Raw genomic sequence first — 57671 nt, 5'->3', positions numbered from 1 at the left:
CCACCGGACGTGCAATCTGGCACAGCGCATGAACATCATGTGCCCGTTGGGTAGGCATTAATAATACGGGATGAGCCCCTAACCTAAACAAGGCAAAACAGGTGATAACAAAGGAGATACGGTTAGGTAGTTGCACCATAACGTTATCACCACGGCGTATTCCACGATGATACAATCCGCTTGCTAACCTCTCCGCAGATTGATGGAGTTCATGGTAAGTTAGTCGCTGTTCTTGATAAATCAACGCGGTTTTATCTCCCCAAATACTGGACCATCCGGCAAGCTGCTGATCCAGCGTTTTGCCATTCCAAAGATAGTTTGGCGTCATAGTCAGTGTTTTCCCCGGGATAGAAAAAGGTGCCATTATGCGAACTCCTTTGAATAAACATATTGCATAAATTGGGTCATATGATGAATAAAACTCTGCGGTTTTTGCGTAATATAAAAATGATCGCCGGCAATCTCTTGGCAGCAATACGCAAGATTTTGCTTGTCACTTGCAAGCCAGTGATGCCACTGCTGAACTTCCAGAGCGGAAGCCTCTTTATCTTCGTTGCCATAAAGCAACAATGTGGGTGTTTGTAATTTTACTGAATCAGTCTGAATAGCGTGGTAATAGCGTTCTGTAGCAAAAAAATCAGCCCGTAACATGGGTAAAAACAGGGCAAGTAGTCCAGGATCTTCTCGTAAAATCGGGCTGCAACCGCCGATATCAATCAGTTGTTCAATGAATTCATGATCAGGCAATCCACTCAGTTGGCGGCGGGATTGAAGATGGGGGGCATGACATCCCGAAAGTACCAATGCTTTGGGGGCACAGTGATATTGTTCAAGGTATCGGCAGGTTTCAAAAGCGACCTGAGCGCCCATCCTGTGGCCGGCCAGTATCAGGTTCTCTCTTTGTGCGGGAGCCAATGATCTGATCACATCAGCAAGTGACTGAGCCAATGGCGTAATGCTGGTAACAGCATGTTCCTGCATACGGCTGTCACGCCCGGGGTAAATCACCAGCGAAACGGCAATATCTGGATTTTCCAGTGCAGACCATTGGCGGAATGCGCTACTGCTGCCTCCGGCAAAGGGGCAGATTAACAGAGTGTATTTGGGTTCGCCACGAGGTGTCAGACACGGGCGGATCATCGGATGTGCGGGGAGTGCCCAATTCATAGCAGCATTCTTCCTTAATGGTTATCAACAGGTAGCATCAATTGAACGGGATCAATCCAGACTGGGGGCTGTAAATCCTGATTAACTGGCTCTCCCATCATGCGTAATATTTGTTGCCACAAGCCTGCCAATCGCAATTGGTAGTCGTAGCTAAAAGCAGGGGGGCAGAGTGCGCCATTCAATACTGAACTCAAGGTATTTAGTAGCCATGCCACACCTTCGGCGCCATCACACTCAAATGCAGTCATCCAATTTGGCGTTGCCGGACAAAGAATATGGGATGTTGCCTGATGCAGATAAGCACCTTCCGGCTGACTGACATTCAGGTAAAGGCTTTGTTCATTATTCAGATGGTTCGGGGCATGAAGAACCGGTGTCCAGATCACGGGTCCATAGCTGGCTTCCTGCGTAAGATATCCCGCCGGCCAAATTAGCGTCATCTTATGCATAGCAAGATTGTGCATATCGGGATCTCTGGGATCCAGATAAGATTGAACGTCTAGCGCTATGGTTGTCCCTGCAAAGCGCAATTCAAAACCATGAAACACACTATTTCGTTGTCCCATATAGGCAACCTCAATCTGTTCCGGGCAATGACAAGCCTGTAACAACAGATCAAGTGCGGAAAACAGTAACTGGCGGCTGGTTGTCAGATAGCCACTTATCGGGTGTTGCTGTGATAACTGACTGATCTGGTGCGCCGCATGTAACCAGCTTCTGCCAGCATGGCATTGGCTGTAAAAACTGTTTACCCAAAACATAACGTTATATTTGTTAGCGGCTGACTGATGTCTTTTGATCGCTTCGGCATCAAGAGGGTGTTCCTGAATAACAGAAATACCACGTGCCAATAATGCTTGGGTTAATTGATCGCCTTTGCCGCCGAACACTTCTGCACGTATGACCACGCAGGCAATATCGATATCATCCGGTAATTCATCCGGTGAGCGGAATAGGGGCACATTGAAATCGCGGGCAAGTTGCTGCGAACGAGGGCTTCCTTGCGCTAAGATCCCGACCAGTTCCAGATCTGGTTGAGACTGTAGAAACGCATTAAGATACAGTTCACCAAATTTTGAACCGACAATCAGAACCCGCCGTGGCTTTATCATATGTTCTCCTTAACAGGCTTAACAGTTGGGGCTGAACTCAGGATGTTTTTCAGACACGCAACCAGAGAGCCGACATGTTTGTGTTGGAATAAGCTGTAATGATCACCATCAAGTTGTGTCACATTGACTGGCCCGAAAGCCTGCCAACCAAGATCAGTTGAGGTGATTGTGGTTGGATCGAGGTAATCCATAAAATCAGGCAATGCCTGTTTTGCCCGGATAAGGCAGAAAGGTTGTGAAGTCTGTGGTGGACAATAGTCAAGCAATGCCCGCAGATTATGCTGCCATACGGCATAAAGCTCAGTCAGTGAACCATCAATCTGCGCAGATTGCGGTAAGGCTTTGTGCAGGGCTTGCAGGAAGATTTCCGTGTTTGCTGCGATCACACTGTTATCCAGCTCCAGCCCAGGGAATTGCCCCTGTAAATCGAGCAGGAAATGACGATGGCAGAATGCATTATCCAGCGTCAGATCCGTGCGTACATTCGGAGCGAAACTATCAATCAGGATGCAATGGGAAACACTTTCACCGGCAGCGCGTAATTGATGGGCCATTTCATAGGCTACTAATCCACCAAAAGACCAGCCCGCCAGCGCGTAAGGCCCTTTAGGTTGGAATTTACGGATTTGACTGATGTAATCAGCAGCCAGCGCAACGACCGAAGGTTTGTCGGTCTTCATACTCTCTGGTGCAAATGCCAAACCGATCATACGTTGGACACCCAAATTGGCTGCTAAATGACGATATCCCAACAGATGCCCACCAATGGGATGGACGATAAACAAGGCTGGTTGCTCTAAGGGAGATCGTTCTAAGGTAGATCGTTCAATGTTTCCCTTGTTCAGTATCACGCCTTGGCAAACATTTTCTGGTTGATGCTCAATAAATTCTGCCAATGAATGTACAGTGTCGTAGGTTTGCAACAGGCTGAGGGGGTATTGGCGATTAAATGTCTGATTGATTTGCACCATTAATCGCACTGCTGCCAGAGAATCCCCACCAAGGGTAAAGAAACTCTCATATATGTTAATATTTTGTTGCTCTAGTACTGACTCCCAAAGGTTTAATACTGTCTGTCCGGTCGCGCTGAGAGTCACCGATGGTATTGAATCACCTTCTTGCGCTTTTTCAACCAGAGTAATCAATGTACTTCTGTCGATTTTACCGTTGTCAGATACGGGTATGGTATCGAGAATGATAAATCGCTGCGGGCACATCCAAACTGGCAAAGTTTGCTGTAACCAGTGAGGTAATATCGGTAACAGTTCAGTAGATACTGGTGCGTTGTCAATTAAACGTAAGACAGCCACAAGTTGTAATGTACCGTTTGACGTCGTATGTGCAAATACTATCGCTTGCTGTATATCAGGGTGTTCACATAAGCGGTGCTCGATTTCCCCCAGTTCAATCCGGTAGCCACGAATTTTAATCTGGTGATCATTGCGCCCCAAAAATTCGATATTGCCGTCTGGTCGCCAGCGACCTAAATCACCTGTGCGGTAAAGCCGTTCACCTGTCTGGGGATGAATGATAAATGCCTGCTGCGTTTTTTCTGCATCAGCCCAATAGCCTAATGCAAGTCCTTGTCCGCCAATATAAAGTTCGCCAGTTACCCAGACCGGACAAGGTGACAGGGCTGAATTAAGCACATAAAAAGTCTGATTAGCCAAAGGCTTGCCATAGGGAATGCTGCGCCAGTTTGGATCGACCTGCGCGATAGGGTAAGCAATGGACCATATTGAGGCTTCAGTTGCGCCACCCAAACTGAGCAGGCTAAGCGCAGGGTGAAGGGCAGACAATTTTGCGGGCAAATGGGTGGGTATCCAATCGCCGCTCATCAATATCCAGCGCAGGCTATTCAGGGAATGAGGATAACTGCGGACATACTCCTCAAGCAGTTGCACAAATGCTGGTACGGAGTTCCAGACAGTAACCGATTCTTGCTGTAACCAGGCCAGTAACTTATCGGGCTGCTTACTGTCATCAGGGGCAGGAATAACCAGTTTTGCTCCACAGCCCAACGTGCCGAACAGATCATAAACGGAAAGATCGAATGTTAACTCTGATATTGCCAGCACGCTATCGTGCTCATTGAGTGCAATGCGTTGGTTAATATCTAAAATAGTATTGACCGCGCCCTGATGGTCTATCATTACACCTTTTGGTTTTCCGGTAGAGCCGGAGGTGAAGATAACATAGGCTAAATCTTCCGGGCATACAGATAAATGTGGCTCTTCGGTTACGGGTAAGTTATTGAGCAATGTCTCATCCAGAGAGATGAGGTGTACATATTCAGGCCAGCTCATCTGTTGAGCAAACTTAGGTTGTGTCAGTACGGTATCAACTTCCCCTGATATCAATAGCTGATGGATCCGCGGTTGCGGATAACTGGCATCAATAGGCAGATAAGCCCGTCCTGCTAATAAAATCGCAATAACTGCGACAACCTGTTCCCAGCCTTTTTCCATTACCACACCAATCAGGGATGAAGCCTGATTTTCCTGTGCTTGCAGATGAGCCGCCAGCGTCAGGCTCTGTGACCACAAAGTGCGATAGTCGATCTGACGAGAGGGATCAACCACAGCGGTACGTTGTGGGTAACGATTTACCGCCTGTTCAATCAGCGAGCAAAGCGTGTGTGGAGGAAAAACATTTTTTGTCGCATTACTGTTCTGGCATAAAGCGCGATCATTTGTTGGCAGCCAGTCAGGAAGCGGCGTGCTCCATTGGTAATCTGGTTCAAGCAAGGCAATGATACAAGCCTGATAATGGGCAAACATGTTTTCTGCAACCTGGGGTTGGAACAGTTGTGGCAGGATAGCCCATTGTATGGTGACACCACCTTCTGCGCCGGAAATTAACATACAGTCGAGATAAACATGGGGAGTTTGCGCACCAAAGAGATTCAGTGTGCCTAACCCTGACGCTCCTTTGCCCGCTGTACCAGTTGTATCGTTGAATACAATCGGCATACCGGCGTTTAGGTTGTGGCGGTGTTGGTTCTTCTCCCTGAGTACTAATTGCCCGTCAAACAGCGCATGTTGAAGATCAGCCAGCCATTGCCGCTGTATTCGGCTGACAGCATCACTGAAACCGGTGATATTGCGTAGATCCACTTCCAGTAATGATGTGGTAGACAGATTGCCGACTAACATATCGCAATACTGTGGCATTAACAGGCGGTTACCATGCAGGACATTGATTGTGAAATGCTCGTTATTGCTCCACACTGACAAAACATGGGCGAATAGCGTTAGCATCACCTGTGAAGTCGATACCCGATATTCTGCGGCACGTTGTTGCAAGCGCTGCCATTGTGGTGGGCTGATATGTCCGGTCAGGCACTGTTGATCGAGTTGCTGTGACTGATGATCTTGCAATGGTAACACCGGAGCATCAGGCAACGAAGATAAGCGATCAAGCCAATATTGCCGGCTTTGTTGCCAGGCTTTCCCAGTTTTCTCATTCTCCAATGCCTGAATATAGTCGCCAATGGTTGCTGCCGGTGGCTCTGGCTGCCAGTCAGGTTCCTGATACCAATGGTGTAAATCGCGCAAGATTAACGTCAGGCTTTTACCATCTGCCACCAGCAAGTCGATGGTTAAATGCAATAAATGCACCCGATCATCGGTATGGTACAGGGTTAAATCAAACAGCGGCCAGTTATCGCTGGGAACGCCTTGAGTACGTAGCGTATCGCGGGCATGGTTCAGATGCGCCTCGCGTTCATTTGGCACCATGCTACGGCAATCAATGATTGTTGGTGTATAGCAGGGAACCTCCGGCAAAATACGATATTGCCCATCCTTCACATAACCGCGTAATTGCGCATAATGGTTTATTACACGGTTCCAGGCGGCGGTAAAACGAGGCAGATCAAGCCCGTTGATCGCCAGTTCAGCATAGAAATGAGCGATACCGTTACCAAATTGGAACAGTCGGCTTTCTCCCAACCAATAAGCGTATTGCAGTGCAGTCAGTGGCAAAATTTGCTCGGATACCGGTTCAGTTTGATGCGGTAGCGTAAGTGTCGTTGAACTGGTTTCAGCGACCCGCAGGGTACGGCAAAATTCACTCAATTTAGGGTGTTCGAAAAGCTGTTGCAGATTGGCGTGTTCGTAACCCTGGCGACGTAGTTGTACCACCATTCGGGTGGCAATCAGGCTGTCACCGCCACTTTGGAAAAAATCACTGTGACGCTGTATTGGCTGAGGCAGCAGTGAACGCCAGAGAGCAATGACTTGTTGTTCAATCTCATGAAGTTGGTTATCTTCTGTTTCCGATTGTCCGGTTTCTGTGGTTAACGCTTGTACCGTGCTCTCTTGCGCTGTCATTACCAGTGGCAACTGCTCTTGCTGTTGAATATGCAAGGGGTAAGGCAAGGCGGAAAATTGAGTGGCTATTTCACTGACATTAAGCCGCGCTTGCTGTTCAGCCCGTGCCAGGATCAATTGTTGATGCAGTTCGGGACCGTCTTGTCCCGGCCATTCCAATGAAACCTGATAACCGGACTTCTCCAAACATTTCCGCCAGTCCGCAAGTTCCATCAAAGCACTATTACTGTCACCGCGATCATCAACCCAGGCGTTAATACCTTCAATAAATCCGACGCTGGCGAGTTGCATGGCACTTTCGCGTTTGGTTGATTCAATCATCAGTAACCATCCACCGGTTTTCAGTAACCGAGACAGGCGTCGCAGGGTGTTTCTCAGATGGGTGGCATCATGTAATACGTTAACCGCCATAATCAGGTCATAACCGGATTCTGGGTGCTGGCTAAAATCAATACGCTGGTTAATATCGAACAGGGCAAATTTTACGGTTTCGCCGTGGTGATTGAGTAACTGGCGTGCATCATCCAAAAATAGCGGTGAAACATCAGTAAAGTGGTAGCTTTGAATGGCGTGTGCATTGTGTGCCAGTACCTTTTCTGAGGTTGCCCCAGTGCCTGCGCCGACTTCCAGTACAGTGAAATGTTCGGATGTCTGGCTCAGTTGTCGGACAATTTCAGCGGCAGCCAGATTCAGGCAACGCAATGCGGGGTTTTCACTGTAAAGGCTGGTGGTGACTTGTTTATCGGCAAACAGCAGTTCCAATGCATTGCCACGTCCGGCAAGCAGGGTGTCGTGTTGTTCGATACAGGTTGTGACATAACGACTGATGGTTTGACACCATACGGCATCATCCAGTTTTGCTGTAGGCACTGGAACATGACTAAGCGGTTGCAGACAGCGGTATCCGTCAGCGGTTTGTTCAATAAATCCCTGGTTATTGAACAAAGTCAGCCATTGGGTAAGCAGGCGTTGATACTGTGGTGCCAGTTGTAAGCGTTGTTCAATCTCTTCACGAGAGTGATATTGTTGTGCAGCAGTGAATAAGTTATGGCGCAGTAAAGTCTGGCTCAGACCAAATAATGCTTGTTGCTCAATATGTTGCCAGGAACGTTCAAACGCTTGTTGTTCAGCCAATATTGGTAGCGGTAAGGTATCCGTGTTGATAACCCGTGGTTCTGGCAGTGATAATGACAAATGATCTTCGGCAACCAACCATAGGTTGTAACCTTGAATATCGTCCTGATGTGGCTGAATTTCTGCCAGCCGTATTTCAGGTTTAGCACGCAGATATTGTTCGGCTTGACGCAATTCAGGGTGTTGCGGCCAGAAGTCATAACGCGTATGACCAGACGGTGGCGTATGAAGGTCATAATACTCCATGCGTTCAGGCTGGTGACAAATGTGTGCTAACAGCGCATTATAAGCGGCAAACAGTGACTCAATGACACCAGCCTCCAGCACATCATTCATGCAATACCAGTTGAACAGCAGATCACCATCGACTTCCATAACCTGATGATCTAACCAGACTTGCGGCGTCTGACTGAGAACAAAGACCGGATCGCCCAGTAATTGGGTGATGGATTGTTTGATAGCAATCCCTTCTTGTGCCATCCCTAACATGCTGGTGAAAACGACCGGTGTTAATGGCTGCCTGTTTTGGGCTTCGCCATTTTGCTGACGACCCAGTTCCCGCAATACCTCGACACCATTGACATGGCTATGGCTCAACCGTTGCCAGAGCAAAGCCTGCGTTTTTTCCATACTGGCACGCAGGGACGTTGTCTTGCGTAAATCAAAATCCATCAACATCACTGAGGTGAAATCACCAATCAGTTCTTGCACCTCTGGATGGAAAGGCTGCCGGTTGAAGAATGTCAGATTGAGAGTAAATAACGGATGACGGCTGTACCATTCAAGGGTGTGGGCAAACAGTGTCAACAGGCCAGCGGAAGGTGTTACTCCCCATTTTTTCCAGCCTTGTTTAAGACGTTGCCAGTCAGATTGTGCCAATCGACCTTCATAAGTCGTGAATTGTGGCTGGCTACGTTGAGACAATAGTGGAGCCAACGGTAATCTTGGTGCCGGAGGTAATGAAAGGAGTTGTTCCTGCCAGTATGCCCATGATGCCCGCCACGCTTTACTTTCACGTTGCGCTTGTTCTGCCATCACATAATCGCGGAAAGTAAATGTTTGTGGAACCAGAGATTGCTGATGATAAGCGAGTTGCAGATCGTCCATCATGATGCGGAAACTCTGCACATCAAATTGCAACAGATCCAGGTTCATATGTAAGCGGCAGCGTTCATTCGGTAGCAGTGATACAGAGACTTCAAACAACGGCCATTGTTCTGCTGGTGGTACCTGGTAGGAGAGGGTATGACGACGCTGAGCCAAAGCCTGTTCGCAGGCTGTATCATTCAGTGCCCGCAAATCATCCTGAGCCAGAACATACCACGGCGCTTCCGGCAAGATCCGTTGTTGCCCGTCTTCATCGACTATCATGCGCAGCATGCCATGACGTTGGATCAACGCATTCCATGCCTGCTCAAAACGCGGAATATCAAAGCTATCCAGAGCCAGATCCCATTCAAATAAGACGTGACAAGCGACACCACCAAAATCAATGGCCTGTGTACGACCAATCCAGTAAGCGTGCTGAATAGGGGTCAGAGGAAATGGTGCATGACGCTGGGCACTGTCAACAATCATCTCAGGTTGGGAAGAAGCAACCGGTTGTTCAGGTAAGGTATTTCCAATGAGCGCATTAAGCCCTTCTAGCGTCATATTCTGATAAGCCAGTTCAGCGGTTAATCTTAAGCCAAATTGCTGGTGGATCACCGCGTTCAGTTCCAGAAACAGCAGGGAATCCAAACCGAATTGCAATAAATCCTGTTGTGATGCTAAACGTTCAGGTTGTTCTAAGCGTAATAATGTTGCGACACGCTGACGCAACCAGTTAAGCCGTTGTTCACTGTCCTGAAACAGCGTGTTATCGGCAGGGGGTAAAGAGGTTGAAGTTGCAACTGGATGGATAACATCAGCCTGTAGGCGTCGCAAAATATCAGGGTGATGTTCATCTAACCGCATTGCCAGATGGCAAGGTGATGTGGTGTACAAGGATTGATTGAGATGCCAGATACCTTCATTTGTGCTGAAGGGTAACATGCCATCTTGAGCCAGTTTTTCCACTAATCGTCGGTCGCTGGCCATACCAATGCCACCCCAAACCCCCCAAACCAATGCCTTAACCATCAATTGATTTGGTGCTGTCAGCGCTAAAGATTCCAGACAAGCATTGGCGATTGCATAAGCACCTTGCCCCCGGGCACCTAACATGGATGCGCCAGAAGCGTGAAGCAGCAGATATTGTGCATGATGTTGTTGGAGCGCAGCTTGCAACGCCGATGCGCTGTGCGCTTTGACGGATAATACCGGTGACAGGTGTTGGCGCTCAAGTTTTGCCAGTGGGGTATGGTCAGCAATGCCTGCGGCGTGGATCGCGCCAGCGATACCATCCTCTTGTGCCAGAGCTTGTATGGCATTTAGCAAGGCTGGTGTATCAGTGACATCAAGGTTAATCCAACGTATTTCACATTCGCTATTCAGGGACAATGTTTGTACAAACGTATCCCAATCCGCCTTTTTGCGGCGGGCAAACACGGCGATTTTACGAGCGCCTTGGGCTAGCAACCAACGAATGGAGATCTGACCGATGCCGCCCATACCGCCGGTAACAATATGCCAACCCTGATGGGGAATGGATATTGCCTGCGGTGATAAGTGTTGTGGTGATAATAATTGACGTTCCAAAACAGGAACAGCGACCTGATTACCACGTACTCTCAGCCAGCGATGTTGTTCATTCAGATAACCAAGTGCTAATGACAAAGCATCTGCATCATTGATATCAGCGATATCAATCGCCTGGATGCGACGATGGGGATATTCTTCAACCGCGACACGCAGCAACGCCCAGATAGCGTATTGAGCAGGGTTGATATCCTCTTTTAATAAGGTGGATTCTGGTTGGGCGCAGCAGGTGACAACGGTTAAAGGTGCTGTTTCATCGCGTTTTAGCTCACTAATCACTTGATCACATAATTCAGTAATATCATTGCCTGCAAGCAGTAATAACGTATTCCCGCTTTCCGGCTGTAAATGAATGCCTGCCTGACGCCAATGATTAATCATCTCGCTATTTTTTATTGAAGTGCGAAGAGTATAGGTTGTTGAAGATTTCTGTATATTCGCGGTGTTTATTGTGCGCCAATGCAAGACATAATGAGTATCAGGGCATGGTTGTGGTGCAGGAAGCCATGTTGTTGTCGTAGAGCGAGGTGCCACCGATTGACGGGGCAGATCAGCACGATCACTCAACAGAGCGAATAAGCGCTCGCCAGCATAGATCAGCGCCGGAAAAGTCGCGAATAAACTCGCCTCCAATAACCGGCGCTTAGCGTAAGGCAAGACACGGTAAGGGCGATATATTTTACTTACCGTTGAACCGGAAACTTCCTGATAATAACCTTGCTGAGCACAGTGGGTTAATAATTGTTCCAGCAAAGGACGCCAGCAGGGTTGTAGCCGACCGGCTCGGATCGTGTCGATGGCACTGAAACCTTGTTCAGCCTCACGTCCATGACACTGATATACCAATGCGTCGGTATACAATGCCCGCAGTATTACCGCATCAGGGTTGTGTTCAATGGCAGGTTCTAGCAGGGCATTGACATCAAGCTCAGCATGGGTGTGGGCTAAGGATTGCTTGGTCTTATTAGGTAATCCGGTTGCAGAGAAGCCGTAATGCTGCTCATTAAATGGATAGAGTGGCGCATGGCATTTTGCTCCGGTAAACGGGAAAAGAGTCTGCCAATCAAGATGTGCGCCAGCACAGTAAAGTTGCATGAGAGCCGATTGCTGAGCTACTGGGGAGCTTTGACGACATGCACTCGCAACCCAGGTTTCCTGCGGCAGGCTGACACGTCGTCCGATCCCCGTTAGCTTGGCATCAGCACCAAATTCCATGAACAAGGTCACACCTTGTTGGCGGGCAAATTCAATGGCTTGATAATAACGAACAGTGTGGCGCATATGGTGACACCAGTAATCTGGTGAACCTAATTGTTCATAATCTGCAAGATTGGCTGTCAAGGTGGAAATTAGCGGAATTTCTCCTGATGCAGGTTGTAACCGGCTGCAATACAGGGAGAATGTTTCCAGAACAGGCTCAAGCATGGCTGAATGTGCTGCACAGGCAATATTAAGGCGTTGATAACGAATCTGCTGCTGTTCCAGACGTTGTGCCAGTGTATCAATTTCTGCTTCTGTACCGGCCCAAACCCAGTGTTGCGGGCCATTGCAAACCGCCAGATCCAATGCCAATGAATGGGTAAAAGGAAGAATATCGTCTTCGTTGGCAAAGACCGCCAGCATTGCTCCCCCTTGGGAACAGCGTTGCATGAGTTTGCCTCGTACCGCGACCAGTGGCATTACCTGTTCAGGTGTGAATATTCCGGCCACAACGGCAGCGGCGAATTCACCGACGGAATGTCCCAGTACATAATCGGGCTTTAGCCCAAGTGCACGCCAATGCGCTGCCAACGCAATTTGATGCGCCACAATCGCCGGTTGTGCATATTCGGTGGTCGCTAATGCAGAATCATGCTCGCCGAACATCACGGCTTTTAACGGCAATGCTAATTCGGAGGCACAGGCAGCAGCGCAACGATCTAGCATTGCGGAGAAAATCGGAGAGCTGGCATACAGGGTTTTTCCCATACCAGACCATTGGCAACCCTGACCACTGAATTGCCACAGTTGCTTGTTTTCGTTTCTGGCTTGTCCGCTAAAAATATTGGGTGTTGGCATATTGTTTGCGAAAGCGGATAGGCTGGCCGCATCTTTCTCAATATCTTGTGGTGAGATTGTCAGCGCTAAGCGCCAGGGCAGGGAAAGATCACGCCCTTGCAATGCAGTCCAGGCCAGATCGGCATAATGCTCTGGGGCATTATTGAGCGCAGTCGCGTAGCGTTGCGCCAATTGACGCAATGAGGATTCAGAAGCAGCAGAGAGCAGCAGCGGCACTGTTGGTGAATGATTAACATGGCGACGATGTAATTCTGTTGGCAATGATTGCACCACAATATGACAGTTGGTGCCGCCAATACCGAATGAAGAAACACCGGCGGTACGCAATTCTTGCGCCCAATGTTGTCCTTGTGTTGCCAGTTTGAATGGGCTTTCTTGCAGTCGTAGTGCCGGATTGGGTTGCTGTACATTGATCGTTGGAGGAATGTAACCATGCCAGACGGACAAAACCGTTTTGATCAAACTGGCAATGCCGGCGGCAGTATCGAGATGGCCGATGTTGCTTTTCACTGAGCCAAGGTAACAAGGCGCGGCTCCGGCATTGCGGTCGGAGAATATGCTGCGTAATGCGTCAACTTCTATCGGGTCGCCAAGTGGCGTCCCTGTGCCATGTGCTTCAATCATGCCGACATCATCAATGCTGACATCTGCCAGTTGTAATGCTTCGCTAATCACACGGCGTTGACCATTCACCGACGGTGCAGTAAAGCCCACTTTTTCGTTGCCATCGTTATTGATGGCACTACCACGTAACACGGCCATGATGGGATCGCCATCACGTAAGGCATCACTCAGACGTTTCAGTGCGACAACACCAACACCATTGCCGCCGTAGGTGCCATTTGCCTGACTATCAAAGGGACGGCAATGCCCATCAGGTGAAAAGATCATCCCAGGCTGATACAAATAACCGCTTTCTTGTGGGAAAGAAACCGCCACACCACCGGCTAAGGCCATGTCGCACTCACCGGAACGCAGGTTCTCGCAGGCCATATGTACGGCAACCAATGAGCTTGAACAGGCAGTTTGTACCGTTAGTGCAGGCCCTTTCAGGTTTAATTTATAGGCAGTACGGGTCGCAAGATAATCTTTATCGTTACTCATTAACGCCTGTAAACCTTTAACTTTGCCCACATCGGTCATCGCAAACTGTGACCATGAAGGCCAGGTGCTGATCCGGCTGCTACCGAAGACACCGGTTTTCAGGTGGACATTACGCGGTGCATAACCGGCGTGTTCAAGCGCATGCCATGCTGTTTGCAGGAATAGACGTTGCTGAGGATCGAGCATTTCTGCTTCCTGACGCGAATAGCCAAACAGTGTGGCGTCAAATTGCTCCGCGTTCTCCAGTATCGCTGCCTGATTAACAAAACTTTCACTATCAATGAGTTCAGGAGAAATTCCCGCATCCAATAATGTTTGACGGGAGAGTGTCGTTGTACACTCAACCCCATGTTGCAGGTTATGCCAAAAAGTATCGCTATCGGGTGCCTGCGGAAAACGGCAGGCAAGACCAATCACTGCGATGGGATCACAATTATCGTAGTGAGGCGTTAAATTAGTCATTGTGCAGCTCCTTTATGACGTTTTTCCCGTTGTTGCAGACGCTTTTGTTGTTGACGTTGGCGAAGGGTAATTGACTGACGATTGCCATGTTCAGTCTCTTTCCGGCAACGCAAACTGAGCGCCTCTGGTGTTGGATAAGCGAATAAATCAGTAACAGCAAGATGCTGGAAACCCGCCTGTTGTAATTTACTATGCAGTTGGATTAACTGTAGCGAGCTGGCTCCTGCCTCAAAAAAGTTTTGTTGTGCATGGATCGGATGATGGGTTACAGATAAAAACAGGCGTTGAATTTCACTGCATACTTGTGGTTCTGATCCTTCCAAGCGCGGTGATGATGCAATAGTCACAGCAGGATTATCTGCATCTCTCACGCTTTGCTGACGTGGCACTAGTTGCTCCAGAGCTGAATGCCAGCTTGCTGGTTGTGCAGCGAGGGTGCGTAGTAGCGCCATATAGTTGTTGAACATGTTCTGTAACTGGTGTGGCGCAAATAATTCTTCGACTGCATCCCAGTTCAGGCAAAGTTCTTCGTCAGATTCGTAAACCTGATGATCCAGCCAGATTTGTGGCGTTTGTGAGATACCCCAAACCGGTTTCATCCATGATGAACGTGACAAGAATTGTCCCTCATGGGTTCCCAACGCACTGGTGAAAACGACTGGCATAACGGCAGCATCGGAGCCACGGCGCTGCGCGAGTTCACGCATCACTCTGATCGCTGAAATATGGCGGTGATCCAAATCTTGCCATAACTGTTGTTGCAGCCGACGAGCGCTTGATAACCAGTTTTTCTCTGGATGCCAGGCCAGTAGTGACAATGAAGTGAAATCACCCAGAATATGTTTAATGTCCTCATGCCAGTGTGGGCGATCGAACAGGGTAAGATTAAGGGTTAATTCCGCTCTGGTACTGAATGCGGACAGAACGGCTGCATAAGCGGCAATCAAGAGCGCAGAAGGCGTTATTTGCTGGGAGGCTGCCTGTTGTTTTAACTGCGCCCATTCCTGTGCAGATAACCGATCGCTATAGCGCACAAAATGCGGGGATTGAACATTTTCTGGTGCAATACGCAGGGGTAATTGCGGAGCCAATGGCAATGTTTTCACTTGTTCTTGCCAGTATTGCAGTGAACTCTGGTTCACCGGCATTTGTTGCTGGTGTAACACACAATCCCTGAATGTCACGTTCAGTGGCGGTAATGTGTGCTGCTCGTTGAGATAGAGTTGTTCTAATTCAGCCAGCAATATCTGCATACTTAACCCGTCTAATAGCAGGTTATCCAGACTGACAAAGAGTCGGGAAACAAGGCTATTGTCTTGTGCAAGCTGGAAATCGAATAGCGGCCAGCAACTGACATCTAACACTTGATGTGACAGACGTTCGCGTAAGGTGTCTGCCTCAGTAAGATCAGCAAATCGGTGTTGTTTAACGGCGAAGACTGGAACATCTTGCAATATTTGTTGTTGCCCATTTATCACAACCGTCCTCAGCATAGGATGACGTTGGATCAGACGATTTAACACGCGATTCAGGCGCTGAACATCTAACTGTTCTATCCGGTATTCGATAAAGAAATGGGCACCAATGCCGCTCAGGGCAAAACCTGCATGGCGTCCGACCAGATAAGCTTGCTGCACTTCGGTTAACGGGAAAGGCTGATATTCATCTTGCTCTTCTGAAATTGCATAGGCTTTTGATGAAGTTGCAGACAAAGACATCAGTGTTGAAGCAAACGCAGCCAATTGCGGGTTACGGAAAAGATTACCAAGTTCACCTTTAAGGCCCTGTTGTGTTAGTTCACCAACTAAACGGGTAGCTAAAAGACTGTCACCGCCAAGTTGGAAAAAGTCGCTGTCACGGCTCAATTTTTCTGTATTGAGCAGGCGTTGCCAAATATCGGCAACGGTTTGCTCCACCGTATTTAACAAGGCCATTTCAGGCTGAGGTGTCGCTGTTTCTGTTTTTGTGGTGAGAAGAGATTGTGACAACACTTTACGATCAACTTTGCCGTTAGCTGTCAGGGGCAGGCACGGAATAACATATAAGCGCTGTGGGATCATATACCCTGGCAAATGTTGTGCCAGAGCAGATTTAATTTTTTCCCGATCAGGTATGGTGACGCTGTCACTTGCTCGCATCAGCAACACATTCAGATTGCCGATGTTAACCGGAGTTTCCGTTTGCAAGGGGAGGAGAGATAGCCACTCTGACGCTGAGCGTAGCTGAATACCGTGAGGTGAGAGCAACTCAGTCGTAATCAGGGAGAGAGGAGATGCTTGTTGCAACTCCATCGCCAATACCAACGCACTGGGTTGTGCCAGTGGAAGCAGTGCTCTAATGCAACTTGTTGGGTCTTCCTCGCGGTGTAATACATTGTTTAACAGGATGATATCGGCTTGATGCTGTAATGATTCAGGAATTTGCTCAGCCCAGCGTTTTACTGACGCATGAGTATAGCTACTTAACCTTGTTTGCATCTGATTAATCAGAGCCTGAGAACGTTCAAAGCCGATATAAGACAGATGTTGGTCAGTAATATGTTCTGCCAGCCATTGAGCACAGAGACCACTACGCGCATCGAACTCCATCAAAGTAACGGGACGTTGTAACCGTTGGGAAAGGGCAATAATGACCTGTTTCAATCCCGCCAGCCATTGTTGGGTTTCTGGCTGTACAAAGAGTTGTTGCTCCGGTGCGAATTGCGGATCATCAAGTAATGTGACGGCTGCCTGTTGTCCGGTAAGAATATTACGCAACGTAGAGTGCCAGCGTGCAGGAATACATTTTGCTTCGTTATTGTATGGGATGGATGGCAATACAGCCTGATAGACATGGTGTGCAGGCTCAGACAATAAATTGCATTGGCAAAGATACGCCAGCATACGGGCAAACCAGTCATGGTATTCCGGTTGGGGTTGATAGTGTTTCAGACACTCGGTGAGCGACTGAGATGAAGTAAACGTAATACCATGACGAGACAGATGTTCTAGCAGGAACAGCGCAACCTGAGGTTCATTACTATCATCAGTGATAGGCGGCATTACAGGGATCAGGTCACGATAGTGTGCGGGTAATTGCGGTGCGCGATTGATGCGTTGGCACAATGTATCGCCTTCCAACTCAAGGAATGCCACCAATGATTTCTCTTTTTTACCACAGGTTAAGGCAACGCCTTTACGGATACCGGTTACTTGATTGAGGGCAGCATCAATTTCCCCTAGTTCAATTCGGTAGCCCCCAATTTTTACCTGGCTATCACGGCGCCCCATAAATTCGAGCCAGCCTTCAGGGTGATAACAACCCAGATCACCGGTACGATACCAACGTTCCCCTTGATAGACGACAAATTGGGCTGCTGTGCGCTCTTCATCATTAAAATAGCCTAGTGCTACACCGGCTCCGCCAATCCAAAGTTCACCGACAACCCAGTCAGGGCAATCACGGCCATCTTCACCTACCACACGGTAACGCTGGTTCGCAAGGGGGTAACCGTAAGGGATAGAGCGCCACTGCTCGTCAACTTCCTTGACGATATATTCATTTGACCAGATAGCCGCTTCCGTAGCACCTCCCATTGCACTTAATACACCGTCAGGATTGAACGCACGGTAACGCTCAGGCAGTGACAAGCCGATCCAGTCTCCGGACAGCATCACGGTACGAAGCGTTTTCGGCGCATCAACTTCCATGCCTTCGCAATAGGTCAGTAACATATCGAACAGTGCCGGTACGCTGTTCCACACCGTAACATGGTGGCGTTCGATCAGCATTTCCCAGGTTGAAGGATCGCGGCGTTGTGTTTCGCCAACAAGTACCAGTGCCCCTCCTGTACTGAGGAGGCCAAAAATGTCATAAACGGAGAGGTCAAAATGCAGGGCAGAGAGCGCCAATAATCGGTCACTGCTTTGAACCTGATGACGGCGATTGATATCCAGACAGGTATTCAGTGCGCTCTGGTGGCTAATCACTACACCTTTTGGCATACCGGTTGAACCAGAGGTATAGATGATATAAGCCGGATCAGTCACCGCGCGCTTGGTCATGTGAGTTAAAGGCAGTAACTGCTCATTCTGATGCCAGGAAATGCAATGTATATCCTGTGACCAAGTATTCTGCTGCTTAGGGTCAATGATAACGATATTGATTCCGGCACTTTCACAGATAGCCCGACGTCGGTTTAATGGCTGATCCACAGGAACCGGAACATAAACACCGCCAGCATAAAGTACAGCGAGTACAGCGATAACCTGTCCGATGCCTTTTTCCATGCTGATGGCAACTCGGTCTCCCGATATAACCGACATTTTTTGCAGGACGGCGGCTAATCGACGGGCTGCCAGACTGAGATCGCCATAACTTATTTCTTCATGATGAGTGATTAAAGCGACGGCATTTGGGGTGCGTTCTGCTTGTGTAAACACTGCTTCATGTAACAAGGCATTAGGTAGTGGTTCAACTGTGTTATTAATTTGATGTCGCAGGTGGTATTGCGGCTCAGGCATCAGATCCGGTAACTTTTCTTGCCATTGTGTCGCGTTTTCCGTCAGGCTCTCAATCAGTTTCTGATAGGCAGTGAATAGAGTATCCATCAAACCGTCAGGGAAAAGTTTGTCGTTACTATCCCACTGAATATTTAGGGTATTTTCATGTTCAAAAGCAACGAAATCCAGCCATACCTGAGGTGTTTGTGATATGCCCCAGCTTGGTTTTCCCAGAACATCACGGGTATTCTCGCCATATAAAGGCTGGCCTAAATTGCTGGTAAACACAATTGGTGCGCCATACGGATGGTTACCTCGCTTCTTGAGTTCACGCAGAACTTCCACACCAGACCAATGACGATGTTCGTAAGCTTCGGTAAATGTTGCTTGTGCATTCTGAGCCAGTTGGCAGAACGGTAAATTATCGCCGAGGATGTCCAATAGCAGAATATTGGTAAAATCAGCCAGAATGTTGTCAACTGCATTGTGCAGCGGCGCTCGGTCAAATAGCGTCAGGTTGAATAGCAAGCGTGTTGAATTACTCCAGCGACACAATAAAGCGGCAAATGCTGTCGCCAGAGCCATCGTTGGCGTAACGCCATTTTGCCGCGCGAGTTGCTTAAAATGTTCCCAATGTTCAGGTGATAAGCGAAAACCCCTTCGCTCAACACGAACATTTTTTATCAGGGAAGGATCTCTGGCCAAAGGAAGTTGGGGAGCCGGTGGCAAAGTGTCTAAACGGTTACGCCAGAAGACTTCTGCGTTCTGTCGGGCTTGCTCAAACTGAGCCTGATATTGTGTCAGGTAACTGCAAAAATCATAGTCAGAAGAAATAACAGGCAGGCTGCGTTCGGCAATTAATGCCGCCAGTTCGGTAAAGAACAGGCTAAAACTGGCGGCATCCATGATCAGCAGATCAATATTGGCATGCAGCCGATGTTGATTATTGCCAAACAGGCTAAGTTGAATATCAAACGTTTCCCCTTCTTCAACTCGCAATACGCGATGGCTTAATTGTTCACGTATGTTGTTCAATGCTTGCTGCTGTTCACCGATTGTCTGATGACGCAGATCGTGAACTATTAATTTTTGCCAGTAAGCGTTAGTCATGCCTTGCTGACGGCCATCCGGCAAAAAACGTACCCGCAACATCGGATGCCGCTGAATCAACATGTGAATAGCAGCTTCCAGTCGTTCAGGGTTCAACCCAATACCATCAAACTCCTGGTACAGATGACAACCCACTCCTCCCAGCGTTTGTTCCGGTGAACGCCCGACGAAATAAGCATGTTGTACCGCCGTTAAAGGAAATGGGCGAGCATCTGTAATCCGTGGCTTTGGTGTTGTATCTTCGGATACGGCAGTGTGAGCGACAGGGGCATGGCGTTGCAGAAGCTGGCTCCAGGCGTGCAGTGTGGGGGTTTGGTAAAGCTCGCGCAGCGTGACACGATGCCCCTGACGTCTAAATTGGTTTAGTAATGCCATAATTTGCATTGAATCCAGTCCATTGCGAATTAAATCGTCTTGATCGCCCACCGAAAATTTTTTTTGATTAAACAGGCCAGCAATAAACTGGCGCAGTGAATCAGGAGAGAGAAGGTTCGTGTGCATGATTAAATCCTATAAAATGGCAGTTACCTAAAAATCAGATAATGGCGGATTACGCCTTATTTGAATGAATACTTGAGGGAATATTGGGATTTAAGTGCCAATGCTCTTCTGAGCCAAGGTGATTTTTCCAAAGGGATTGATAAAGCGGACAACGCTTCAGTAATTCATCATGTGTACCGCTATCACGCAGGGTTCCATGATCCATGACCAATATTTGATCAGCGCGGGTTATCGTACTTAGCCGATGAGCAATCACAAAAACGGTTTTATCCTGAGTGAGAGAATCAAATGCTTCTTGTATCAATTGCTCATTTTCGGGGTCTAGTGAAGCTGTTGCTTCGTCCAGGAATAGAACCGGAGACTGTTTCAGGATCGCGCGAGCAATGGCAAGCCGTTGGCGCTCCCCACCCGACAACGTACCGCCATCTACACCTAAAGGTGTATCGTACCCTTGCGGTAGCGCCATAATTGTATCGTGAATATTGGCAAGGCGGGCTGCCTGTTCCAGCGCTAATTGGGTTGCATGCGGATCACCCAAACGGAGATTGTTCGCGACCGTATCCTGAAATAGTGCGGTTTCCTGAAACACCATGGTGACGGTGTCATACAGTGCCTGAGTCTGGTAATGATGGATAGGGTTCCCACCCAAACGAATTTCACCTTGATCCAGTTGATAGAAAGAAAGCAATAAATAGGCCAGTGTGGATTTACCACTGCCACTTGGCCCCACAATGGCGGTCATACTGCCTTGCGGTGCATAAAATGAAACATTTTGGATAGCCGGCTGGTGAGTACCCGGGTAGCTAAATGAGATGTTGTCAACTTCAACATCATATTTATCGGGTGCGGCTAATGATCCGGAAACCTGAGTTGCCACCGCTTCTATCTCTGCAATATGTGTTTCGCCGACTTGTGTCAATGCAGTCACATTGAGCAAAGGAATAATCCCGCGTAGATGCGTAATAGTGGCAAACAACAGCAGAATAGTGATCAGCATCTCAGGGAGAGTAAGTGCTTCCGGTACAGCAGCATTAAAGCGTAAAGCCGCGGCCAGAATGCCAACAACCACGCTGGTATCAATGATGATGTAGAACAGGCTCAGCAGCGGTATACTTTTGAATACACCACGGCGGAATGCGACACGTAATTGTTCAATTTCTTGGTCAAAACGCTGCTCTACCGTTGTAGTAGCCGCCGCGGCACGGATAAAAGCCATGCCTTGTGCATATTCGACGATCGCTTCGGATACATCAGCCATCATCGTTGCCCGTCGACGCAGTATAGCATTGAGTTTTTGACGGATAGCGCCCAGAATGAACAATCCAACCATCAAGACCAATAGGGCACAGCCAGCAACAACCCAATCGAACCAGAATAAAGCCAGATAGATAAGCGTCAGCATCATAATCTGACAAGTGATTTGTGGGGTAGTATAGGCTGATTGATTTTCCTGCCATTGCACATCTTCGGATAACGTCAGGGCTATTTTTCCGGCACTTAATCCGCGAATTGTTGCTATGGACATACTGACAAGCCGTTGTAGCAAAGCGCGCCGGATTTCTATACCCAAGTCATAAGCGGCAATAGTGAGCTTACGCAGTGCGCGGGACATAAAAGTGAACCGCAGTAACAGTAAAATAACCAATAATGTCAGAGTGATAAGCGACAGCATATCGTTGCCGCTTTCTTTCAGATGGGCATCTTCCAGATGAGTGATAGCCCAGGCTGCGATAGCAAGTTGAGCAATAATCGCAATGGTATCAAGTTGCTTATATAGCAACCCACCAAACCAAACCCGTTGTCGTTTTGGGGACAGATGTTGCTGGAGACGATTAAATAACCCCATGATAATTCACTCCTGTTCCGGTATTTTCTCCCCGCCATGCTGCCCACTGCTTGGTATACGCGCCTTGCAGTGCGATCAGTTCATCATGGGTTCCTTGCTCAATGATTTGTCCTTTATCCAAAACCAGTATTTGATCAAGGTGACGAATAGTTGGCAGGCGATGGGCAATAACAATCACGGTCTTATTGTGGCCTGTCTTGGTGCGGCATAGTGCATTGAGTGCCAGTTGCATCTCTTTTTCACATTCTGGATCGGCATAGGCGGTGGCTTCATCCAATACAAGAATGGGGGTGTTTTTCAGGATGGCGGCGGCAACGGCAATACGCTGCTTTTCGCCTACAGACAAGCTGATACCGTTGTTAATCACGGTGTTATAACCTTGTGGTAACTGTTGGATAAATTGGTGTGCTTGTGCTGCGATGGCCGCTGCTTCAACCTCAGCTTGTGAAGCATCAGGGCGAGCCAGACGGATATTATTGGCTATCGTATCGTTGAACAGAAATACCCGCTGGAATACAAAAGAGATGTTATTACGCAAAGTGGCTTCATCCATGTTGCGGATATCAACACCACCAACCGTAATTTTGCCTTGTTGAGGATCCCAAAGACGAGCAATCAGGCTGGCTATCGTGGATTTACCAGAGCCGCTGGCTCCAACCAGAGCGAGTGAACTGCCGGCAGGTACGGAAAACGAGATGTTATTTAATACATTGTTCTGCAATATATTATTCTGCGTATTTTGATCTTGCTTATTTTGATAGGAAAAGCTGACATTATGCAAAGTCACAGTGTTATCGACAGGGATCTGGTTTTGGGTACAGGGTGCTAATTCAGGTTGATTCATTAACCAGCGATAACGTGTGATTAATGCTTCTTGCTGCTGCAAGCGAGTCATTACAGAGAACATGGATGAGGCAATATTGCCGAATGCCATCGCAGCCAAAATAAAGAAGGTAAATTCAAATAAAGTGATCTCTTGTCGGTTGAATAACCAAACCGCTAAAGGGAGGACAAACAGCAGATTAGCGCTGGATAACACAAAAAATCGGCTGGATTTGACCTGCACTTTCTCAACCCAAACGTCGATAATACGTGTCAGGGCGGTAAATGCTTCTTCGGCTCGCTGTAGGGCAATATTGCCGCCCGAATAGGTTTTTACCACAGGAATGGCGTTGATAACTTCACCCATAGTCGAAGCAATATGATTTTGGGCGGCGTAAAAACGCTGAGTCGTGGTTTGAACTTTCATCTGAATATAGATGAATAATAAACAGGCACCCAAAGTTGGGGCAAAAGCTGCCAATGCTAATCGCCAGTCAATGGCTAGCATCACCCCCAATGCGATCAATGGGCCAAACAGGGTTGCTGACATTTCTGGGATAATGTGGGCGATACCATCCTCAAGCTGTTCGACGTCATCTAACATCATCTTCTTGATTTCGGTGCTGTCAGTCTGCATAAAGAAACCTAAGGGAACAGACTTCAACTTATTACTGATATGACGACGAACATCAGCCTGAACATCGGCAGCGATCAAATGAGCAACAAATGTTGAACCACTGAAAGTCAGCATAGCGGCAAAGGTAAAGCTTAATAACATGATGCCGTAATTCAGTAACGTGCCATATTGCCCGTCGTGGATAGATTGGGTAATGAGGCCAGCAATCGCTGCCGGCAGTATTTGCAAGCCGGCAGAAATAATGGCAAGGGCGATAGCAACGTAACTTAGCGTGCGGTATGGACGCATCATATCCCACAATGTCTTAAGGACACCGGCGTCAGCGGCACGTTGCTCTGGGGAATTCTGCACAGAAGGATCATGACTGAGCATAGATGCTTTCCTTTTGGAAATTGCGGTGCATACGTAGTGTCCAGAACAAGCCTGCGAGGGTGAAGAGTGATGCAAGAGCGAAAAGGGATGAATAGCTTGCTTTAGTCACAATCAATCCACCCAGCATTGAACAGATGATCGCAATGCTCATATCTGCGGATTGCATCAGTGCAAAATCCACCCCAGACTGTACGCCAGCCGCTAAAGACATCATTTGGGTATATAAGGCAACAAATTTGGCTGCGGTGATTAACGTAATAAAAACGTATGCCGCTGACAGCAGGGATAGGGGCGTCTCTGGTTGTTGGGCAAGCCAGAAAATACCCACTAATACCAGACATTCAAGCAGCATTATCCCCAATAATGTCTGGATAGCACCTAACTTACGTACCACGATGCCGCCAAGCAGGACACCAGATAATCCGGCCAGTGCACCACCACTGGCTGCAATGATGCCTAATTGGGTTAAGTCTACGCCGCGATCGATTAAAAATGGGGAGAGCATGCCGAGTGACAGACGTGTCCCAATCATACATAGCAGTATTAAAGTCAGTGCCTGTTTAACCGGAGTACGGCGTAATGCGCTCTTCAGGGAGGGGGTGATCGGTGTTTTTGGCGCTTGCGATTGTTCCTGTCCCTGAGTTTTTCGGATGAACAAGATAGGCAGTGACATTAATAGGATCACTATAACTAACATGCCCGAACCAATGTGCCAGCCATACAGTGAAGTAAGGTATAAAAACAGGCCGCTGCCAATAATGGCTCCCAGATAGCTGCCTCCAACTTGCATGACATTGCTCCAGGGGCGGTGCTGTGGTGATAACCTATCGATAGCATGGCCGTCTGTGGTGGTATCTACCACGGTCAGACAAAGCGTAATCAGAAACAGAGCCGCTATGATAAGCGGCATATGTTCGGCAGGTTTTGCTAAGGACATTAAACCAAAAAGCAGCGCAATTAACAGATTGCCGCAGAGCATGATGCGACGGGGGTTAGTATCCCCCGAACCTGATTTGCGATAGCGCTCTACAACGGGAGCCCAGAGAAATTTTAATGCCCAAGGTAACATTAATAGATAGAGTAACCCTATCTTATCTGGGGTAACGCCGTGGTTGCGCAGAAATGCCGGCATGCTTTGTAACGTTAACATACCAATGGTACTTTGGATGGTGTAAACACCAGCCAAAGTCAAAAGTAGCAACGAGATGTGACGGCGATGTGAGGTATTATTGTGCATCATAGTATTGTGCGTCATAGTGCAATGCTCACATCCAGCCCAACATTCAGCCCCTTACTTATCATGCTGTACGTATTTCCCATCTGGAAACTAGAAACACGGTACTGTTTGTTACCTAAATTTTCGCCATAAAGTTTGACATTGACACCATGATCCATTTCTAAACTGAATGATGCGTCATAGAGCGTATATCCCCCTTGTTCAAGGGTATTCGCTTCATCAAAGTAGCTTTTTGAATAGTAGCGAGTACCGGCATTTAAATAGAGGTTACCGGGTAACAATGTTTGATTAATGAGATAGTCGACACTGGCATTAAGCATGACATCTGGTGCATAAGGCAGGCGTTTGCCTTTATAATTTACGCCGCTTGTTGTATCAGTGAAATTTGACTTACCTACGCTACCACCAAGAGAAAGTTTAAGCCCTTGCATTGGTTTAATCTGGCTGCTCAGATCAATACCTTTACTTTCTGCTTTTCCGGCATTACGAATAAATTGTCCACCCATAGGTCCGACATAGATCTGTTTATCTTTGGAACGAATGTAATAAACAGCGCTGTTTAATGTCACTGCGTCATCAAAGAATGAGGTATGCCAACCAAACTCATAATTGTCTGAGGTTTCGGTATCGTAAGGCTTTTTATCATTGACGGAGGAAACAATGTTATTGAATCCGCCCGGTTTGTATCCTTTGGTGGCAGAGAGATAGAAACGGGTGTCCGGTGTCAGTTGCCAGCCCAGAGCTGCTTTAGGTATAAATTCATTGTTGGAAACCTGGTTATCAAAAGCGTCAATCTTCATGATGTCAGATCCTGAATAATTGATCTGAGATTTCTCATGTGACAGACGACCGCCAAGGGTAAGATCCCATTGAGATGCAATGGGTAATTTAACTTCGCCGAACAGGGCTAGCGACTTTCCTTTGATGTTGTTATGTGCATCATTATAGCTGGTATAGTGTCTGCTAGTTTCATCTGAGAACCAGCCACCCAGAACACTGCTAATTCCATTTGAGTAGCTGGAATTTAAACGTAGCTCTTGGGTTGTGGCGTGGTGTTTTTCTTTCCATTTACCCCCGATGAAATTGCGGAAAATATCGCGATCCTGATAGGCGGTGACACTGGTTAATACGTTGTTGCCAAAATCATATTCCGCTTTGAGTGCATAGCTGTTGACGCGCCGTGTTAAATCAGGGGTAGGGCCATCATATTCTTTCCGGCGGAACTGTTCGTCGGTTAAATACAGCTCTTCATGTGAATTGAGATCTTCATGAGCAAAGCTAAGTTCAGCGCTGAAAGGGGAATTTTCTGGCGCAAACGTCAGTTTCCCTTTACCGAGCCAGGTCTTGCTGGAGTCAATATTTTTATCACCACGATTTGGTGCATCAATTTGTCCTGATTCTTTTACCCAGCGTAGGCTCATACTGCCATAAAGCATGTCTTCAATAAGAGGTATTGATCCGCTGAAGGAACCCCCTTGTTTCAACTTAGAATAATTGCCAGAAAGGCTAAGCAAAGGACCTTCTTTTGGCGAACGGGTAATAATATTGATAACACCCGCTTGAGCGTTCCCGCCATATAAAGTGCCTTGGGGACCACGTAATAATTCTACCCGTTCTACATTGATTAACTCTTGTGTCAGAAACTGGTGATCCTGAGGAACACCATCAACATAAATACGAATAGAAGGTGAATAATAATCGGGTGAACTGATACCCCGAATTGTGGTTGCCGAATAGGTTCGGTTACCGCGAGAGCGGATTTGTAAACCAGGGAAAGCCCGCTCAAGATCCTGTACCTGAGTGATACCCGCTTGCTCAAGTTCCTCGCCAGTTTTTACCAAAATGCTGCCATTAACTTTAGTTAATGCTTCTGCCCGTTTGTTAGCCGTCACAATCAAAACATCTTCTGTGGCTTCGGCTTCAGGTGAATGCTCTGCCCAAGCCACAACAGGTGAAATCAGACAACATAAGACAGACGCTTTAGCATATTTTTTTTTCATAAGTGCTCTTTATGCCTTTTCAAATCATGTTTTAAAAAGATCGAATGTGGTAAACCAAGTAAGCGTGGTAAACCCGAAAACATATTTGGTGAAATTAACTGGAATAGAAAAGAAGAGCTAACGGGATAGGGACAAAAGTAGCGCGATACGTACTATTGATAATGATTCTCATTAATGATAAATTGCGTGATATTCACATTTGTATATAAATATATAAAATAAAAGAATAATTTATTTAAATTGCACAACATACTGTTTTTATTGTGGAAATCGTATTTTTGAAATGGTTGGTGTCTGAGGCTAATTTTACAGGGGATTTCATGAAGACGATCTATAGCGAGACATTGGGGATTTTCGCTGCGGGCCATTGCAATAACATGCGTTCATCAGTAGAGGAAAAGAATACAACTCCTTCATTGCTAACAGAGGAACTATCTGATGGAATTCACATCAACCGCATCTATCTTGAGCTAAGTAAAGATTTTACTGAATATTGTGAAGGGCCGCCAACAGTGTCAATAGCTTTTGTTCTCAGTGGGAAGGGAAAAATGGCAATTGAGAATGGCGAGGTTTTAGAGATTAATCCGGGAACGATGGTATTTTTCTATTCGCCTACAATGACGCGTGGTATGAATTTCTTTGGTTGCGGAACCTGGCGTATTCTCGATATCCGTTTTTCCCTGAACGAAATTGAAGCTCAGGAGTTGCCATCTTTTACCAAATTAACGGCTGGTTTTGAAAAAAATGCGAGTTATAGCGATGCCTTGATGATGGCTTGCCCTATCTATCCACCTTTTATGCAGATAGTGAATCAGATAGAAGAATGTCAGTTAAATGGCAGTGTCAGAAAGGTCTATTTAAAGGCAAAAGCGTTAGAAATACTCGCTTGTGTGACCGCTCAAATTTATGATTGCCAATATAATGTAATTAGCGGATTGCAGCGGCGTGCTGTTTACAATGCGATAAAAATAATTAATAACGATTATCATTACCCTTGGACAATCAAATCGTTATCAAGAGCAGTGGGTTTGAATGAGCGGAAATTAAAAGAGGGATTCCGTGCGGTTGTTTTCCGGACTTTCCATCAATATCTGGAAAACGTTCGGATGACCACAGCGGAAGACTTATTGAAGAAAGGGATGAGTGTGATTGAGGTTGCTGCCGCAGTGGGTTATTCCAGCCCAAGCCATTTTTCGAAACGTTTCCGGCAACATTATTTAATCAACCCTAAAGCATGGCAGGCAAGATATGCCGTGAGTCACATATTACTGAAAGAAAATATCACCGCGGAAAGTCAATAGAAATTTCGTATGTGGCATAACGTTTTAGTTGAGGTACAGTAAAATGTTTCAAACTCACGCAGAACAATGGGCTTATTAACCCAGTGCTTAAATATCTATATTTTTATCATGCCGCATAACGAATTTTAGGATGGTGGAAAAAACGGGTAACATGCGCCTTTCTTCTCTGGCGCTTCCTAAAACACCGCAATCCGGATCTGGTGATTTTCCAACCAACTCATTGTTATTTTGGCATGATGAACCCGTAAGTTATCTGGAAATTTGATAACAACGGCCATCCTTAATCACAAACAAGGGATTTTATATCAAATACATATAATGTAAGGACCGGAATTGGCATTAATATCGGATTTTTCTCCCGTTTTTCCGACTTTAAACAGTAAAGAAAAACTGATAACTTGTCTGGTCAAAAGTTGAAAACAAGGAAAGAGAAATGGCAAGTTATTTGATTCGTGTAGAGCTTTATGGCACGGGTATTGAGGGTTATGAAAAATTACATAAAAGGATGACGGCGAATCAATTCAGCCAATCTATCCGTTTTCCTAATGGGAAATGGCATCGCTTGCCTGGTGGAACTTATATTGGTAATTCGACGATGGAATCCGTGCAGTTGGCGGAAAAAATCAAATCTATGGCTACGCCATTTTCAAACAAAGATCCTTCGATATTTGTTTGTACTTACAGTAACTGGAGTGCATCGTTATATCCCGAAAAACCACATACTGAATCCGGTTCAGGTGAATAATTCGTTAAGACATCTCACGTTGTGGTTTTTTATGAGTTAACTCTCTTATTCTGGTCAGTTTTATTACCTAAGCATTGTCTTATTACTATAACAACCTGTCTAATTTAATACCCATTGTAATAAATATTAGAATGGAACTTATGCTGCATACCAAATATATATTAAATGCTGTTTATATTTTTTATGTCAGAACAGTCAGGGCCACTACCGTGCAGCTATGGATGTTTGTTTGGTAATGAGGGAAAGTAAAATGAAGAACAGATTGATGAGCTATGTAACGTTTGTAGGGGTTTGGATTACCGTAACATTGACGATTGGCATTATATTGTCATAAGAACATAAGAGAAATTAACTATAAACCTCGCCTTGGCCTGTCTCTTGATCATATTTCATAGATCAAAAGACTTGGAAGGTAAATAACCTTCAAGGATGGTTTGTAATTCCTAAGCGGTGTTATTTGTTTGATAAATTATCTTCAACATAAAAGATTTTAGAAAAAGTTTGATGTTGTCATAATGTTGAAAAGATCCCAGCTAAAGTACTGGGATCTCCTTAACAAGACCCCTTTTGGTCAATTGCTTATTTTTAAGGTCTACCTTGAGCCCGAAAAAACTGACTCACAAGCACCAATATACCTACCAACAGATAAGCGGCAAAAATGCCAATCAACCATTGCGGCATGTCCAGCGTTAAAAATTCCCACTGTTTCATCGAACAATCCCCAAATGCCTGAAACATGGAAGGCAGCCAATCATTCAACGGTAGCCAAGATGGGAATTGGACAAAGAACTCGCAAGTATTAAATGGAGAAGGGTATAACTGCATCATGGTGTGATCCCATGCCAGTTGTAATCCTTGCCATGCGCTATAAATCCACAGCAATATAGTTAACCAGCGTAAAGGCGTTTTAGGTGCGATTGCACCAAGCAGCGCAGCCCCTAAAATACCAAGCAACGCAACACGCTCATAAATGCACATTACGCAAGGCTGCAACTGCATCATATGTTGAAAATAGAGCGCTACGGCTTCCAGGATAAGAGCGGTTAACGCCATCAATAACCATGCACCTCGCCCTTGGGAACTCTGTTTTAAAAATTGAAACATTTTCTTTTCTTCCCACCTTTTCAATATAAATAATTAGGCTATTGTGCCGTTTCATCAGCCATAAAAAAATAAAATTAAAATCAACTGAGCTATTTTTTCAGGCAAGTGATTAACGAAAAAGCCGGAGAGTGTGCAAAATCACACTTTCCGGCAGGATATAACGATAAATTCGGTCTCTAATTATAGTGGAGTGAGCAAACCAAATTTGATGAGATATTCAGTGGCAGGCACTAACCAGAATTCAACACACAACAGACCTACTAGTGTCATCACAATGGTATAAGGCAAGGCCATTATTACCATGCGACCATAAGAGAGACGGATCAACGGGGACAAGGCCGAAGTCAGCAGGAACAGAAAAGCGGCTTGTCCGTTAGGTGTTGCCACGGATGGTAAGTTAGTCCCGGTATTGATGGCAACGGCCAAATATTCATATTGTTGCTGTGAAATCAAACCGCTTTTCAGGGCGAGCAATGCTTCATTAATGTAAACCGTACCGACGAAAACGTTATCAGAAACCGCAGAGAGTAATCCGTTAAACAAATAGAATAAGGAAAGTTGTGAAGCGGGTGAAGACTGTAAGACAAATTGAATAAATGGCGTAAACAGTTGTTGGTCAACAATGACTGCAACCACAGAAAAGAATACAGTTAACAGTGCAGTAAACGGTAAGGCTTCCTCAAAGGCTTTGCCTAACGCGTGTTCTTCGGTAATGCCACAGAATGCGGTCGCTAAGATAATGACTGATAGGCCAATCAAACCTACTTCAGCCAAATGAAAAGCCAGCGCTACAATCAGCCAAATACCGATCAATGCCTGAACAACAAGCTGAGCTTTTTCTTGACGGGTGCGCTTCTCACTGGTTTTTTGGTCATAATCTTCCAAAACAGAGCGAACACGCTCAGGCAGCTCAGCACCGTAACCGAACAGTTTAAAATGTTCAACCAGTAAGCAGATCAACAAGCCACAAATAAATACAGGAATGGTGACTGGCGACATACGAATAAAAAATGTGGCAAAATCCCAGCCGACATGTTTGGCAATAATCAGGTTTTGGGGTTCACCGACCATAGTCATCACACCGCCCAGTGCAGTACCAACCCCCGCATGCATCACCAGACTGCGCAAAAATGCCCTGAACTGTTCCAGCGCCAGTCTTTTATCCTCATTGTCAATGTATTTATCATCACTGAGTTCTGAATTGCCACTATGGGAAAGGAATTGGTGATAGATGGCGTAAAACCCGATTGATACACTGATAACAACGGCAATTACGGTCAGGGCATCAAGAAAAGCGGATAAGAAAGCACTTGCCAGACAGAATGCCAGTGCCAGCATTTTCTTGGAGCGGATACTTAACAGCAGCTTTGTGAAAACAAACAGCAGCAATTGTTTCATAAAGTAAATGCCCGCAACCATGAAAATCAGCAATAAAATGACTTCCAGATTGTTGGCTATCTCATGACCTATTTGTTTTGGTGAAGTCATCCCAATGATGATTGCTTCAATAGCGAGTAACCCTCCTGGTTGCAGAGGATAACATTTTAATGCCATTGCCAGTGTGAAGATAAACTCAACAACAAGCATCCAGCCAGCAACAAAGGGGCTGACAAAGAAATAGACCAGTGGGTTGATAATCAAAAAAACAATGATAGCTAGTTTGTACCAATCCGGCGAATTGCCGAGAAAGTTTTTCATCACTGCACGTTGGATACTGATTTCCATTATTATTAACATTCCTCTTTTGTGGATACGTGGAAAAATCTAAGTGGCTATAAAGCAAAACGACCACTATAGAAACATATCGAATCGGTATAGTATGCCCGATGTGATAGCAATTTAAGGGTATTCCCATATGATTAATCCATGAATGATTGCATTTTTTATGAGCCCTTTCACTCTTTCACTGTTTATTTACCTGGTAACTATGTCGATCAAGCACATTCTGGTATGATCAATCGCTATTATTAGCCAAGAAAACTGCTTTGGAATAATTAAAATTATGGTAATTAAGGCTCAAAGTCCTGCGAGTTTCGCGGAAGAGTATATCATTGAAAGTATTTGGAATAATCGCTTTCCACCCGGCTCCATACTGCCAGCAGAACGTGAATTATCTGAATTGATCGGTGTCACCCGTACGACCTTGCGTGAAGTGTTGCAGCGCCTTGCCCGTGATGGTTGGTTGACTATCCAGCATGGAAAACCAACTAAGGTTAATAATTTTTGGGAAACATCCGGTCTTAATATTCTGGAAACTTTGGCGCGTCTTGATCATGATCGTGTTCCTCAGTTGATTGATAACTTATTGGCAGTGAGAACCAATATCGCCGCCATTTTTATCCGTACCGCATTTAGGAACAACCCTGAAAAATCATTGGAAATTCTGGCAGAAAAAGAAAGTGTGGAAGATACCGCTGAAGCTTTCAGCTCTGTGGATTATGATATTTTCCGTGGTCTGGCTTTTGCGTCAGGGAACCCAATTTATGGTTTGATTATTAATGGACTGAAAGGGCTGTATACCCGTGTTGGCCGTTATTATTTCTCCAGTCCTGAAGCACGTAATTTGGCGTTGAATTTCTACCAGCAATTAAGTTCACTATGTCGGGAAAAAGCCTATGACAAGATCATAGACTGTGTGCGTAATTATGGTAAAGAGAGTGGTATTATCTGGCATAATATGCAAAGTATTATGATCAATGAATTGACGGAAAGATCAACTCATTAACAGAAGCACGTCTTAAGTTGGTTAAACTCTTCGTTTTTTGTTTGCCTCTCTATTGGTTACATTTATTTACCCCAGTTATGTAGTTATATTATGGTTCGATCATATAATGTGCAATTGTGTGATACGGAGTTACCTATATTTCTGGGGTATTTCTTTAATCATCACTTAACACATATGTGTTATTTAGAAACACTCCCAACTGCGTAGTGCAATTTTTTAAATTATTATTCTACTTAATCAATAATGGGATTAGATAAAATCCTGAAAATTTACATTTATGTGGTTTTTTTTAAAATTTTGCTTTTGTGAATTCGATGTTTCTTTTTGCCATAAAAACCACTTTAATAAATAGAAATTAGAGAAATAAATAGTGTTTGCATTGTTTAACTTATTGATTTAACTTTGTTTTATCTGGTGGGTAATGTTTATTGAAGAAGTGTTTTTTTCTATTTTGTAATGAAAGTGTGACTTAAATCCTAAAAGTTAATTAATTGTTTCGTAGCCTATTATTCTGTATTGGCTTTTTATATTTAGCATATTATGCTTGCAAATATCACTTGCCAGTAGGGGGTAAAATGAAGGTCCTTATTTTAGGCAGCGGTGTTATTGGCGTAACCAGCGCATGGTATCTTGCTCAAGCAGGCCATGAAGTTACCGTAATTGATCGCCAGAATAGTGCTGCTGAAGAAACTAGTGCCGCTAATGCCGGTCAAATCTCACCAGGATATGCAACTCCTTGGGGAGCCCCAGGGATCCCACTAAAAGCAATAAAGTGGATATTTCAACGTCACGCACCTTTGGCTATTCGCCCTGATGGCTCTTTGTTTCAGTTACGCTGGATGTGGCAAATGCTGCGTAATTGTGATGCCAGCCATTACGCGATGAATAAAAGCAGAATGGTACGTTTGGCAGAATATAGCAGGGACTGTATTAAACAATTAAGGGCCGATACGGGGATCCAATATGAAGGGCGTCAGGGGGGAACCCTGCAATTGTTCAGAACTACCAAGCAATTCGATAATGCTGCTAATGATATCGAAGTGTTAGAACAAGAAGGGGTATCTTATCAGTTATTGACTGCCGAACAGTTGGCTGCTGTAGAGCCAGCGCTTGCTAATATTTCTCATAAACTGACAGGTGGATTGCAATTACCGAATGATGAAACAGGTGATTGTCAGCTTTTTACCAAAGCGCTGGCTAAAATGGCAGAAGATATTGGTGTGCAGTTTGTATTCAACAAGCAAGTTAAACGGATCTTGGTGGATGGGAATAGAGTCACAGGTATTCAATGTGATGATGGCATCATGACGGCGGATCACTATGTGGTCGCGATGGGATCTTATTCCACTGAAATCTTAAAAGAACTGGTTAAAATTCCGGTTTATCCGATGAAAGGATATTCGTTAACGATGCCTATCATGGACGAATCAAAAGCACCGGTCTCAACTGTGCTGGATGAAACTTACAAGATTGCCATTACGCGTTTTGATAATCGTATTCGCGTTGGTGGTATGGCGGAAGTGGTTGGATTTAATTTGAATGTGCCCCAGAATCGTTGTGAAACGTTAAAAATGGTTGTACAGGATTTATACCACAATGGTGGTAATATTGCAGAGGCCTCATTCTGGACTGGTTTGCGGCCTATGACTCCGGATGGTACTCCTATTGTGGGGGCAACCAAATATACCAATCTTTATCTAAATACGGGACATGGAACACTAGGTTGGACGATGGCCTGTGGTTCAGGGAAGTTATTGGCTGATTTAATTTCTGGCAAAAAACCGGATATCGCGGCAGATGATCTCTCTGTATTCAGATACATCGATGGTTTTAATATAAAAGTGTTTCCAATAAATCCTCATTTACATACGGCATAAACTAATAAACTATAAGAAGGGGTCGTCATGCCACGTCCTATTTTGGCAACGATCCATCTCGATGCATTTCGCCATAATTTGTCGGTTATTCGTCAAAAAGTGAATAACAGTAAAATTTGGTCGGTAGTAAAAGCGGATGCGTATGGGCATGGATTGGACAGAATATGGCAATCACTCATGCAGACAGATGGATTTGCACTGCTTGACATGAATGAAGCTATTTATTTAAGGGAGCAGGGATGGCAAAGGCCAATCTTGCTATTGGAGGGTTTTTTCAAGCCCGCGGATTTACAGATTATCAATAAATACCGTCTGACAACTGTCGTGCATAGTTATTGGCAGCTTGATGAGATAGAAAAAGCTAAATTGGACAATCCCATTGATATCTATTTGAAACTTAATAGTGGTATGAATCGATTAGGATTCACTCCAAAAGAGTACTCACAGATAGTTTCAATAGTGAACCGGATTAAAAATATTAAGTCAGTGACTTTAATGACCCATTTTGCCAATTCAGATAATGAAGTTGGTATTGATGAACAATTCGCAGTTGTTGAGCGTCTGCAAATGAATTCACTTCCTCATTGTCTGGCGAATTCTGGTGCTGTTTTGTGGCATCCGAAAACACATCGAGATTGGGTACGGCCAGGTATTATTCTTTATGGCGCGTCTCCGAGTGGAAAGTGGCATGACATTGCCAATATTGGGTTGAAACCCGCCATGACACTACAAAGTGAAATCATCGCAGTACATGAACTTCCCAAGGGAGAAAAAATTGGTTATAGCAGCCGCTATACGACCCCGCAACCCATGCGTGTCGGTACAGTCGCTTGTGGCTATGCGGATGGATATCCTCGGCATGCGCCAACGGGAACCCCTGTTATGGTTGATGGTATTCGTACCCAGTTATTGGGTGCCATATCAATGGATATGATGACAGTTGATTTGACGCCATGCCCTCAGGCAAATATAGGTAGTATTGTCGAGTTGTGGGGAGAAAATCTACCCGTAGATGAAGTAGCAGGATCAGCCGGAACCATTGGTTACGAGCTTTTTTGTGCTTTAGCGAAGCGTGTTCCTGTCATGGTGGGTTAATCCTCTCTGCCTTTAAGAATTCAGGCATTTTATCCTTGGTTTTGGAATAAGTGCCTGTTCTATGTGTTCTACCTGGTTAATTGTTATCTGAGAACTTACGACAACGGATAACAATAGAAAGTCTGTCAGGGTTGCCATTCTTAGGCTGCAATGGGTTATTTATCCGTGCGGTTTCGATGCAAGCCATATTCTTATAACCCTCTTTACTCATATCTTTCATACTACTGGCAAGTGCAGCACCTGGATTCCAACATACTACATCACTATGGTGATAATGATGTATTTCAATTGTTCGTTTCCATAGCGGGTCTCTGAGCAGGCTAAAATCGTCTGGCTCTGTATAAATGCGGTCTGTTCTCCCGTGGAAAACTAAATCTTCATCAATAGACTGTTCGTTATCGGTGAGGGTATCAATAAAATGAGAACCAAGCCCACTAACTCGAATTTGATTGATGTCGCTGACATTGAAGTAAGAATGAAGGGCACAAGTGGCTTGATATTCACCGTGGGATTCTAACTCTATTTCGCAAGTTTCCCCTAATTTAAAGCGGGCAATCAGCGTGAATTCATGTGGCCATAACTTACGGGTATATGCGTTATCCTGTAATGTGAACGTCAAAATAACGCCATTTTCATTCTCATCATGAGCTTTGAGCTCCCAAGGTAATATTCGCGCAAATCCATGGCTGGGAGCTGCAAACGAACCGAACCAAGGCCAACAGATGGGAATACCACCACGAATAGCAGTACCTGTACTGAAAAGCGTGCTATCACTTACCCATAATACTGGTTTTTCGTTATTGGGTTGCCAGGTAATCAGGTGTGCGCCTTGAATACTGATTACCCCGCGAGCTTTAGGGTGGGAAACAACGATTAATGGAAAACCATCAATGTTTCGCTGGCTGATATAAGGAGAGAGTTGTTCTACAATCGGCAATGAGAAAATTTTATCAAGCATCTGTCATGACCTTATGTAAGCCCAAATTGGTAGCTGAACCAAAGACAACAATATCTTAATATTTTAGTTATATAAACATAAAAGCCATCTGTAAACAGATGACTTTTGAAAATGGATAAAAGCTCAATTATTTGGAGATGTGAGCGATCAGATCCAGGACTTTATTGGAATAACCAGTTTCGTTGTCATACCAAGAAACCAGTTTTACAAAGTTGTCGTTCAATGCAATACCTGCTTTTGCATCAAATACAGAAGTCAGTTTTTCGCCGTTGAAATCAGTTGAAACCACGTCATCTTCAGTATATCCCAGAATACCTTTCAGCTCGCCTTCTGCTGCTGCTTTAATTGCATCACAGATTTCTGCATAAGTTGCTGGTTTAGCCAGACGTACAGTCAGATCCACAACAGATACGTTAGGAGTAGGAACACGGAAAGACATACCAGTCAGTTTGCCGTTCAGTTCTGGGATAACTTTGCCTACTGCTTTTGCTGCGCCAGTGGAAGACGGGATGATGTTCTGTGCTGCACCACGGCCACCACGCCAGTCTTTGGCTGAAGGGCCATCAACAGTTTTCTGGGTAGCAGTTGTTGCGTGAACTGTAGTCATCAGACCTTCAATAATACCGAATTTATCATTGATAACTTTAGCCAGTGGAGCCAGACAGTTAGTGGTACAGGATGCGTTGGAAACGATATCCTGGTTTGCATAGGTATTGTGGTTAACACCCATAACGAACATTGGCGTATTGTCTTTGGATGGACCAGTCAGGACAACTTTTTTCGCGCCAGCAGCGATGTGCTTACGTGCAGTTTCGTCAGTCAGGAAAATACCTGTTGCTTCTGCAACAACATCAACACCCACTTCGTTCCATTTCAGGTTAGCTGGGTCTCTTTCAGATGTTACACGGATGGTTTTGCCATTAACAACCAACTGACCGTCTTTAACTTCAACAGTGCCATTGAAGCGGCCGTGGGTTGAATCGTATTTCAGCATGTATGCCATGTATTCTGCATCCAACAGATCATTGATAGCAACGATTTCAATGTCTGAGCGTTCCTGAGCAGCACGGAAAACAATACGGCCAATACGACCAAAACCGTTAATACCTACTTTGATAGTCATAGTATTCCACCAGCTATTTTTTAGTGAATTAAAAGTTGTTTCTAAAGTTACCAAAATCTTGCCAGCCGTCAAGCGGAATCGTGTCAACAATTGAAAAATATCAATTTAATAATCACTATCTAGACGATTGTTATACGGCTGGAACAAGCTCTACGCACACCATTATCGGGGTATAAGGAGATATTTAAAGTTACCATTGGTTAGTTATGTGAGACTTATCACAATTAGTAAAGTAAATTGCTATGTTAGATGGGGTAGAATGCGTTTTGATGTTTTGTTGTTAATTTTATGTTGTTTCTGATGATCTTTTATTGAAAATATTGACCTTAAAAGGTGGTCATTATGACTAAAAGTCAAAATATTTCCTTTTTTATCGAACAGCTTAGTGAAACACAGCGCTATGTTACGCAAGAAGCAGGTACTGAACTGCCATTTTCAGGAAAACTACTACACAACAAAAAAAATGGCATTTATTATTGCTTATGTTGCCGCCAGCCACTTTTTGTTTCTGATACGAAATTTGATTCTGGATGTGGATGGCCAAGTTTCTATCAACCGATTAGTGATGGTTCCATCACATATATTGATGATTATTCACATAATATGCATCGAATAGAGGTGCGTTGTAGCCAATGTCAGGCACATTTGGGGCATGTCTTTCCTGATGGCCCCAAACCGACAGGAGAACGTTTTTGTATTAATTCAGCAGCACTACGTTTTGTTGATAAAGAAACAGGCGAAGAAACAGAAGGCTAATATTATGTCTGAATACTCTGAATTTAAATGAAATATTGGTTTGATGAATTGAAAGAAAAAACGATTCAGCTTATTTTTAACTGAGTATTCTCAATTGTTATTAAGGTTAATATATTAATTAATAATAACCATGCTGGTTTACAGCCGTACAAGTAAAATATGTAGTGAGTGAAATAGGGCATATAGTCATTAAGGAAATTTCGATGAAGTTGGATGATTTACTTTCCGCCATGACTCCTGAAATTTATCAGCGATTAGTTCAGGCTGTTGAACTGGGAAAATGGCAGGATGGCGTACCACTTACGCCAGAACAGAAAGAATACAGTTTACAGGCAGTGATGCTCTGGCAAGCAAAACATAATCATGATCCTGAACATATGACGATTGGCACCGACGGCCAAATTGCTATAAAAAGTAAACAGGAGTTAAAGGCTCTATTTCAGTCCGAAATGGTTGCAAAATTAAAACCCCAGTCGGAAGATTGAAATGGCATGAATTGATAACCTCGTCCTATGTCTGAAAGACAAGGTTATCATTAGTTACATTAATTAGAATTGTCAATTAATTTTATAAATGGTTATGGCTACTGCATTGATGATTTGGATCGGGTTATAAAATGGATATCATTTCACTTTGTGAAACTAACTTAGCCCCTTTTCTGTCCATTTCTTCAAATGCTTGTTGGCTGTCATCTTTTTGGATATTAACACCGCGACAGCCATCAATAATGACATAGGTTTCATAACCTAATGCCAGGGCATCAAGTACAGTAAATTTTACGCAGTAATCAGTGGCGATACCCATAACAAACAGGCGTTGTATATTCTGCGCTATCAGCCATGTATCCAGACGGGTTTTACTTTTATGGTCATTATCAAAGAATGCACTATAGCTATCTATTTGAGGATTTTCCCCTTTTCGGAAAATTTCTTGAATAGCAGATTGATTTAACAAAGGATGTAACTCTGCACCAAACTCTCCTTGTATACAGTGGTTCGGCCACCATACTTGAGGAATACCATTGAGTTTCCCTAATTCACCTACTTTTTGTCCTGAGTTTTCTGCAAAGCTCATATGGTTGGCTGGGTGCCAATCTTGAGTGGCGATAACCGTGATATTGTTTTCCTGACATCGTGCAATAACGTTATTTGCTACCTCAATCACTGTATCACTCTCTTTGACAGCCAGTGCTCCCCCAGTACAAAAGTCATTTTGTAGATCAATAAGTAATAATGCTGTTTTCATCATATTCTCGACTCACCTATCTATTATTCATCGGAATAGCTCAATTCTCCCCGCAGATTTTGTTGCATCAGGTAGCGGATCTCTTCTGGTGTATATGATTGGCTCAATAAATAGTGCAATTTCGTTAAAGTTGCTTCGAAAGTCATGTCATAACCACTGATAACACCTGATGCTGCCAGAGAATGACCAGTCGCATAGCCTTCCATATTGACTCGGCCAGAAATACATTGTGTCAAATTGACCACAATAATACCTCGCTCAGTTGCTTTCTTTAACGTTTGTAACAAATCAGCTCGTTGCGGAGCATTGCCAACACCGTATGAACGCAAAATTAACGCCTTGACGGGTTGCATCAGAATATTTTCTACCACCTGATCGGATAATCCCGGATAGATGGTCACAACACCAATCGGTTGTGATGTGATTGAGTTCACACCAAACTCTCCGTGACTAACAGGTATGGGGGTTGTTTTGAAGGTACGGATATTTATCCCAGCTTCCATCAGTGGTGAGCAGTTAGGGGATGAAAAAGCATCAAAGCCATCTGCATGAGCCTTAATTGTTCTATTTCCACGAAATAACTTATTGTTAAAAAACAAACTGACTTCGTTAATAGGGTAATTTGCTGCAAGATACAAAGCATTAAGGAGATTGGTTTGTCCATCGGAACGCAATGCTTCCAGAGGAATTTGTGACCCTGTCACAATAATAGGTTTATTAAGGTTCTCGAACATGAAGGCGAGTGCTGACGCAGTGAAAGCCATGGTATCTGTACCGTGCAGAATCACAAAACCATCATAGTCATGATAATTCTGGTAGATATCATTTGCGATAATGCTCCAGTCGTCAGGACTCATATCAGAAGAATCAATCAGAGGTTGGTGTTCACGAATTGTGAATGTTGGCATTTCTGGACGGTGAAATTCTGGCATTTTGGCGAGTTGTTGTTGTAAATGACCGGAAACGGGAATGTATCCATTGGGAGAATGTTGCATCCCAATAGTACCGCCAGTGTAAACAACGTAGATCGATTTCTTCTGCATGGTAACGCCTCAATAAAAACATTTAGCCGGATTATAGGGAGTATCAAGAATAAAAAAAGCCTGATGGTGGAATCAGGCTTTAAATTTGTTGGAACCTTAGTCAGTTATTTTAACGAATATCGACACAATTCAAACAGAATGTGTAGATATTCTGCGGATCTTTCATATTGTTATAAAATACAGCTTGTTTTTTCACATCTTGAGCGACTTCGGCAAGTGGAGCCGGCAACATTGACTGCAAAGTATTTGGTAGAAGTGCTTGCGCTGATGAAGTCAGTCCCAACATGAATTTTTCTGAGAATGAAAGTTCAGGTTGCATCCAGTCCAATGAGACATTTTTGACTTTTGCCAGTTCAGCGGCTTTTTTAACGGCATCATCAAAATCACCCAGTTGGTCGACTAAACCATGTTTTTTGGCATCAATGCCACTCCAAACACGCCCCTGAGCGATATTATCGATTTCATCCAGAGATTTATTACGGGCAATTGCAACTAACCCGATAAACTTATTATAGCCATTCTCAATAGATAACTGTATTACATCTGAGAATGTCTGGTTGATGCCTTTGGTGGCAGAAATATCGGCTAATGGAGTTGTTGAAATACCGTCGGTATTCACGCCAACGTAATTGAGGCTCTTTTCAAAAGTTTGCATGACACCAAAAACACCAATCGAGCCTGTTAATGTAACAGGATCAGCAATAATATAGTTAGCTGGGGTGGATATCCAGTAACCCCCTGAAGCAGTCAATCCACCCATTGAAACTACGATGGGTTTCGCATTTCCTGTTTTATCATCTCGGATAGCTGCCAACTCATTGCGAATAATTTCAGACGCACTGATACTGCCACCTGGGCTGTTTACTCGTAAGACGATCGCTTTTATGTTGGAGTTCTGGTGTGCTGCACGTAGTTGTTCAACAATGGTGTCACTTCCAACAATACCGGGTGATTGTTTGCCTTCTAAGATTGCCCCTTCAGCAACAATGACAGCAATGTTGCCTTTATTGTCTGTATTTTTTATTGGTTTTTGGTCAATGTAATCATAGATACTGATGTAATTGAAATGTTTTTGTTCTTTATTCCAACCGAATTTCTCCTTCATTTTCTTTTCAACGGCACTGCGTGGCTCAATATAGTCCACCAGTTTGTTTTGGTATGCATATAGTGAAGCGTCTCCGCCAGCTTTACGGAATTTTTCGATGAAATTTGCTGCTCCAGGAGAGATCTGATCGGCAGGGATATGTCGGTTAACCGCAATGGTATTTAAGTAATTGCCCCATAATTCGTTGAGCCAGAGGCTGTCAGCTTCACGAGCCTCTTTTGACATATCGTTACGTAACATGGGTTCAACTGCTGATTTATAGGTTCCTATACGGAAAATATGGGTGGATACTTTCAACGTATCCAACAAGGATTTATAGTATAAATGGTTGGTGGAGAAACCACGGATCTCAACAGAGCCGAGTGGAGATAAATATATTTCATCGGCATAGCTGGCTAAAAGATATTGTGATTGGCTGTAAGAGTCACCAATCGCAAAAACAGGTTTGCCTGCTGCTTTAAATTCATTAATAGCTTTGCCAATATACCTCATAGAAGTCTGGTCTGCGCCGATAAAATCTTTTAGCTTTAATACCATACCTGTAATTTTGGGATCGTTTTTTGCGCGGCGGATGTTGTCAACAACGTCAAACACAGAGGTTTCTTTGTAATTGCTATTGGGTGGCCCCAGAAGATCTTTTGCAAATTGTTCAAATGGACTGCGATCAGTTACGCGATCAAGAACAATACCAGATAGGTTGACATACAATGCACCGTGAGAGTTATCGTCAAGTTTGGATTGTTGTTGGTAAACGATGACCCCAACAACGACAACAACAATCAATAGAATAAAAATAAGATTGGAAATAAATTGGCGTACAAAATTTAGGAGCTTCCAACTCCATTTAAATAATGCTGCCGTGAAGTGCCATAATTTGCGCATATTGTCTCCGGTTATGGTATCAAATGAAGTTATCCTAATCAGCCTGCGGAGAAATGTCAGCAGGAAATCATATTATTGATTGAAAAAACAGTTTATGTACTTTCATTCATTAACGAATAAACAGAGAATGTTGGTTTATCACAGATTATCTTATTTAGGAGAAAATAATGAATGCTTTGGAACTTTTGTTAAATCGTCGTTCAGTTTCACGTTTAACAACCCCCGCCCCAGAAGGAAATGAATTGCAACATATTTTAGCCGCAGGGATGAGGGCTCCTGACCACGGGGCTTTGCGTCCTTGGCATTTTATTGTGATGCAGGGAGAAGGCATGAATAAGTTCAGTCATCTCCTTGAAAAAGCAGCAATGGAAGGCGGACTGGGAAGGGAAGTTGAGGAGAAAGCAAAAAATGCCCCTTACCGAGCACCAATGATTATTACAATCATCGCCAAGGTAGTTGAACATGCAAAAGTTCCGGCATGGGAACAAATCGTTGCTGCGGGGTGTGCTGTTCACGCAATGCAAATGGCCGCAGTCGCGCAAGGTTTTGGTGGTATATGGCGTTCAGGCTCATGGACAGAAGATCCAATTGTCAGGGCTGGTTTGGGATGTGAGGAAAATGACAAGATTGTTGGATTCCTTTATTTAGGAACCCCAGAACTAAGGGCACCGGCAAAAGTCGCAACACCAGATTTAACGAATTTTGTCAGTTATTTCTAATTTGCCCGTGACTTCTTAATTGGTGCGTCCAATGTTCCTGACCTAACCTTTAGGCGTTGGCGTATTGACTACGGCTGAAAAGAGAGGGTTGCTTCAACCTGAACACCAAGGTATTGCGAAAGAAACTATGTGCCAGTTAAATAAAGCGGGGACTCAACGCCATCTCCTGTGTGACCCACAAACTTCGGGTGGTTTCTTGCTGGCAATTTTGCCGGATGCTGTGGAAGAGGCGAAAGCCGTTGCACGAAGCCACGACATTGATTTTTTTGCTATTGGTGAACTGACTGAGCCAAGCTCAGACAGAGCACTCATTGAAGTTCTTGAATAATTCTATGCGTCTTTTTATTGCGGAGAAACCCAGCCTCGCGAGAGCTATTGCGGATGTTTTACCAAAACCCCATCGACGTGGGGATGGGTTTATTGAATGCGGTAATAACCAGTTTGTGACTTGGTGTGTTGGTCATCTATTGGAACAAGCTGAACCCGATGCCTACGATAGCCGTTACGCGCGTTGGGTATTGGCTGATTTACCGATCATTCCTGAAAAATGGCAGTTAAAGCCACGGGCAGCCGTGGCTAAACAGCTCAATACAATTAAATCCCTGTTGGAAAGAGCGAACGAAATAATCCATGCAGGTGACCCTGATCGTGAAGGTCAGTTGCTAGTGGATGAAGTGCTGGATTTTTTAGATCTGGATACGGATAAAAAACACAACGTCCAGCGATGCCTAATTAATGACTTAAATCCTCAGGCGGTCGCAAAAGCGATTGAACGGCTAAGGAACAATCGGGAGTTTATCCCCTTATGTGTTTCTGCGCTCGCCAGAGCCAGAGCGGACTGGCTTTATGGCATCAACATGACCCGTGCTTATACCTTATTAGGCAAAAATGCAGGTTATCAGGGAGTATTATCGGTTGGGCGTGTCCAGACTCCTATCTTAGGTTTGGTTGTACGCCGCGATGAAGAGATAGAACATTTCGTGCCGAAAGATTTCTTTGAAGTCAAGGCACATGTTGTTACACCCAATGAAGAGCGGTTTACGGCTTTATGGCAACCCAGTGAATCTTGTATTGATTTTCAGGATGAAGAAGGGAGGATTATTCACCGGCCGTTAGCTGAGCATGTTGTTGCGCGTATTACTGGACAACCTGCCCATGTCACTGCCTATCAGGATAAGCGTGAATCAGAAACGGCACCATTGCCTTTTTCCCTTTCATCTTTGCAGATTGAAGCGGCCAGGCGTTTTGGTTTAAGCGCTCAGGATGTACTTGATGTTTGTCAGCGGCTTTATGAAACCCATAAATTGATCACTTATCCACGCTCTGACTGCCGTTATCTGCCGGAAGAACATTTTGTTGGGCGTCATGCGGTTTTGAATGCCATTTCGGTTCATGCTGCCCATTTACTTCCGCAAGATGCTTTAGATACAGAGCAAAAAAACCGCTGTTGGGATGATAAGAAGGTTGATGCTCACCATGCTATTATTCCTACTGCACGTAGTAGCCAGATCAATTTAACAGAAAATGAAAGCCATATTTATAGCTTAATTGCGCGGCAATACCTGATGCAGTTTTTTCCTGATGCAGTATTTCGAAAATGTACGATTGAACTTGATATCGCTGGTGGGAAATTTATCGCTAAGGCGCGTTTTCTGGCAGAAGCGGGTTGGAGGACGCTGCTTGGCAGCAAGGAGCGGGATGAAGAGAATGAAGGCACGCCATTACCTGTTGCTGCTAAAGGAGATGAGTTATTGTGTGAGAAGGGCGAAGTGGTGGAAAGACAGACCCAACCTCCACGTCCTTTCACTGATGCAACATTATTGTCTGCAATGACGGGCATAGCTCGATTTGTGCAGGATAAGGCTTTGAAAAAGGTGCTTCGTGCAACTGATGGCTTGGGTACGGAAGCGACCCGAGCAGGGATCATTGAGTTGCTATTCAAACGGGATTTTCTGTACAAAAAAGGGCGCTCTATTCACGCTACTCCGGCTGGTCGGGCTTTAATTCATGTATTGCCGGATATGGCCGTATTGCCAGATATGACAGCACATTGGGAATCTTGTTTGACGCAAATCAGCGAAAAGCAATTCCGTTATCAGGATTTTATGTTACCCCTTCAGGAAACATTGCAGCAACTGATCTGGCAGGCAAAACAGCACCGTAATTTGAAGGCTTTTAGGGATTTGCCTCCCGTTCCTGTTAATACCAAAAAAGGGAAAGGAAAGCAGGTAAAATCCAGTAAGGGCAGGGCAAAGAAAGGCCAGTCTAATCAGGGATAATCCGCAGTAATGACACAGCACCGTCATGGATGGTGCTGTGTTTCATGAACGCTACTTATATTTTAAACTCTGTCCAAACAGGGGCATGATCGGATGGTTTTTCCATGCTGCGGATAGCATAATCGATACCAGAAGAGGTACATCTTTCTGCCAGCGGGTGGCTGGCAAGCAGCAAATCAATGCGCAGCCCACGATTATCATCAAAGCCTTTTGAACGATAGTCGAACCAAGAAAATTGGTCATTGACTTCAGGGTGTTGTGCCCGGAATGTATCGATGAATCCCCAATTTTTCAAACGTGCCATCCATTCCCGCTCTTCTGGTAAGAAAGAACATTTTCCTGTTTTTAACCAGCGTTTTTGGTTATTTTCTCCGATGCCAATATCGAGATCTGTTGGACTGATATTCATATCTCCCATAATCAGAATGTGTGATTTCGGAGAATGGTTAGTTTCCAGATAAGACAGCAGATCCTGATAAAATTTTTCTTTTGCAGGAAATTTAATCGGGTGATCGCGGCTCTCTCCTTGAGGAAAATAGCCATTGATTACAGTTAATAAACCAAGAGGTGTCTCGATATCGGCCATAATAATGCGGCGCTGAGCATCATCACCATCATTAGGAAAGCCTTTACGGATATCCACTGGTTGTTGGCGAGTCAGCAGGGCGACCCCATAGTGTGATTTTTGACCATGATAAAAGACGTGGTAACCCAGCTTACTGACTTCTTCTAGAGGAAACATTTCATCATGGACTTTTATTTCTTGTAATCCGATAACATCAGGTTGGTGTTGTTCAACAATGGCAGAGAGTTGGTGATGACGTGCTCTTAACCCATTAATATTGAATGATATAAATTTCATTTGTTATAATCACCTGTAGAATATGCTTTTTTTTAATATTAACAGATACAAATAAGTATGTAACCATTTATTAAATAATAAATTTCACCTAATTACCTTGGTAATTCGCTATTTTATTCATATATGTAATACTATATTGAATATAATGCTCTCGTTACCCAAAATTTAAAGTGTCGAATCGATTTTTAAAAAATAAAAAGACACTAAATCAATAAATAGTAAATTAATGGATATATAATAATTCACTGATTGTTATATGTTATATTCAACATTTGATATTATAAATTATAGTGAGGATTTTTATTCTTGGAATTTATTTTATGTTGTGTGTTACAAAAATTAATTAATGAAAAAGTAGAAGAATTAATCAATCTCTGATAGAAATTTGAACTTGTAGGCCATGGTTATATCTATTGGTGGCTTACAATCACGGTGGAATATTCATCATGATATAGATGAATAATATAGTTCATCTAAACCGCATTATTGCATCAGGGACTGGCGTTTTATATAAATGCCATTTGAAAAATACTTATTTTTATTGTACAAAATTATACCTTCATAATATCAAGTTTGATTTAGCGGTTACCTGATGAGAAGGCCATTTCAAGGAAATTATTTTAGCCACAAGTTACATAGGAACGGTGAATTATGTTTTTTTCTCGTAAATTAGAAGCATTCATGGCGGTGGTGGAAATGGGTTCTTTAAGCAAGGCGGCAAGAGTGATGAACCGTACGACTCCCCCAGTCGCTAAATCAATTAAAGACTTTGAAGCGACGTTAGGAAAGCGCTTGTTCAAAAGGGAGAAGTTTGGGATGATTCTGACCAAAGACGGAGTGGAGTTATATAATGACTTAAAAGAACTCTATTTGAAAGAGAAAGAAATTACAAAGAAACACATTAGCGGGAGTATTTGTAATGTTGTTAATATATACCATGATTGGGGTAAGAAAAAGCATCTGATTTCGCTTTATAAAGCAGCGGACAGAAATAATGCTCAAGTTAATATATTACGCTTCAGTTATGATAACATTGATGAAATAGTTGACTATGAGGGCAATACAATAATTTTAAGTTCAGAAAAAATACTTAGTGATAGATTCAGCCTGGTACGGAAAATTGATGGGCCAAATTTGGGGATTTGCTGCCGTAAGGAATTATTGGATGAAGTGAATGGGGACTTTACTCAATTGCTGAGAAAGAGAACGTGGTTATGTGATCCCGTTCTTTATAAAGGTAATTTGATAAAGAATTTGGAAGATGAAATGATAAAAAATGGAGAAAAAGTTAATATTCGACAGATGGATAATATAGAATGTTGTCTCAATTTTATTCAATCAACTGATTATATTTTTATTACAGATTCCCATTCCGGTGCATTGGAAGAGGGAGAAAGCCTTGGCTTCATTCCTATATCACGACCTGATGCAGTTAATCAGTGTTATGTCTACAAATCAAAATCTCATTCAAGCGTATTAAATCGTTTTATCGACTCCGTCAGTGATATGGAGTAACTGACTGCGTGAGCGGAGCGAATTATCTGATTTCTCAGCTCCGCTATGGGTGTTTTTTTAGCCGATTTTTTAATAGATTAGCGATGAACTTCGATGATTGGTGTAGGCAATGAAGTAACCATTTGTTGATCTTATAATGCATTAAAAGCTTAGAATAGATTTTTGATAGTGGTGAGGAAGGATGATGTGTCATTTCGTTCCTCACCTTTGGCTTATATAGATATACATCTCACCATTTCTGCTTACAACTATTCTATGGTATCCCAATCTGGATGTTAGTTGAACATATTAACACTTTTCAAATTGATGCGTTTTTTGAACCGATGACAAGCTATAATCTGCTATTTAGTAGGGAACAATATGCTTTTCTTACTTTTATATGATAAGACGTGAGTTTTTGATGGTGGTGGGGGAAGGATTCGAACCTTCGAAGTCTGTGACGGCAGATTTACAGTCTGCTCCCTTTGGCCGCTCGGGAACCCCACCAAATTTTTGAGTTGTATGCTGTCGTTAGCAGCGAGCGGCATAATATCAGATAAACCGCCGCTGTAAAGCAGATAATTGAAAATAAAGTATCGTACGCTTATTTTTCCTCCAGGCAGCTATAAATACAATACTTTATTGTTTATTAAAGAATAACGGTACGGTTACCATATACAAAAACTCGCTGGGAAAATACCCAGTATAATGCTTGACTCAAAACATTCTTTTCAACATCCCGTCCTGCACGCATCATCTCTTCGGCTGTATAGGTATGATCTACATTTATCACATCCTGAGTGATAATCGGCCCTTCATCTAAATTGTCATTTACATAATGAGCCGTCGCACCAATAATTTTCACACCACGTTCATAAGCCTGATGATAGGGGCGAGCACCGATAAATGCAGGTAGAAATGAATGGTGAATGTTGATTATCTGATTTGGGTAATGCTGAACAAATGCTGGTGTTAAGACTCGCATATACTTGGCAAGCACAACATAATCCGGCTGATATTGATCAATCTGCGCCATTAATGCTTCGTCATGTTGTTCGCGGGTTAAACCCTCATGACTGATGTAATGAAATGGGATATCAAATTGTTCAACTAATTTTTGCAACGTAGTATGATTACCGATGACAGCAGCAATTTCGACATCCAATCCACCATAGGCACTTTTAACTAAAATATCGCCGATGCAATGCGCTTCTTTTGTCACCATGATAACGATACGGCGTCGGCCTGCCGTATTTAATTCACGGTTTGAACCCGCAGGTAGGGCGTCATCCAAATCGGCCAGAAGAGTTTCATCATTAAAAATACCTTCCAGTTCGGTACGCATAAAAAATCGGCCAGTACGATGATCAACAAACTCATTGTTTTGAACAATGTTTAATTGATGTTTGTAACAAATGTTTGTGATTTTTGCGATTAATCCCTTAGAATCAGGACAAATCGTCCGCAAGATTTTTTTTTGTATGTTTGCGTTTTGCATAAATTACAAGAACCTCAAATATTCTTCACTGGGTGTGAGTTGCTACGTTTGATATTTAGATGCTGATTTAACCACAGCATTTCTTATATTTTTTGCCTGAACCACATGGGCAAGGGCTATTTCGGCCTATTTCAGGGCGAATACCATCTATATAAAACCAACGTTGATCGATGCGCAAAAAACGTGAGCGCTCATGAATCAATTGCTTATCTTGTTTTTCTTGTTCAATAAAACAAGCTGAAAATTCAACATAAGCTTCGTTATTATGTTTCCCCTGATGAGTTTCGAGGATATTTAATCCCAGCCATTGTACACCGGCAAAACTTTGTTCTATTTCTGTTCGCCAGTTTTCAGCCTGGCAATCTGGGTGCCAGGTAGCGATAAGATAATCTGCATCTTGGGTAACATAAGCGCTATATCTGGAACGCATCAGGGATTCAGCATTTGGGGCAGAGTGATGGTTTTCAAGATAAGGACTACAGCAAAAGCCGAAAGGTGAGCCACTGCCGCAGAGACACATTTTTGTCAAAATAACTCCAGTTATTTAAAGTGGTTGCTGTTAATAACACCGATTGATGATACTCGAAGATGGGCAGAGGTCGCAATGTTTGACAACCCAACATCTAATCATTGAAATGTGATTAAAAGCTCGTGCACTGTATATCTAGTCGAATTAACTGGTGTATACTCGGGCGCATTATTTTTTGCGAGTTCAATTTTCTTCACACATACAATTTTTTTGAGAGTTAATGCTATTGTTTAAGCCGTAAAGGAGTTTTTCGGTGAAAACATAGCAGTAGGAGATGATGTAATGTCAGTAATAAATAAAAAGGTCAAAAAAGCTGTTATACCTGTTGCTGGTTTGGGAACCAGGATGTTGCCAGCCACCAAAGCCATACCGAAAGAAATGCTCCCTTTGGTGGATAAACCACTTATTCAGTATGTGGTCAATGAATGTATCAAAGCGGGTATTAATGAAATCATTCTGGTTACACATTCATCCAAAAACTCAATAGAAAATCATTTTGATACCAGCTTTGAATTGGAAGCGATTCTTGAGAAAAGAGTCAAACGCCAATTATTGGACGAGGTACAATCTATCTGTCCAAAACATGTAACGATCATGCAAACCCGTCAGGGAATTGCTAAAGGATTGGGACATGCTGTGTTATGTGCTAAGCCACTTATTGGTGATGAGCCGTTTGCTGTTATTCTGCCTGATGTTATTTTGGATGAGTACAGCACCGACCTGTCAAAATATAATTTGAGCGAAATGTTATCGCGTTTTAACAGCAGTGGTGCAAGCCAAATTCTAGTTGAACCTGTACCTGTAGAAAGTGTTTCGGATTATGGCATTGTTGATTGTCTGGGAGAAAATTTACAGCCTGGGGATAGTAAACCTATAGCCCGTGTTGTTGAAAAACCAAAACCAGAAGAAGCACCATCGAATCTTTCCATTGTTGGCCGTTATGTATTATCCGAAAAAATCTGGCCATTACTGGCAAAAACTGCGCCAGGGGCAGGAGATGAAATACAACTGACCGATGCCATTGCCATGTTGATGGAAAAAGAGTCCGTTGAAGCTTATCACTTGCAAGGCCATAGTCATGATTGTGGTAATAAGTTGGGTTATATGCAGGCATTTGTTGAATATGGCATGAAACATAAAGAATTGGGCAAGTCATTCACGGATTGGATCATGACCTTGCAAAATCAGATTGAAAAATAATCTACTAGTACTTTAAGGTGTGATATGAAAGTTACTGTATTTGGTATTGGTTATGTAGGCTTAGTACAAGCAACCGTATTTGCTGAAGTGGGGCATGATGTACTTTGTGTCGATATTGATGCAAAAAAAGTCGAGAACCTGAAAAATGGTCAAATTCCTATTTTTGAACCGGGCTTGACGCCCTTGGTAAAGAAAAATCATGCTGAAGGACGGCTGAATTTTACAACGGATGCCAAAGCCGGTATTGCTCATGGCAAATTACAGTTTATTGCAGTAGGCACACCTCCTGATGAAGATGGCTCTGCAGATCTTAAGTATGTCACTGCTGTAGCCAGAACTATTGCGGAAAATATGGATGGTTACAAAGTTGTTGTTGACAAATCAACCGTACCAGTAGGTACGGCTGATAAAGTCAGGGCAGTGATGCAAGCAACATTGGCAGAGCGTAATCTGGAACTTCCATTTGATGTCGTTTCCAATCCTGAGTTTTTGAAAGAAGGTGCCGCTGTTGCTGATTGCATGCGGCCTGAACGCATTATTATTGGCTGTGATAATGATGATGTGGTTGATGTCATGCGTGAGCTGTATGAGCCATTTAACCGTAATCATGATCGTATGATCGTTATGGATATCCGTAGTGCTGAATTGACTAAATATGCGGCTAATTGCATGTTGGCGACAAAAATCAGTTTCATGAATGAAATTGCTAACTTGGCTGAAATGCTGGGCGCTGACATTGAAAATGTGCGCCAAGGAATTGGTTCTGACTCACGCATCGGATACCACTTTATTTACCCTGGATGTGGATATGGCGGTTCATGTTTCCCTAAAGATGTTCAGGCACTGATCCGAACGTCTGAACAAATTGGGTATACACCAAAAATTCTTCAGGCAGTGGAACAGGTTAATGAAACACAGAAAAGTAAATTGCCTGCTTTTGTCAGACAGCATTTTGGTGATGATTTATCAGGCAAGACATTTGCTATTTGGGGGCTGTCATTTAAACCTAATACAGATGACATGCGTGAGGCATCAAGCCGTGTTTTGATGGAAACGTTATGGAAATGTGGTGCTAAAGTTCAGGTGTATGATCCTGAAGCTATGCAGGAAGCTCAGCGTATTTATGGGCAGCGTGATGCCCTCTCTTTAATGGGAACAAAAGAAGCGGCATTAAAAGGTGCTGATGCTTTGATTATCTGTACAGAATGGCAAAACTTCAGAGCACCTGATTTTGATATGATTAAAGATTCATTAAAAACTCCTGTGATTTTTGATGGACGCAATCTTTATGATCCTGTACGCCTACAATCGCGTGGTTTTACTTATTACGGTATTGGCCGCGGGGCCTCAATCAAACCCGTCATTTGAGTTAATTTATGAAATTTTTAGTTACAGGCTCTGCTGGTTTTATAGGTTTTCATGTTAGTCAGCGGTTATTGAATATGGGGTATGAGGTTATTGGTATTGATAACCTCAACGATTATTATGATGTTAATTTGAAACAGGCGAGATTAAATTTATTACTCCCTTATTCAAATTTCAAATTTCAAAAATTAGACCTGGCTGACAGAGTCGCAATACCGGAATTGTTCGCAAAACATCAATTCCAGCGAGTGATTCATTTAGGTGCTCAGCCGGGGGTGCGTTATTCGATACAAAACCCTATGGCATATATAGATGCTAATATCGTCGGTCATATCAATATACTCGAAGGTTGCCGCCATCATTCTGTAGAGCATCTATTATATGCATCGTCCAGTTCAGTATATGGATTAAATAAAAAGCAGCCTTTTTCTACTGATGACTCGGTTGATCATCCTGTTTCTTTATATGCAGCAACGAAAAAAGCTGATGAATTAATGTCTCACAGTTATTCACATCTTTATCAACTCCCCACTACAGGATTAAGATTTTTTACCGTATATGGACCATGGGGGCGTCCTGATATGGCTTTATTTAAATTCACTAAAGCCATGTTAGAAGGTAAGCCGATTGATGTTTATAATCATGGCAATATGGTGAGAGATTTCACATATATTGATGACATTGTTGAATCTATAATCAGGTTGCAGGGTATCATTCCTACTTGCAATAAAGACTGGTCAGTTGAAGACGGTAAAATATCAGCCAGCTCTGCGCCGTATAGAGTTTACAATATTGGTAATGGACATCCGACAAAACTAGGTGATTTTATTGAAGCCATTGAAACCTCATTAGGGATTGAGGCGAAGAGAAACTTTATGGAAATTCAAGATGGCGATGTATTGTCAACGTGTGCAGATTCAAGCGCGCTTTACAATAAGATTGGCTTTTCACCTAACACTCCGGTAAAGGAAGGAGTGAAGCGATTTACTGATTGGTATTTAGACTTTTATCAAAAACTATGACAGTAGAAATAAGAAAAGGAGCGATTAGCTCCTTTTTTTATGATTTATGTTAATAAAAAACTAAGTTATTGTTAAGTTGTTTTTTATCACATCGAGAATATGAAAGCGACTTCGTCACTAATATAACTCTCTGTGTTTCTACATCAGCCCGTAATTAACCTGGTTAGTTTATATTAAGCATAAAACAAAAATACCCTCTCGCGGGTATTTTTGTTATCAAATTTACAAAGCAACTGATTAGATAAGGAAATCGTCCAGTGTTTTGCCTTCTTCTTCAATTGCTTTTTTGATTACGGCTGGTGTACGGCCTTGGCCAGTCCAGGTTTTAGTTTCACCGTTATCAATGTATGAATATTTTGCTGGACGAGCAGCACGTTTAGATTTACCAGTAGATTTACCACTTAAAGCATCTACTAAATCACTTAATTCAATGCCATCTTTTTCCAGCATTTCACGGTATTCTTGAAGCTTACGTGTACGCTCTTCTAATTGTTCACGAACCTGATTTTCTTCATCACGACGTTCTTCAACAACAGTCGTTAGTTTTTCCAACATTTCTTCTAAAGTAGTCAGTTCACATTCTCTTGCTTGTGCGCGCAAGGTACGGATGTTATTTAAGGATTTTAAATTTTCGCTCATTGTCCTGGTCTCAAATTATAATGATGATAGCTGATGTAGAGATAATAATAGAATGCTATTTTATTTTCTGCAATAGTGAATTTACTTTCTCAGGCTAAAATATGTCATTTTAAAATGCAATTTTTGAAGTAATCGATATATTGCGTTTTAATCCTGCTATTGGGTTTACCATTTTTCAATAAGGAAGAAGGGGATTACTGTAAAGTTTAGTAAGGGATAAAACATAGGGTCAAAACTAATTTATAGTCAATCCGTAAGAAACATTAACTGTTTTGCTGGAAATAAGTTGAGAGTAAGTGTGAGATAAAAGTTTTTTTATGGGTAATCCATTGGTTATGATCATAGTGGGTTAATTGAACAAAAGTAAACCACTATGATTATTAATATTCAAAGGATGAGGGTAAAAATAACTATTTTCTTTTTATGTTAATTTTGTACATTTGGCATGCAAGAAGTACTTATGGTGCTGGTTTTATATGCGCAAATGTGATGATTATCATGAAAATAATTTTCTCTTATTTATTTTAATTTGTTTCTGCTGCCCCACATTTGACAATAACAAGGATAATCTCAAGTGGAGTTTGTGGTAAGCTGGTACTGTTATATCGCCTGATTAATTTTGACAAGAGGACGGACAGGCCAATGGCCCAGCTTTATTTTTATTATTCTGCCATGAATGCAGGGAAATCAACTTCCTTATTGCAGTCTTCCTATAACTATAACGAAAGAGGAATGAGAACACTGATCTTTACGGCAGAAATCGATACTCGATTTGGTAAAGGAAAGGTTAGTTCCCGTATTGGCTTATCGGCAGAAGCGTTGTTGTTTTCACCAAAAATAAATATTGCTGAGCTTATCAGAGAAGAAAATGAGGAAGAAAAAGTCCATTGTGTTTTGATTGATGAATGCCAATTCTTGACAAAAGAGCATGTCGAGCAACTTTGTGAAATTGTAGATTATGACGACATCCCTGTTCTTTGTTATGGTTTAAGGACAGATTTTCAAGGTGAGTTATTCAGCGGTAGTGAGTATCTTCTCGCTTGGTCAGATAAATTGGTAGAGTTGAAGACAATTTGTCATTGTGGGAGAAAAGCCAGCCGTGTACTTCGTTTTGGTAACGATGGCAACGTTGTTTACGATGGTGCTCAGGTTGATATTGGTGGTAACGAAAAATACGTCTCTGTGTGTCGTAGGCATTATACTGACGTTATTCGTGAAGCCAAGGCTAAAAAAGGTTTAATACACCGCTAGTTGTAATCGAGAAATCTAAAACTATATAGATTAAGACGGCTGGAAAATAAAATAATAAAAGGCGCTGGGTTGCCCCTAACGCCTTTTCAGTTATATCCATCAGACTATCATTTATTATTCTTTTTTATTATTTTTTCGATTTGATTTTACTGTCTCCTGTAGTTTGTTCTCTTCAGTGAATTTACGGCCATAAAAAGAATCTAGCAGTAGTTGTTTCAATTCAGAAATCAATGGGTAGCGAGGATTTGCACCGGTACATTGGTCATCAAATGCATCTTCTGCGAGTTTGTCGATTTTCGCCAGAAAGTCGGCTTCTTGTACTCCTGTTTCACGAATTGAAGTTGGAATGTCCAGTTGAGACTTCATTTCTTCCAGCCAAGCCAGTAACTTGTCAATTTTAGCGGCAGTACGATCGCCTGATACGGTTAATCCCAGGTGGTCTGCAATTTCTGCATAGCGGCGTCGTGCTTGTGGTCGGTCATATTGGCTGAATGCAGTTTGTTTGGTTGGATTGTCATTAGCGTTGTAGCGAATAACATTACAAATTAACAGTGCATTAGCTAAACCATGTGGGATATGAAATTCAGAACCCAGTTTATGGGCCATAGAGTGACATACTCCCAAAAACGCATTAGCAAAGGCTATACCTGCTATAGTGGCCGCATTATGGACACGTTCGCGAGCAATGGGGTTTTTTGCTCCCTCGTGGTAACTGGCGGGCAAGAAATCTTTCAGTAGTTTCAGTGCTTGCAGTGCTTGTCCATCAGAATATTCATTGGCTAAAACAGAAACGTAGGCTTCTAATGCGTGGGTTACTGCATCCAGGCCACCAAAAGCACATAGTGATTTCGGCATATCCATGACCAGGTTTGCGTCGACAATCGCCATATCAGGGGTCAGTGCGTAGTCTGCCAAAGGATATTTCTGTCCGGTTACATCATCGGTAACAACCGCGAAAGGCGTGACTTCTGAACCTGTGCCGGAAGTGGTGGTAATGGCAACCATTTTCGCTTTCACACCCATTTTCGGGAACTTATAGATACGTTTACGAATATCCATAAAGCGCAGAGCCAGCTCCTCAAAATGTGTTTCTGGATGTTCATACATTACCCACATAATTTTAGCTGCATCCATCGGAGAACCGCCGCCAAGGGCAATAATGACATCAGGTTTAAACAGATGCATTTGTTCAGCACCTTTGCGAATGATGCTTAATGTTGGATCGGCTTCAACCTCAAAGAACACTTCAGTTTCAATACCATAAGATTTCAAAACATGAATAACCTGATCAGTATAACCGTTATTAAATAAGAAACGATCCGTCACAATAAAAGCACGTTTAGTACCATCGGTAGCGACTTCTTCCAATGCAATGGGCAAAGAGCCGCGGCGGAAATAGATTGATTTTGGAAGTTTGTGCCATAACATATTTTCGGCTCTTTTGGCGACGGTTTTTGTATTGATCAGGTGTTTTGGCCCAACATTTTCAGAAATAGAATTACCTCCCCACGAACCACAGCCCAGCGTCAGAGAAGGGGAGAGCTTAAAGTTGTACAAATCTCCGATACCACCTTGAGACGCAGGCGTGTTGATCAAAATACGTGCGGTCTTCATTTTGTTGCCAAAGTATTTAATACGCTCGGCCTGATTATCTTGTTCGGTATAGAGGCATGACGTATGCCCAATTCCCCCCATTTCAACCAATTTTTCGGCTTTTTCGACCGCATCTTCAAAGTCTTTACCACGGTACATGGCAAGCAGTGGTGATAGTTTTTCATGGGCGAAAGGTTCTGTTTCA

General features: G+C 43.6%; 35 protein-coding genes, 1 tRNA gene and 1 pseudogene (2 of these 37 running past the window's edge). 15 read left to right on the top strand and 22 right to left on the bottom strand.

The genetic code is table 11. The annotated features are described in order from the left end of the window. The 9 genes in view from Xish_RS19225 to Xish_RS17215 are tightly spaced (at most 49 nt apart) and all read right to left on the bottom strand, a layout consistent with a single transcriptional unit that may run on beyond the window. On the bottom strand, positions 1 to 328 hold the beginning of the coding sequence (locus Xish_RS19225) for a salicylate synthase (RefSeq protein WP_341865777.1). Its footprint begins 2582 nt before the window's first position; the window shows 328 of its 2910 coding nt (coding positions 1-328); its start codon is at positions 326 to 328; the stop codon falls past the left edge of the window. 35 nt (positions 329 to 363) lie between these two features. Beyond that, on the bottom strand, positions 364 to 1140 hold the full coding sequence (locus tag Xish_RS17250) for a thioesterase II family protein (protein ID WP_099119139.1): 777 nt from the start codon (positions 1138 to 1140) through the stop codon (positions 364 to 366). Positions 1141 to 1181: 41 nt separating this feature from the next. Next, positions 1182 to 2279 (bottom strand): Gfo/Idh/MocA family oxidoreductase, encoded by a 1098-nt coding sequence (locus tag Xish_RS17245; protein WP_099119052.1) that lies wholly within the window; start codon positions 2277 to 2279, stop codon positions 1182 to 1184. After that, on the bottom strand, positions 2276 to 14050 hold the full coding sequence (locus Xish_RS17240; RefSeq protein WP_099119051.1) for a hybrid non-ribosomal peptide synthetase/type I polyketide synthase: 11775 nt from the start codon (positions 14048 to 14050) through the stop codon (positions 2276 to 2278). The genes Xish_RS17245 and Xish_RS17240 overlap by 4 nt, the downstream gene beginning before the upstream one ends. Further along, on the bottom strand, positions 14047 to 20142 hold the full coding sequence (locus tag Xish_RS17235; RefSeq protein WP_099119050.1) for a non-ribosomal peptide synthetase: 6096 nt from the start codon (positions 20140 to 20142) through the stop codon (positions 14047 to 14049). Before Xish_RS17235 ends, Xish_RS17240 begins: the two co-directional genes overlap by 4 nt. 49 nt (positions 20143 to 20191) lie before the next feature. Continuing rightward, a complete protein-coding gene (locus Xish_RS17230) occupies positions 20192 to 21988 on the bottom strand; it encodes an ABC transporter ATP-binding protein (protein ID WP_099119049.1) in 1797 nt (598 codons plus the stop codon). After that, positions 21975 to 23819: an ABC transporter ATP-binding protein gene (locus Xish_RS17225; protein WP_099119048.1), complete on the bottom strand. Its 1845-nt coding sequence runs from the start codon at positions 23817 to 23819 to the stop codon at positions 21975 to 21977. Before Xish_RS17225 ends, Xish_RS17230 begins: the two co-directional genes overlap by 14 nt. Beyond that, positions 23806 to 25074, bottom strand: a complete 1269-nt coding sequence (locus Xish_RS17220) for an MFS transporter (protein WP_244186206.1) — start codon at positions 25072 to 25074, stop codon at positions 23806 to 23808. The genes Xish_RS17225 and Xish_RS17220 overlap by 14 nt, the downstream gene beginning before the upstream one ends. After that, positions 25071 to 27056, bottom strand: coding sequence for a TonB-dependent receptor (locus Xish_RS17215; RefSeq protein ID WP_099119047.1), 1986 nt, complete (start codon positions 27054 to 27056; stop codon positions 25071 to 25073). Before Xish_RS17215 ends, Xish_RS17220 begins: the two co-directional genes overlap by 4 nt. A 320-nt stretch (positions 27057 to 27376) precedes the next feature. Between Xish_RS17215 and Xish_RS17210 the strand changes: the two genes are divergently transcribed. Both Xish_RS17210 and Xish_RS17205 read left to right on the top strand, forming a co-directional pair. Beyond that, positions 27377 to 28357, top strand: a complete 981-nt coding sequence (locus Xish_RS17210; protein ID WP_099119046.1) for a helix-turn-helix domain-containing protein — start codon at positions 27377 to 27379, stop codon at positions 28355 to 28357. A gap of 433 nt (positions 28358 to 28790) precedes the next feature. Continuing rightward, positions 28791 to 29102 carry a type V toxin-antitoxin system endoribonuclease antitoxin GhoS gene (locus Xish_RS17205; protein ID WP_099119045.1) on the top strand — a complete coding sequence of 104 codons (312 nt, stop codon included), beginning with the start codon at positions 28791 to 28793 and terminating at the stop codon, positions 29100 to 29102. A 585-nt stretch (positions 29103 to 29687) separates the two neighbouring features. Here Xish_RS17205 and dsbB read toward each other — a convergent pair. Next, positions 29688 to 30206 carry a disulfide bond formation protein DsbB gene (gene dsbB, locus Xish_RS17200; RefSeq protein ID WP_099119044.1) on the bottom strand — a complete coding sequence of 173 codons (519 nt, stop codon included), beginning with the start codon at positions 30204 to 30206 and terminating at the stop codon, positions 29688 to 29690. 180 nt (positions 30207 to 30386) lie between these two features. Then, positions 30387 to 31931, bottom strand: coding sequence for a sodium/proton antiporter NhaB (nhaB, locus tag Xish_RS17195; RefSeq protein ID WP_099119043.1), 1545 nt, complete (start codon positions 31929 to 31931; stop codon positions 30387 to 30389). Positions 31932 to 32208: 277 nt separating this feature from the next. Between nhaB and fadR the strand changes: the two genes are divergently transcribed. The 3 genes from fadR to dadX all read left to right on the top strand — a co-directional run bounded on the left by fadR (position 32209) and on the right by dadX (position 35903). Continuing rightward, positions 32209 to 32931 carry a fatty acid metabolism transcriptional regulator FadR gene (gene fadR / locus Xish_RS17190; RefSeq protein ID WP_099119042.1) on the top strand — a complete coding sequence of 241 codons (723 nt, stop codon included), beginning with the start codon at positions 32209 to 32211 and terminating at the stop codon, positions 32929 to 32931. Between the two features lie 575 nt (positions 32932 to 33506). Further along, complete coding sequence (locus tag Xish_RS17185) at positions 33507 to 34808, top strand: D-amino acid dehydrogenase (RefSeq protein WP_099119041.1); 1302 nt, start codon at positions 33507 to 33509, stop codon at positions 34806 to 34808. Positions 34809 to 34835: 27 nt separating this feature from the next. Continuing rightward, the gene (dadX, locus tag Xish_RS17180) at positions 34836 to 35903 is read left to right on the top strand and encodes a catabolic alanine racemase DadX (RefSeq protein WP_099119040.1); all 1068 of its coding nucleotides are present in this window, start codon (positions 34836 to 34838) and stop codon (positions 35901 to 35903) included. A gap of 76 nt (positions 35904 to 35979) precedes the next feature. Here dadX and Xish_RS17175 read toward each other — a convergent pair whose 3' ends face one another. Both Xish_RS17175 and gapA read right to left on the bottom strand, forming a co-directional pair. Beyond that, a complete protein-coding gene (locus Xish_RS17175) occupies positions 35980 to 36861 on the bottom strand; it encodes a D-hexose-6-phosphate mutarotase (RefSeq protein WP_099119039.1) in 882 nt (293 codons plus the stop codon). Between the two features lie 127 nt (positions 36862 to 36988). Next, positions 36989 to 37984, bottom strand: coding sequence for a glyceraldehyde-3-phosphate dehydrogenase (gapA, locus tag Xish_RS17170; RefSeq protein ID WP_099119038.1), 996 nt, complete (start codon positions 37982 to 37984; stop codon positions 36989 to 36991). A 342-nt stretch (positions 37985 to 38326) separates the two neighbouring features. Between gapA and msrB the strand changes: the two genes are divergently transcribed. Together msrB and Xish_RS17160 are read left to right on the top strand one after the other, a co-directional pair. Continuing rightward, a complete protein-coding gene (msrB, locus tag Xish_RS17165; RefSeq protein ID WP_099119037.1) occupies positions 38327 to 38740 on the top strand; it encodes a peptide-methionine (R)-S-oxide reductase MsrB in 414 nt (137 codons plus the stop codon). A gap of 203 nt (positions 38741 to 38943) precedes the next feature. After that, positions 38944 to 39225, top strand: a complete 282-nt coding sequence (locus Xish_RS17160; protein ID WP_099119036.1) for a YeaC family protein — start codon at positions 38944 to 38946, stop codon at positions 39223 to 39225. Between the two features lie 124 nt (positions 39226 to 39349). Here the strand turns inward: Xish_RS17160 and pncA are convergent, their stop codons facing one another. The 3 genes from pncA to sppA form a co-directional block, all read right to left on the bottom strand. Next, a complete protein-coding gene (pncA, locus tag Xish_RS17155) occupies positions 39350 to 39985 on the bottom strand; it encodes a bifunctional nicotinamidase/pyrazinamidase (protein ID WP_099119137.1) in 636 nt (211 codons plus the stop codon). A 23-nt stretch (positions 39986 to 40008) separates the two neighbouring features. Continuing rightward, positions 40009 to 41028 carry an asparaginase gene (gene ansA, locus Xish_RS17150; protein ID WP_099119035.1) on the bottom strand — a complete coding sequence of 340 codons (1020 nt, stop codon included), beginning with the start codon at positions 41026 to 41028 and terminating at the stop codon, positions 40009 to 40011. A 109-nt stretch (positions 41029 to 41137) separates the two neighbouring features. Further along, on the bottom strand, positions 41138 to 43015 hold the full coding sequence (gene sppA, locus Xish_RS17145) for a signal peptide peptidase SppA (RefSeq protein WP_099119034.1): 1878 nt from the start codon (positions 43013 to 43015) through the stop codon (positions 41138 to 41140). 167 nt (positions 43016 to 43182) lie between these two features. Here sppA and Xish_RS17140 point away from each other — a divergent pair, with 167 nt between their 5' ends. The 3 genes and pseudogenes from Xish_RS17140 to Xish_RS17130 all read left to right on the top strand — a co-directional run bounded on the left by Xish_RS17140 (position 43183) and on the right by Xish_RS17130 (position 46013). After that, positions 43183 to 43734, top strand: coding sequence for an NAD(P)H nitroreductase (locus Xish_RS17140; protein ID WP_099119033.1), 552 nt, complete (start codon positions 43183 to 43185; stop codon positions 43732 to 43734). 46 nt (positions 43735 to 43780) lie between these two features. Beyond that, positions 43781 to 44062, top strand: a pseudogene (locus Xish_RS17135) (selenide, water dikinase SelD); the annotation flags it as partial. A gap of 4 nt (positions 44063 to 44066) precedes the next feature. Further along, the gene (locus Xish_RS17130) at positions 44067 to 46013 is read left to right on the top strand and encodes a DNA topoisomerase III (protein WP_099119032.1); all 1947 of its coding nucleotides are present in this window, start codon (positions 44067 to 44069) and stop codon (positions 46011 to 46013) included. A gap of 55 nt (positions 46014 to 46068) precedes the next feature. Here the strand turns inward: Xish_RS17130 and xthA are convergent, their stop codons facing one another. Beyond that, the gene (gene xthA, locus Xish_RS17125; protein ID WP_099119031.1) at positions 46069 to 46875 is read right to left on the bottom strand and encodes an exodeoxyribonuclease III; all 807 of its coding nucleotides are present in this window, start codon (positions 46873 to 46875) and stop codon (positions 46069 to 46071) included. 651 nt (positions 46876 to 47526) lie between these two features. Here xthA and Xish_RS17120 point away from each other — a divergent pair. Continuing rightward, entirely contained in the window at positions 47527 to 48390 is an 864-nt protein-coding gene (locus Xish_RS17120) for a helix-turn-helix domain-containing protein (RefSeq protein ID WP_099119030.1), read from the top strand. 401 nt (positions 48391 to 48791) lie between these two features. Here the strand turns inward: Xish_RS17120 and Xish_RS17115 are convergent. From Xish_RS17115 to Xish_RS17105, 3 genes are all read right to left on the bottom strand, one after another. Next, positions 48792 to 48876 (bottom strand) — tRNA-Tyr (locus Xish_RS17115). A gap of 142 nt (positions 48877 to 49018) precedes the next feature. After that, positions 49019 to 49867 (bottom strand): formyltetrahydrofolate deformylase, encoded by an 849-nt coding sequence (gene purU / locus Xish_RS17110; protein ID WP_099119029.1) that lies wholly within the window; start codon positions 49865 to 49867, stop codon positions 49019 to 49021. A gap of 67 nt (positions 49868 to 49934) precedes the next feature. Further along, the gene (locus Xish_RS17105) at positions 49935 to 50396 is read right to left on the bottom strand and encodes a YchJ family protein (RefSeq protein ID WP_244186204.1); all 462 of its coding nucleotides are present in this window, start codon (positions 50394 to 50396) and stop codon (positions 49935 to 49937) included. 282 nt (positions 50397 to 50678) lie between these two features. On the opposite strand from Xish_RS17105, the gene galU reads away from it, so the two are divergent. Genes galU through Xish_RS17090 form a run of 3 tightly spaced genes read left to right on the top strand, consistent with a single transcriptional unit; the run spans position 50679 to position 53983 of the window. Next, the gene (galU, locus tag Xish_RS17100) at positions 50679 to 51596 is read left to right on the top strand and encodes a UTP--glucose-1-phosphate uridylyltransferase GalU (protein ID WP_099119027.1); all 918 of its coding nucleotides are present in this window, start codon (positions 50679 to 50681) and stop codon (positions 51594 to 51596) included. Between the two features lie 24 nt (positions 51597 to 51620). Then, positions 51621 to 52964: a UDP-glucose dehydrogenase family protein gene (locus Xish_RS17095; RefSeq protein WP_099119026.1), complete on the top strand. Its 1344-nt coding sequence runs from the start codon at positions 51621 to 51623 to the stop codon at positions 52962 to 52964. Between the two features lie 8 nt (positions 52965 to 52972). Further along, positions 52973 to 53983, top strand: coding sequence for an NAD-dependent epimerase (locus tag Xish_RS17090; RefSeq protein ID WP_099119025.1), 1011 nt, complete (start codon positions 52973 to 52975; stop codon positions 53981 to 53983). Between the two features lie 237 nt (positions 53984 to 54220). Here the strand turns inward: Xish_RS17090 and Xish_RS17085 are convergent, their stop codons facing one another. After that, on the bottom strand, positions 54221 to 54622 hold the full coding sequence (locus Xish_RS17085) for an H-NS family histone-like protein (RefSeq protein ID WP_099119024.1): 402 nt from the start codon (positions 54620 to 54622) through the stop codon (positions 54221 to 54223). A gap of 642 nt (positions 54623 to 55264) precedes the next feature. On the opposite strand from Xish_RS17085, the gene Xish_RS17080 reads away from it, so the two are divergent. Continuing rightward, positions 55265 to 55873 (top strand): thymidine kinase, encoded by a 609-nt coding sequence (locus Xish_RS17080; RefSeq protein ID WP_099119023.1) that lies wholly within the window; start codon positions 55265 to 55267, stop codon positions 55871 to 55873. Between the two features lie 114 nt (positions 55874 to 55987). Here the strand turns inward: Xish_RS17080 and adhE are convergent, their stop codons facing one another. After that, positions 55988 to 57671: the 3' portion of a bifunctional acetaldehyde-CoA/alcohol dehydrogenase gene (adhE, locus tag Xish_RS17075; RefSeq protein ID WP_099119022.1), read on the bottom strand. Its footprint extends 980 nt past the window's final position; 1684 of the gene's 2664 nt are visible here — the last part of the coding sequence; the start codon falls outside the window, past its right edge; it ends in the stop codon at positions 55988 to 55990.

This window comes from Xenorhabdus ishibashii, from assembly GCF_002632755.1.
GTDB lineage: Bacteria > Pseudomonadota > Gammaproteobacteria > Enterobacterales > Enterobacteriaceae > Xenorhabdus > Xenorhabdus ishibashii.
The sequence above is the reverse complement of the archived record's forward strand: the minus strand, read 5'-3'. Positions and strand labels throughout refer to the sequence as shown.

Bases quoted from the DNA above. Each gene is read 5' to 3' on its own strand.
- Xish_RS17250 (WP_099119139.1), bottom strand. From the start codon at position 1,140: ATGATCCGCCCGTGTCTGACACCTCGTGGCGAACCCAAATACACTCTG.
- Xish_RS17245 (WP_099119052.1), bottom strand. From the start codon at position 2,279: ATGATAAAGCCACGGCGGGTTCTGATTGTCGGTTCAAAATTTGGTGAA.
- Xish_RS17240 (WP_099119051.1), bottom strand. From the start codon at position 14,050: ATGACTAATTTAACGCCTCACTACGATAATTGTGATCCCATCGCAGTG.
- Xish_RS17235 (WP_099119050.1), bottom strand. From the start codon at position 20,142: ATGCACACGAACCTTCTCTCTCCTGATTCACTGCGCCAGTTTATTGCT.
- Xish_RS17230 (WP_099119049.1), bottom strand. From the start codon at position 21,988: ATGGGGTTATTTAATCGTCTCCAGCAACATCTGTCCCCAAAACGACAA.
- Xish_RS17225 (WP_099119048.1), bottom strand. From the start codon at position 23,819: ATGCTCAGTCATGATCCTTCTGTGCAGAATTCCCCAGAGCAACGTGCC.
- Xish_RS17220 (WP_244186206.1), bottom strand. From the start codon at position 25,074: ATGACGCACAATACTATGATGCACAATAATACCTCACATCGCCGTCAC.
- Xish_RS17215 (WP_099119047.1), bottom strand. From the start codon at position 27,056: ATGAAAAAAAAATATGCTAAAGCGTCTGTCTTATGTTGTCTGATTTCA.
- Xish_RS17210 (WP_099119046.1), top strand. From the start codon at position 27,377: ATGAAGACGATCTATAGCGAGACATTGGGGATTTTCGCTGCGGGCCAT.
- Xish_RS17205 (WP_099119045.1), top strand. From the start codon at position 28,791: ATGGCAAGTTATTTGATTCGTGTAGAGCTTTATGGCACGGGTATTGAG.
- dsbB (WP_099119044.1), bottom strand. From the start codon at position 30,206: ATGTTTCAATTTTTAAAACAGAGTTCCCAAGGGCGAGGTGCATGGTTA.
- nhaB (WP_099119043.1), bottom strand. From the start codon at position 31,931: ATGGAAATCAGTATCCAACGTGCAGTGATGAAAAACTTTCTCGGCAAT.
- fadR (WP_099119042.1), top strand. From the start codon at position 32,209: ATGGTAATTAAGGCTCAAAGTCCTGCGAGTTTCGCGGAAGAGTATATC.
- Xish_RS17185 (WP_099119041.1), top strand. From the start codon at position 33,507: ATGAAGGTCCTTATTTTAGGCAGCGGTGTTATTGGCGTAACCAGCGCA.
- dadX (WP_099119040.1), top strand. From the start codon at position 34,836: ATGCCACGTCCTATTTTGGCAACGATCCATCTCGATGCATTTCGCCAT.
- Xish_RS17175 (WP_099119039.1), bottom strand. From the start codon at position 36,861: ATGCTTGATAAAATTTTCTCATTGCCGATTGTAGAACAACTCTCTCCT.
- gapA (WP_099119038.1), bottom strand. From the start codon at position 37,984: ATGACTATCAAAGTAGGTATTAACGGTTTTGGTCGTATTGGCCGTATT.
- msrB (WP_099119037.1), top strand. From the start codon at position 38,327: ATGACTAAAAGTCAAAATATTTCCTTTTTTATCGAACAGCTTAGTGAA.
- Xish_RS17160 (WP_099119036.1), top strand. From the start codon at position 38,944: ATGAAGTTGGATGATTTACTTTCCGCCATGACTCCTGAAATTTATCAG.
- pncA (WP_099119137.1), bottom strand. From the start codon at position 39,985: ATGAAAACAGCATTATTACTTATTGATCTACAAAATGACTTTTGTACT.
- ansA (WP_099119035.1), bottom strand. From the start codon at position 41,028: ATGCAGAAGAAATCGATCTACGTTGTTTACACTGGCGGTACTATTGGG.
- sppA (WP_099119034.1), bottom strand. From the start codon at position 43,015: ATGCGCAAATTATGGCACTTCACGGCAGCATTATTTAAATGGAGTTGG.
- Xish_RS17140 (WP_099119033.1), top strand. From the start codon at position 43,183: ATGAATGCTTTGGAACTTTTGTTAAATCGTCGTTCAGTTTCACGTTTA.
- Xish_RS17130 (WP_099119032.1), top strand. From the start codon at position 44,067: ATGCGTCTTTTTATTGCGGAGAAACCCAGCCTCGCGAGAGCTATTGCG.
- xthA (WP_099119031.1), bottom strand. From the start codon at position 46,875: ATGAAATTTATATCATTCAATATTAATGGGTTAAGAGCACGTCATCAC.
- Xish_RS17120 (WP_099119030.1), top strand. From the start codon at position 47,527: ATGTTTTTTTCTCGTAAATTAGAAGCATTCATGGCGGTGGTGGAAATG.
- purU (WP_099119029.1), bottom strand. From the start codon at position 49,867: ATGCAAAACGCAAACATACAAAAAAAAATCTTGCGGACGATTTGTCCT.
- galU (WP_099119027.1), top strand. From the start codon at position 50,679: ATGTCAGTAATAAATAAAAAGGTCAAAAAAGCTGTTATACCTGTTGCT.
- Xish_RS17095 (WP_099119026.1), top strand. From the start codon at position 51,621: ATGAAAGTTACTGTATTTGGTATTGGTTATGTAGGCTTAGTACAAGCA.
- Xish_RS17090 (WP_099119025.1), top strand. From the start codon at position 52,973: ATGAAATTTTTAGTTACAGGCTCTGCTGGTTTTATAGGTTTTCATGTT.
- Xish_RS17085 (WP_099119024.1), bottom strand. From the start codon at position 54,622: ATGAGCGAAAATTTAAAATCCTTAAATAACATCCGTACCTTGCGCGCA.
- Xish_RS17080 (WP_099119023.1), top strand. From the start codon at position 55,265: ATGGCCCAGCTTTATTTTTATTATTCTGCCATGAATGCAGGGAAATCA.